Source organism: Roseovarius sp. MMSF_3281 (assembly GCF_030733685.1).
Lineage (GTDB): Bacteria > Pseudomonadota > Alphaproteobacteria > Rhodobacterales > Rhodobacteraceae > Roseovarius.
The window spans coordinates 1-57,671 of the sequence record NZ_JASHIM010000009.1 but is presented as its reverse complement, the minus strand read 5'-3'; the positions used below and the strand labels follow the sequence as shown (position 1 = coordinate 57,671).

At 61.9% G+C, this 57,671-nt stretch carries 49 protein-coding genes; 23 read left to right on the top strand and 26 right to left on the bottom strand.

Annotation, left to right across the window (positions count from 1 at the left end):
- Positions 1-103: 103 nt before the first annotated feature.
- From thpR to RBB32_RS10735, 4 genes are all read right to left on the bottom strand, one after another.
- Positions 104-661 (bottom strand): RNA 2',3'-cyclic phosphodiesterase, encoded by a 558-nt coding sequence (gene thpR, locus RBB32_RS10750; protein WP_306152709.1) that lies wholly within the window; start codon positions 659-661, stop codon positions 104-106.
- A gap of 11 nt (positions 662-672) precedes the next feature.
- The gene (locus tag RBB32_RS10745) at positions 673-1,656 is read right to left on the bottom strand and encodes a transporter substrate-binding domain-containing protein (RefSeq protein WP_306152708.1); all 984 of its coding nucleotides are present in this window, start codon (positions 1,654-1,656) and stop codon (positions 673-675) included.
- A gap of 45 nt (positions 1,657-1,701) precedes the next feature.
- Positions 1,702-2,760, bottom strand: coding sequence for a LysM peptidoglycan-binding domain-containing protein (locus RBB32_RS10740; RefSeq protein WP_306152707.1), 1,059 nt, complete (start codon positions 2,758-2,760; stop codon positions 1,702-1,704).
- Between the two features lie 81 nt (positions 2,761-2,841).
- Positions 2,842-3,480, bottom strand: a complete 639-nt coding sequence (locus RBB32_RS10735) for a hypothetical protein (protein ID WP_306152706.1) — start codon at positions 3,478-3,480, stop codon at positions 2,842-2,844.
- Between the two features lie 82 nt (positions 3,481-3,562).
- Here RBB32_RS10735 and RBB32_RS10730 point away from each other — a divergent pair, with 82 nt between their 5' ends.
- The 5 genes from RBB32_RS10730 (at position 3,563) to RBB32_RS10710 (ending at position 7,182) form a co-directional block, all read left to right on the top strand.
- Positions 3,563-4,501, top strand: a complete 939-nt coding sequence (locus tag RBB32_RS10730) for a bifunctional riboflavin kinase/FAD synthetase (protein WP_306152705.1) — start codon at positions 3,563-3,565, stop codon at positions 4,499-4,501.
- Positions 4,498-4,971, top strand: coding sequence for a YcgN family cysteine cluster protein (locus RBB32_RS10725; protein WP_306152704.1), 474 nt, complete (start codon positions 4,498-4,500; stop codon positions 4,969-4,971). The genes RBB32_RS10730 and RBB32_RS10725 overlap by 4 nt, the downstream gene beginning before the upstream one ends.
- Entirely contained in the window at positions 4,968-6,017 is a 1,050-nt protein-coding gene (locus tag RBB32_RS10720; protein WP_306152703.1) for a low specificity L-threonine aldolase, read from the top strand. The genes RBB32_RS10725 and RBB32_RS10720 overlap by 4 nt, the downstream gene beginning before the upstream one ends.
- A gap of 434 nt (positions 6,018-6,451) precedes the next feature.
- Positions 6,452-6,676, top strand: coding sequence for a helix-turn-helix domain-containing protein (locus RBB32_RS10715; RefSeq protein WP_306152702.1), 225 nt, complete (start codon positions 6,452-6,454; stop codon positions 6,674-6,676).
- Positions 6,677-6,756: 80 nt separating this feature from the next.
- Positions 6,757-7,182 carry a DUF2267 domain-containing protein gene (locus RBB32_RS10710; protein WP_306152701.1) on the top strand — a complete coding sequence of 142 codons (426 nt, stop codon included), beginning with the start codon at positions 6,757-6,759 and terminating at the stop codon, positions 7,180-7,182.
- 47 nt (positions 7,183-7,229) lie between these two features.
- Here the strand turns inward: RBB32_RS10710 and RBB32_RS10705 are convergent, their stop codons facing one another.
- Positions 7,230-7,625, bottom strand: a complete 396-nt coding sequence (locus tag RBB32_RS10705; protein ID WP_306152700.1) for a DUF2267 domain-containing protein — start codon at positions 7,623-7,625, stop codon at positions 7,230-7,232.
- Positions 7,626-7,774: 149 nt separating this feature from the next.
- On the opposite strand from RBB32_RS10705, the gene RBB32_RS10700 reads away from it, so the two are divergent.
- Together RBB32_RS10700 and RBB32_RS10695 are read left to right on the top strand one after the other, a co-directional pair.
- The gene (locus RBB32_RS10700) at positions 7,775-7,942 is read left to right on the top strand and encodes a hypothetical protein (RefSeq protein ID WP_306152699.1); all 168 of its coding nucleotides are present in this window, start codon (positions 7,775-7,777) and stop codon (positions 7,940-7,942) included.
- A 471-nt stretch (positions 7,943-8,413) separates the two neighbouring features.
- A complete protein-coding gene (locus RBB32_RS10695; protein ID WP_306152698.1) occupies positions 8,414-9,121 on the top strand; it encodes a response regulator transcription factor in 708 nt (235 codons plus the stop codon).
- Here RBB32_RS10695 and RBB32_RS10690 read toward each other — a convergent pair.
- Entirely contained in the window at positions 9,093-11,462 is a 2,370-nt protein-coding gene (locus RBB32_RS10690; RefSeq protein WP_306152697.1) for a PAS domain S-box protein, read from the bottom strand. The two genes, RBB32_RS10695 and RBB32_RS10690, sit on opposite strands and share 29 nt — an antisense overlap.
- A gap of 414 nt (positions 11,463-11,876) precedes the next feature.
- Between RBB32_RS10690 and RBB32_RS10685 the strand changes: the two genes are divergently transcribed.
- Positions 11,877-12,524 carry a Crp/Fnr family transcriptional regulator gene (locus tag RBB32_RS10685; RefSeq protein ID WP_306152696.1) on the top strand — a complete coding sequence of 216 codons (648 nt, stop codon included), beginning with the start codon at positions 11,877-11,879 and terminating at the stop codon, positions 12,522-12,524.
- Between the two features lie 46 nt (positions 12,525-12,570).
- On the opposite strand, the gene RBB32_RS10680 is transcribed toward RBB32_RS10685, so the two are convergent.
- Positions 12,571-13,053 carry a protein phosphatase gene (locus RBB32_RS10680; protein ID WP_306152695.1) on the bottom strand — a complete coding sequence of 161 codons (483 nt, stop codon included), beginning with the start codon at positions 13,051-13,053 and terminating at the stop codon, positions 12,571-12,573.
- A 7-nt stretch (positions 13,054-13,060) separates the two neighbouring features.
- Complete coding sequence (locus RBB32_RS10675) at positions 13,061-13,897, bottom strand: neutral zinc metallopeptidase (RefSeq protein WP_306152694.1); 837 nt, start codon at positions 13,895-13,897, stop codon at positions 13,061-13,063.
- Between the two features lie 135 nt (positions 13,898-14,032).
- Between RBB32_RS10675 and RBB32_RS10670 the strand changes: the two genes are divergently transcribed.
- The 3 genes from RBB32_RS10670 to recR all read left to right on the top strand — a co-directional run bounded on the left by RBB32_RS10670 (position 14,033) and on the right by recR (position 16,933).
- The gene (locus RBB32_RS10670) at positions 14,033-15,793 is read left to right on the top strand and encodes a DNA polymerase III subunit gamma/tau (RefSeq protein WP_306152693.1); all 1,761 of its coding nucleotides are present in this window, start codon (positions 14,033-14,035) and stop codon (positions 15,791-15,793) included.
- 99 nt (positions 15,794-15,892) lie between these two features.
- A complete protein-coding gene (locus tag RBB32_RS10665; protein WP_306152692.1) occupies positions 15,893-16,237 on the top strand; it encodes a YbaB/EbfC family nucleoid-associated protein in 345 nt (114 codons plus the stop codon).
- 102 nt (positions 16,238-16,339) lie between these two features.
- Complete coding sequence (gene recR / locus RBB32_RS10660) at positions 16,340-16,933, top strand: recombination mediator RecR (RefSeq protein ID WP_306152691.1); 594 nt, start codon at positions 16,340-16,342, stop codon at positions 16,931-16,933.
- 81 nt (positions 16,934-17,014) lie between these two features.
- On the opposite strand, the gene RBB32_RS10655 is transcribed toward recR, so the two are convergent.
- Positions 17,015-17,761, bottom strand: coding sequence for a DUF1013 domain-containing protein (locus RBB32_RS10655; protein WP_306152690.1), 747 nt, complete (start codon positions 17,759-17,761; stop codon positions 17,015-17,017).
- Positions 17,762-17,892: 131 nt separating this feature from the next.
- Here RBB32_RS10655 and RBB32_RS10650 point away from each other — a divergent pair, with 131 nt between their 5' ends.
- The 4 genes from RBB32_RS10650 to RBB32_RS10635 all read left to right on the top strand — a co-directional run bounded on the left by RBB32_RS10650 (position 17,893) and on the right by RBB32_RS10635 (position 22,222).
- Positions 17,893-18,522: a ribonuclease T2 gene (locus tag RBB32_RS10650; RefSeq protein WP_306152689.1), complete on the top strand. Its 630-nt coding sequence runs from the start codon at positions 17,893-17,895 to the stop codon at positions 18,520-18,522.
- Positions 18,523-19,142: 620 nt separating this feature from the next.
- Positions 19,143-19,913, top strand: coding sequence for a sugar transferase (locus RBB32_RS10645; protein WP_306152688.1), 771 nt, complete (start codon positions 19,143-19,145; stop codon positions 19,911-19,913).
- A gap of 32 nt (positions 19,914-19,945) precedes the next feature.
- Positions 19,946-20,767, top strand: a complete 822-nt coding sequence (locus tag RBB32_RS10640; protein ID WP_306152687.1) for a CpsD/CapB family tyrosine-protein kinase — start codon at positions 19,946-19,948, stop codon at positions 20,765-20,767.
- A gap of 135 nt (positions 20,768-20,902) precedes the next feature.
- Complete coding sequence (locus RBB32_RS10635; protein ID WP_306152686.1) at positions 20,903-22,222, top strand: Wzz/FepE/Etk N-terminal domain-containing protein; 1,320 nt, start codon at positions 20,903-20,905, stop codon at positions 22,220-22,222.
- Between the two features lie 4 nt (positions 22,223-22,226).
- On the opposite strand, the gene RBB32_RS10630 is transcribed toward RBB32_RS10635, so the two are convergent.
- The gene (locus RBB32_RS10630) at positions 22,227-23,585 is read right to left on the bottom strand and encodes an oligosaccharide flippase family protein (protein WP_306152685.1); all 1,359 of its coding nucleotides are present in this window, start codon (positions 23,583-23,585) and stop codon (positions 22,227-22,229) included.
- A 218-nt stretch (positions 23,586-23,803) separates the two neighbouring features.
- Here RBB32_RS10630 and RBB32_RS10625 point away from each other — a divergent pair, with 218 nt between their 5' ends.
- The gene (locus RBB32_RS10625; protein WP_306152782.1) at positions 23,804-25,009 is read left to right on the top strand and encodes a glycosyltransferase family 4 protein; all 1,206 of its coding nucleotides are present in this window, start codon (positions 23,804-23,806) and stop codon (positions 25,007-25,009) included.
- Here the strand turns inward: RBB32_RS10625 and RBB32_RS10620 are convergent.
- The 8 genes from RBB32_RS10620 to RBB32_RS10585 form a co-directional block, all read right to left on the bottom strand.
- Positions 25,006-25,848: a glycosyltransferase family 2 protein gene (locus tag RBB32_RS10620; protein ID WP_306152684.1), complete on the bottom strand. Its 843-nt coding sequence runs from the start codon at positions 25,846-25,848 to the stop codon at positions 25,006-25,008. The genes RBB32_RS10625 and RBB32_RS10620 overlap by 4 nt on opposite strands.
- A complete protein-coding gene (locus RBB32_RS10615) occupies positions 25,841-28,279 on the bottom strand; it encodes a hypothetical protein (protein ID WP_306152683.1) in 2,439 nt (812 codons plus the stop codon). Before RBB32_RS10615 ends, RBB32_RS10620 begins: the two co-directional genes overlap by 8 nt.
- Positions 28,276-29,232, bottom strand: coding sequence for a hypothetical protein (locus tag RBB32_RS10610; RefSeq protein WP_306152682.1), 957 nt, complete (start codon positions 29,230-29,232; stop codon positions 28,276-28,278). Before RBB32_RS10610 ends, RBB32_RS10615 begins: the two co-directional genes overlap by 4 nt.
- A 33-nt stretch (positions 29,233-29,265) precedes the next feature.
- Positions 29,266-29,964, bottom strand: a complete 699-nt coding sequence (locus RBB32_RS10605) for a 4'-phosphopantetheinyl transferase (RefSeq protein ID WP_306152681.1) — start codon at positions 29,962-29,964, stop codon at positions 29,266-29,268.
- A gap of 5 nt (positions 29,965-29,969) precedes the next feature.
- Complete coding sequence (locus tag RBB32_RS10600; RefSeq protein WP_306152680.1) at positions 29,970-34,592, bottom strand: MupA/Atu3671 family FMN-dependent luciferase-like monooxygenase; 4,623 nt, start codon at positions 34,590-34,592, stop codon at positions 29,970-29,972.
- On the bottom strand, positions 34,589-35,602 hold the full coding sequence (locus tag RBB32_RS10595; protein ID WP_306152679.1) for a glycosyltransferase family 2 protein: 1,014 nt from the start codon (positions 35,600-35,602) through the stop codon (positions 34,589-34,591). The genes RBB32_RS10600 and RBB32_RS10595 overlap by 4 nt, the downstream gene beginning before the upstream one ends.
- Before the next feature lie 3 nt (positions 35,603-35,605).
- On the bottom strand, positions 35,606-42,043 hold the full coding sequence (locus tag RBB32_RS10590) for a type I polyketide synthase (RefSeq protein ID WP_306152678.1): 6,438 nt from the start codon (positions 42,041-42,043) through the stop codon (positions 35,606-35,608).
- A gap of 276 nt (positions 42,044-42,319) precedes the next feature.
- Positions 42,320-43,777 (bottom strand): hypothetical protein, encoded by a 1,458-nt coding sequence (locus RBB32_RS10585; RefSeq protein WP_371931046.1) that lies wholly within the window; start codon positions 43,775-43,777, stop codon positions 42,320-42,322.
- A 195-nt stretch (positions 43,778-43,972) separates the two neighbouring features.
- On the opposite strand from RBB32_RS10585, the gene RBB32_RS10580 reads away from it, so the two are divergent.
- Complete coding sequence (locus RBB32_RS10580; RefSeq protein ID WP_371931044.1) at positions 43,973-44,722, top strand: WecB/TagA/CpsF family glycosyltransferase; 750 nt, start codon at positions 43,973-43,975, stop codon at positions 44,720-44,722.
- Here the strand turns inward: RBB32_RS10580 and RBB32_RS10575 are convergent, their stop codons facing one another.
- From RBB32_RS10575 to RBB32_RS10550, 6 genes are read right to left on the bottom strand one after another with little or no spacing between them, the layout of a single operon-like run.
- The gene (locus RBB32_RS10575) at positions 44,723-45,676 is read right to left on the bottom strand and encodes a glycosyltransferase family 2 protein (protein ID WP_306152676.1); all 954 of its coding nucleotides are present in this window, start codon (positions 45,674-45,676) and stop codon (positions 44,723-44,725) included.
- Positions 45,673-46,698: a glycosyltransferase family 2 protein gene (locus RBB32_RS10570; RefSeq protein WP_306152675.1), complete on the bottom strand. Its 1,026-nt coding sequence runs from the start codon at positions 46,696-46,698 to the stop codon at positions 45,673-45,675. The genes RBB32_RS10575 and RBB32_RS10570 overlap by 4 nt, the downstream gene beginning before the upstream one ends.
- Positions 46,695-47,252 carry a hypothetical protein gene (locus RBB32_RS10565; protein ID WP_306152674.1) on the bottom strand — a complete coding sequence of 186 codons (558 nt, stop codon included), beginning with the start codon at positions 47,250-47,252 and terminating at the stop codon, positions 46,695-46,697. The genes RBB32_RS10570 and RBB32_RS10565 overlap by 4 nt, the downstream gene beginning before the upstream one ends.
- Positions 47,249-48,361 carry an exo-alpha-sialidase gene (locus RBB32_RS10560; protein WP_306152673.1) on the bottom strand — a complete coding sequence of 371 codons (1,113 nt, stop codon included), beginning with the start codon at positions 48,359-48,361 and terminating at the stop codon, positions 47,249-47,251. Before RBB32_RS10560 ends, RBB32_RS10565 begins: the two co-directional genes overlap by 4 nt.
- 4 nt (positions 48,362-48,365) lie before the next feature.
- Complete coding sequence (locus RBB32_RS10555) at positions 48,366-49,349, bottom strand: NAD(P)H-quinone oxidoreductase (RefSeq protein ID WP_306152672.1); 984 nt, start codon at positions 49,347-49,349, stop codon at positions 48,366-48,368.
- Between the two features lie 11 nt (positions 49,350-49,360).
- Positions 49,361-50,047 carry a COQ9 family protein gene (locus RBB32_RS10550; RefSeq protein WP_306152671.1) on the bottom strand — a complete coding sequence of 229 codons (687 nt, stop codon included), beginning with the start codon at positions 50,045-50,047 and terminating at the stop codon, positions 49,361-49,363.
- A 113-nt stretch (positions 50,048-50,160) separates the two neighbouring features.
- Between RBB32_RS10550 and rpsU the strand changes: the two genes are divergently transcribed.
- Entirely contained in the window at positions 50,161-50,367 is a 207-nt protein-coding gene (gene rpsU / locus RBB32_RS10545; protein WP_005614280.1) for a 30S ribosomal protein S21, read from the top strand.
- 410 nt (positions 50,368-50,777) lie between these two features.
- Positions 50,778-51,452 (top strand): hypothetical protein, encoded by a 675-nt coding sequence (locus tag RBB32_RS10540; RefSeq protein ID WP_306152670.1) that lies wholly within the window; start codon positions 50,778-50,780, stop codon positions 51,450-51,452.
- Between the two features lie 23 nt (positions 51,453-51,475).
- On the opposite strand, the gene RBB32_RS10535 is transcribed toward RBB32_RS10540, so the two are convergent.
- Complete coding sequence (locus tag RBB32_RS10535) at positions 51,476-52,510, bottom strand: succinylglutamate desuccinylase/aspartoacylase family protein (protein WP_306152669.1); 1,035 nt, start codon at positions 52,508-52,510, stop codon at positions 51,476-51,478.
- Between the two features lie 130 nt (positions 52,511-52,640).
- On the bottom strand, positions 52,641-53,294 hold the full coding sequence (locus RBB32_RS10530) for a peroxiredoxin (protein WP_306152668.1): 654 nt from the start codon (positions 53,292-53,294) through the stop codon (positions 52,641-52,643).
- A gap of 135 nt (positions 53,295-53,429) precedes the next feature.
- Between RBB32_RS10530 and RBB32_RS10525 the strand changes: the two genes are divergently transcribed.
- Genes RBB32_RS10525 through RBB32_RS10510 form a run of 4 tightly spaced genes read left to right on the top strand, consistent with a single transcriptional unit; the run spans position 53,430 to position 57,580 of the window.
- On the top strand, positions 53,430-54,872 hold the full coding sequence (locus RBB32_RS10525) for an aldehyde dehydrogenase family protein (protein ID WP_306152667.1): 1,443 nt from the start codon (positions 53,430-53,432) through the stop codon (positions 54,870-54,872).
- Positions 54,873-54,879: 7 nt separating this feature from the next.
- Positions 54,880-55,647 (top strand): glycosyltransferase family 25 protein, encoded by a 768-nt coding sequence (locus RBB32_RS10520; RefSeq protein ID WP_306152666.1) that lies wholly within the window; start codon positions 54,880-54,882, stop codon positions 55,645-55,647.
- The gene (locus RBB32_RS10515; RefSeq protein ID WP_306152665.1) at positions 55,644-56,492 is read left to right on the top strand and encodes an alpha-1,2-fucosyltransferase; all 849 of its coding nucleotides are present in this window, start codon (positions 55,644-55,646) and stop codon (positions 56,490-56,492) included. The genes RBB32_RS10520 and RBB32_RS10515 overlap by 4 nt, the downstream gene beginning before the upstream one ends.
- Before the next feature lie 41 nt (positions 56,493-56,533).
- Complete coding sequence (locus RBB32_RS10510) at positions 56,534-57,580, top strand: serine/threonine protein kinase (protein WP_306152664.1); 1,047 nt, start codon at positions 56,534-56,536, stop codon at positions 57,578-57,580.
- Positions 57,581-57,671: the final 91 nt, after the last annotated feature.

The following is a 57,671-nucleotide window of genomic DNA, read 5'->3' as shown; positions in this document are numbered from 1 at the left end:
AGATTTAATTGACTGATTTTATTTAATAAAAAATGAAATCCTTACACCCCTACCTGTCTTCGTAATAGACGCGGATGGGAAAACGATGGGTCATGCCGGCACCCTATGTCTGGCCGCCCCGCGCCGCAAGCGGCCCCAGATCATAAAGCGCCAATTCCTCATAGCGCGGCCCCTCCTGCGACAGGATTGAGCGATAAAGCCCGAATTGCGACACCTCCACCGGCTCCAGCCGAAAAGCCCCATGCGCCTCAAGGAACGATCCCAGCCGATCAAGTTCGAACTGCGGCATGCGCCGGGAAAACCGCGACAGCGTCACATGCGGGCGAAACCGCTTGCGCGACAATTCCAGCCCGACACCCCGCGCCGCCGCGTAAACCTTGTCGCGCAGGGCCTTCAGCGCAGGGTCGGGTTCCACCCCGGCAAATACCATACGCGGGTCATCGCCGCCGAAGACATCCACACCGCGCATATCCAAGATCACCGGCGGGGCCTCGACCTCGCACAGCGCGGCACGCACCTCCTCGGCCATGCCCGGCTCAAGATCGCCCAGAAAGGCCAATGTCACATGCAGGTTCTCGGGCGGCACCACCCGCCCGACCGATATATCGCCCTGCAACCGCTCCAGCGCATCGGCCAGATCGTCAGGCAGGGGAAGGGCCACGAATGCCCGCATTACTTCAACTGCCCCCAGAAAACCTCAAGGTGGCGCGCGACGATCTCGTTATACCGGCCACTGTCGCGCAGCGCCGCCAACCCGGCGTTGATCCGGTAAAGATGCGTCGTGCCCCGCCAATGCGTCTTCGAGATGACCACGTGCAGGCTTTCCCGCGATAGCGGCCGGTCCAGCGGCACCACCCGCCCCCGCAATCCCATGGCGACGATTTTCGAGGCCCCAAGAAAGATATTGACCGTCACCGCATCCACCTTGCCGGCCATCAACTGCTCGAAACAGGCCTCGGGGCTGTCGGGCTGTTCAAGGGTGATCTTGCCCTCGGCCAACCATCGCCGGTCGGCGCGATCCAGATCATGGGTAAAATACCCCGCCGGACGGCACAGCCGCTTGCCGATCACATCGGCATCGCTTTCATAGGAAAAATCGCTCCCCTCCCGCTTGAACAGCATGATGGGCAAGTCCATCAGCGGCTCCGAGAAGTGGAAATTCTTGCACCGTTCATTGTCAGGGGTGGCCGCGCAATCGGGCTTTTGCCACGGAAAGCCCATGTCATAGGTCTTCTGATCCAACAGCGGGAACAGGTGCTGTGACCGATCGCCCTCCCAGCCGATGGCGTAAGGCAGCGGCGAGGGGCTCAGTTCCAGCGCGGCGTTAACCAATTCGGTGGCCATCCCCTCACTCGGCCAATTGCGATCGGTAAAGGGCAGGTAATTGCCCCCGGTCAGCAGAGTCATTTCGGCATCGGCCTTGCGCAGGTGGGGGGCGTCCGGCTCGGTCGTGGTGGCGGGGCAAGGGATGTAAACATCCGTCCCCGGCACCGGGTTTTGCCCCTGCAAGACGGCCTGGTTGGCATAGTAAACAAGCGTCCATTGCTGCGAGGTATCATAATGCGTCTCGGCAATGGAAAGCAATGTATCGCCCGGCTGCACCTTGTAGGTCACATCGCAAAGTGCCTGCGCCATCCCCGGAAGCGCACTCAACATTCCCAAAGCGATGACAAGTCGAAGTATGCCTACCCTAAGCATGGCCTAATACTCCTCCCAAACACGGGTCATATGTTCATCCAAGATACCTTGATATGTTCCATCGGTCCTGATCTTCGCCAACCCCGCGTCAAACACATCCAGAACGGATTTTCCTTCCGGGTGCGCCTTGTGCGCGACCATGTGAAGGGTATCCACCGAAATCGGCGCGCCAGGCACAGGGGCAATACGATCTGCGATGCCCAACGTCTTGATCTTGTGATGACCAAGGAATTCGTTAAGGACCACGCCATCCACCTGCCCCCCTGTCAAAAGGTGAAAACACGCCTCGGGCGAGGCCGCGACCTCAAGGGTAATCACCTTGTCGCGCAGCCAGTTCCGCCCATCCTGATCGAAGATATAGGTCGAATACCCCGAAGGGCGGCACAGGGTCTTGCCCTGCATCCCGGTCGTGCTTTCGACATCCAGGGGCCGGCCCTTGTCCGTGAACAAAAGCACAAGAACCTCGAAAAACGGCGACGAGAACACCAGTGTCTCGCACCCATAGCTGCCCGGCTCCACCGCACAATCCGGCCTTGCCCAGGGAAAGCCCATATCCAGCAACGCGTTCGACAACAACGGCTCGTGATGCGCGGCCCTGTCGTTGACCCAATGGATGGCAAAGCCATGCCCGGGGTCGGCGGCCTCCATCGCCGCCTGAACCACCTCGGCCAGCAGGCCACCCCCCGGCAGCGCCGGATCGGTGAAAGGCCAGAAATCCCCGGCGGTCAGGATATCAATCCGCCCGGCACCGCCACGCGCGGCCGCCATCGCCGGGGCAACAGCCATGCCCGCCCCGTCCGGCAGCCCCGCGCGCCCGCCTTTCACGCAGCGCAAGCGCAACCGCATCCCGGCCCGCAGGGTGTCGGGGCTTTCCCCCAACTGTTCAAGATTGTCCCTGTGAATCCGGCTCCATAACGCGGCGTCGCCATATTGCGCCTCGGCAATCTGCGACAGGGTCTCACCCGGCTTGACCGTGTAGCCCCCGCCACAGGCCTCGGCCCGGGCGCGACCAAAGCCGCCCACACAGATCACAACCAGGCAAACAAGAAAAATCGTCCGCATCACACACGCCCCACACCTGCGCGGGAATAAGGCCCATCTTGCGGTTTCGGTCAAGCCATTTGGCAGCTTCGGGGGCCGCCCCTACTGCGGCCGCAACCGCGCCGCCAATCGCAAGGCATGGCTGGGATCCTCCGCCACCACGGGCATCACCGGATCATAGGCCGCCCGGATCACCTCGGCGATATCCGGGCGCAGGATCACGGTATCCTGATCCGGCACACTGGCCAAGGGCGAGCAGTCCTGAAACGCCTTGTCGGACCACAACAAGATCGTCTGCACCATCTGGCTCAACGCCAGTGTCTCGGCGGGCACCTTGCTCAACTCCTTGTCCATCCGCAGGAAAACAAAGGCCGCCTTGATCGCGCCCGCCTCGTCGAACCGGAAAATCCGGTACTGGTTGGCATCCCCCGCAATCAGCTTGTCCACCAAGGGCCCCAGGTCCGGCACCATCCGGTCCAGATCGGGCACCTCGCGCAGTTCCTCCCAATCGCGGAAAAAGAAAAACATCAGGTTCACGCCAAGCTCGGGATCGGTCTCGGCCATCTGGTGGCCGGCCAGAACCGCCATGGCCTCCACCGCGCCCTTGACGACCTCAAGCGTCGCATCATCCACGCCGAAGACAATCGGCGCGATGGGCCGCCCCCAACGGGCAAAAAGATAGCGACCATCGGCGCGGGTAAACAGCGCCTCGACCTGCTCGGGTGTGCTCACGGGTTCCATGCCGCCCCCATAGCAGAGCCTTCACGCCAAATGCCAGACCCTCACGCTTGCACAAGCCCCGCGTTGGAGCTACGCAATCGCCATGCAGATTATCCGCGACTACGCATATGTTGATCAGGCCGACCGCGGCGCAAGCGTCGCCATCGGCAACTTCGACGGGGTCCATATCGGCCACCGGTCCGTCATCGACATCGCCCGCCGCGCGGGCGAGGCCGCGGGCGCCCCCCTCGGCGTGCTCACGTTCGAGCCGCACCCAAGGGAATATTTCGCCCCCGATGCGCCCCCCTTCCGCCTGATGAACCCCGAGGCCCGCGCCCACCGCCTTGAAAAACTCGGCGTCGAGAAACTCTATCAGTTGAACTTCAACGCCAACCTTTCGGCCCTCACGCCCGAAGACTTCGCCGCAAACGTCATCCGCGATGGCCTTGGCCTGGAACACGTCGTCGTCGGCGCCGATTTCTGCTTCGGCAAAGGTCGCGCCGGAACCGCCGCCGACCTGCAACGCTTCGGTGCCGAAATGGGCTTTGGCGTCAGCATCGCCCAGCTTCTGGAAGGTGACAAAGGTCAGGTCTCGTCCACCGCCATTCGCCAGGCCCTCAGCGATGGCCGCCCCCGCGATGCCGCCGCCATGCTGGGCCACTGGCACCGCATCGAAGGCGAGGTCATGGGCGGCGAACAACGCGGTCGCGAACTGGGCTACCCCACCACCAACATGTCCATCGCGGGGTTGCACCCGCCCAAATTCGGCGTCTACGCCGTGTTGGTCGATGTTCTCGACGGCCCCCACAAAGGCAGCTACCACGGTGCCGCCTCCCTCGGGGTCCGCCCCATGTTCAACGGCGAAGTGCCCAATATCGAAACATTCATCTTCGATTTTTCCGGCGATCTTTACGGCACCGAGCTTTCCGTCGCCCTGATCGACTACCTCCGCCCCGAAGAAACCTTCGACAGTCTTGAGGCCTTCATCGCCCAGATGGACGCCGACTGCGCCAAAGCCCGCGACATCCTGAGCGCCCTATGACCGATCCCATCGACCGCTCCGGCCTGCGCCCCCGCTTTTGGGAAACCACGCCCCTGTCGCGCATGACCCGCCACGAATGGGAGGCGCTTTGCGACGGCTGCGGCAAATGCTGCCTGAATAAGCTGGAAGATGAAGACACCTCCGAGGTGGCCCTCACCAACGTCGCCTGCCGCCTTTTCGACGACAGTACCTGCCGCTGCTCGCAATATCCCATCCGCCACCAATTCGTGCCGGAATGTATCACGCTGACCGCCAAGAACCTTGAAAGCCACCTCTACTGGATGCCCGAAACCTGCGCCTACAAGCTGCTGCATAACGGCCAGCCGCTTTACGATTGGCACCCGCTGATTTCCGGCACCCCCGACAGTGTACATGACGCGGGGGTTTCCATGCAGGGCAACACCGTGCCCGAGTTCGAGGTTTCTGATGACGACTGGGAAGACCATATAATCGAGGAACCGGGAACATGAGCTTCAAATCCGACAACTGCGGCCCCGCCCACCCGGCAATCATGCAGGCCCTCAACGACGCCAACCAAGGCTTTGCCCCCTCCTACGGCGCGGATGACCTGACCGCCAAGGTCGAGGCGAAACTCCGCGAGGTCTTCGAGGCGCCCGAGGCCTCCATTCACCTGGTCGCCACCGGCACGGCGGCCAATGCCTTGGCGCTGTCCACCCTCACCCAGCCGTGGCAAACCATCTTCTGCACGCCCTTGGCGCATATCCACACCGATGAATGCCACGCGCCCGAATTCTACACCGGCGGCGCGAAGCTTTCGCTTGTGGGCGATGATGACAAGATGACGCCCGACGCCCTGCAAGCCGCGATCGAGGGCTGGCCCCTGGGCGATGTGCATTGCTCGCAACGCGGCCCCGTGGCCCTCACCCAAGTCACCGAAATGGGTCGGGTCTATTCGCTGGATGAGCTTTCCGCCCTCTCGCAAACCGCCGCCCGCTATGACCTGCCGGTGCATCTTGACGGTGCGCGCTTTGCCAATGCCCTTGCCGCCCTTGGCTGCACCCCTGCCGAAATGACATGGAAGGCCGGGATTGATGCCGTCAGCTTCGGGGGCACCAAGAACGGCTGTCTGGGGGTCGAGGCGGTGATCTTCTTCAACCCGGAAAAAGCATGGGAATTCGAGTTGCGCCGCAAACGCGCCGCGCATCTCTTTTCCAAGCACCGTTTTCTGGCCGCGCAGATGCTGGGCTATCTCACCGATGACCTTTGGCTCACCATGGCGCGCGATGCCAACGCCAAGGCCGCCCGTCTGGCCGACGGCCTGCGCTCCGTGCCCGACTGTCACTTCTTGGCCGAACCGCAGGCCAACATGATCTTCGCCACCCTGCCCCGCGCCACCCATCAACGTCTGATGACCGGCGGCGCGCATTACGGCCTGAACCAAGGCCCGCTTGAGGGCGGCGCAGCGGATGAACCGCTTGCCATGCGGCTGGTTTGTGATTGGTCGATTTCAGACGACGCGATTGACCATTTCGTCGCCCTCGCCATGGGCGATTGACCACCGCCGCCCGCGGCAGGCGCTCGTCTTGGGGCCACACCCCAGGTTTTCGTACAAAACCCGCGTACAAAACGTACAGTTTGTACACGCGCGCCTTGGTAACGAATACCCGGTTTCGCGCATGTCCCCGGCGATGCGCCCGGCGAATCTGACCCTTCATTTCGGCATCGCAGGCCGCTGGGCCGGTCGTCTTTGAGGGCCGTCAATACCGCCGCGCCATCCTTTATATTTCTCTTGTTTTAAAGGGCTTTCGGCACAGATTTGCCCAACCCCGCCCGGTATGGGCGGGGCTTCGCCAAACACAGCACGTTGATCCTTCGCTTTGCCCCGCCGTTGATCGCCATCAATGGCAAGCGCCCAAGCCGGCGCCACAAAGTTGAACCAAGTCAACCCGTTAGGCCCGATTGCAAGGGCCATTCCTTTCGGAGGCAATGATGACAAACCGCTTGCGCGACACGCTGACCACCCCCCTTTCTTCCGTCAAACGCCATGTACGCATTACCGAAAAACTTGGGCCATGCCCGGGCGAAGCCCTGCGTGCCATGGCAGCATACGGCATGAACGACCGCGAGATTGCCCGCTACTACGGTTTGACGCGGTCAACCGTCAAACGCCTGCGCCGGGCCCTTCCCGTACAGGCGAAATGGGCCACCCATTGAGGCCGGGCAAGACCCTATTCAACGGGCATGGCCCCGCCCTGAAACAGCTGCGATGACGCAGCCGGAAAAGCGAGGTTTTCATGAGTTCTCAAGGACTTGAAGTAATCGACCACACCGTTCAACTGACCCATGAGTGGATCAAGGAATTGGCCGCCAAACTGGGGTGGGCGGACCGCAAGCAGGTTCTGATGCTCTTGCGAACCACTCTGGCCGGGGTGCGTGACATGATCAGCCCCGATGAGGCCGCCCAGCTTTCCGCGCAACTTCCGCTCTTGGTGCGCGGGCTGTTTTTCGAAGGCTGGCGCCCCGCCCAGACGCACAAGCGCACCCGTGACGATTTTGTTGCCCGGATCGAGGCCAACTTGGGCCGTGATCAGGAATACCAAGGCCCCGAAGATATTTCTGAGGTATTTCGCCTGCTTAACGCGCGCATTTCCAAAGGTGAGGTTAACGATGTCCGCAATGCCCTGCCCGCCGATATCCGAACCCTCTGGCCCGAGCCATAAAATCGCTGTCACCCCCTACAAGGCAGGCAGGTCGGCACCCTTTCGGCCTACCGCGCGGTTCCCGTACGAGTCGTACGATTGCACCCCGGTTTTCGTACGAAAAGCCGGTCCGGCAATACGGCGGCCAGATCTTCGACCGCCGCGGCGACCTCGGCCACCTGAACAGGGTCGTCCATCCGGTCCAGATGCCCCTGAACAGCCGCGATGAATTTCCGGCGAGTCGGATAGGACAAGACCATGGATTGCGGGCGCCACCCCTCAAAGAGGACCGGCACCCAACCGTCAGGAAGCCGTCGCGCCAATTCGACCACCTCGGCGGCTGTCATCCAATCGCGCAATGCAAGCAGCGCCGCCCTGAGCACCTGCGACCTGCGCGACACTGCGGCGGCACGTGGCAGGCCGGACAGCGGCGCACGATCAAGGTTGGCACAGAGCACTGACATTTTCCTGCATCCTTGTTGAGATCATGAACAACCCTAAGGTTGCAATGCAAGTGGCAACATTGACTACCGTCAATGCCCCGACCCGTCGGCAAAGTAATCTGGCAGTCACCGACCAATGACCCCACGCTCATTACGCGAGGATGACAACGATGAAAGTCCGCAAAGCCATGCACAAGGGCGTGCAATGGGTTCCCCATGACAAGCGGAGCCTGGATATCGGTGCGCCGCCAGCTTGTCTGGACACCAAAACCGCAGGACGCGCCGCATGGCCCGCGCCCGGCACAAAGCCCATGGCCGATCATACTTCGGTGGCTTGATGAATGCCGCCGCCGCCCTGATGCCAGCGGACTGCTGGCCAGCTGTGAAAAGGAAGTTGGGCACAGACCGCGTGTATATTTCTGTGTCCACCCCCGTTCCTGTTGCTTTCTTATCCCCGACTAGAAGCGCAACACCTCGACTGGCCGAAACGTCCGTTTCTACGGGCCGCCCATATTCCTCGTACGCCTTCCGAAACCACGGCGTGCTTCAAGCGGCCCAGGTTTCAACGCGGCGGCAGCATCCCGGCCCGGACAGGACGGTCCTGTCAATACTGTCCGGGCCGGTGCTTTTCGCAGCATCATGTTTGAGCCCCCGACACAGCCAATTGCCCTGAACGGCCTTCTGTCTGTGCAATTTTTTCCAGACGGGACGGAATATGATATAATCAAGATAGTCTATTTTTAAATTTCAAATTGGAAACGCGGGGCATAGTGGATCGTATCGGGAACCATAAAAGAAAAGTTCTGGTCGTGGATGACGAAAGCGACCTGCGCATGACCCTTCGCCTCGGTTTGGAAGCCGAAGGTTACGACGTTATCGAAGCGGCCGATCGTGGCACCGCGATATCCAATGTGAAACGGCATGACGTTGATCTGGTCACCCTTGATCTTGGGTTGGGTCCAGACGAGGGTTTCAGTTTCGCGCGGGAACTGCGTGAAACCCGGAACGTGCCCGTGATCCTTGTCACCGGGCGCGCCGACCCACAGGACCGGGTACGCGGCCTTGAGAACGGCGCGGATGATTACATCACCAAACCGTTTCATTTCCGCGAAATCGTGATGCGGGTCGAACAGGTTTTACGGCGGTATGAGTTGGAAGAAAGCCAAAATTCCGCGCATTTCCCCAAGCAGATCGACTTTGACCATTGCGTGTTTGACACGCGCAAGCGGTTCGTACGCAAGGGCAACGGCGACGTTCTGGACTTGACCGAAACCGAACTGCGCCTGTTGGAAATATTCGTGCGGCACCCCGGACGGGTTTTGAGCCGGGACGACATCTCGTTGAAACTGCGCGGGCAGGAGTGGTCACCGCTGGATCGAACGATTGATGGCCATGTTGCGCGCCTGCGCCGAAAGATCGAGGTGGACACGGACGGCCCGCAGTTGATCAAAAGCGTCCGGGGGGTCGGCTATGTTTTCACCGGTGACGTCAAACCCGTGGCTGTAGACGGCGCTTGAGGGCATCGTTGATTTGCCGGCCGAGGCGGGCAATCGAATAGGGTTTTGCCAAGATGATCACATCGTCAGGGGCCCCTTCCGGACCCGGTTGGTCAATCGCATTGCCCGTTGTCAGAAGCATGCCCACATCGGCGTGTTTTTCGTGCACCCAAGCCGCCAGATCGCGGCCTGACATCTGGCCCGGCATCGCGATGTCACTGAACACCAGATCAATATGGTGACCCTTTTCGAGTTGCTCACAAGCCGCGATGGCATTGGGTGCCTCGCAGACGGCATAGCCCAGAACCTCAAGGCGTTTGCAAACGGCCTCTCGGACCAAATCGTCGTCCTCGACCACCAGGATCACCTCTCCGTCGCCGTAGATGATATCGGATGTCTCCGAGGCGTCGGTTTGGCCACTGTCCGGCCCGTCGATGTCACGCGGCAGGTAAATTGAGACGTTGGTGCCCTGTTGTTCGGCGGTTTCGATTTGCATGAACCCGTTTTCGCGCGCGGCAAAAGCGGCCGCGCTTGTCAGGCCAAGCCCGGTTCCGCGGCCAAAGGACTTGGTGGTAAAAAACGGCTCTTGCGCCTGTTCGGCCACTTCGGGCGGCATGCCGACGCCGGTATCCTGAACGAAGATGCGCACGTAATCGCCGGGAAAGGCATCGTGAAAGCCCTCTGCGGCATCGGCATCGAGCGTCACGTTTTCCGCGCCTATCGTGATTTGCCCGCCATGGGGCATGGCGTCGCGCGCATTGACGACCAAGTTGAGCAGGGCGCTGTCCAATTCGGCCTTGTCGGCGCGGACGGTCCATATCTGCCGGTTATGCAGGATGCTAAGGTCGATCGCATCTGCCGCCGCGCGCGACAGAACCGGCCAGAGTGACGCGAGGTGGCGACCCACCTTTAACCGGCCCGGCTGAACCCGGCGTGTCCGGGCAAGGGACAAAAGCCGAGAATTGAAGGTGGCCCCCATTTCGGAGGCCTCGATCGCGGTATTCAAGAGAGATTGCGTTTCAGGGTCGGCACTCCGCCTTTGGGCAAGTTCGAGATTCGACAAAATGATCGTGAGAAGATTGTTGAAGTCATGGGCGATGCCACTGGACAATCGGCCGATGGCCTCAAGCCGCTTGGAGTTTTCCAGCCGGCGCTGCATTTGCCGGTTCTCGGTGATGTCCAGGATCATGCCCCTGACGCGTGTGGCGTGCCGACTGCAGCCGCTTCTTGAAAAGATGACGCGCCCATGGACTTGCAGCCAGCGGCGCGCACCATTGGGAAGTGTCAGGCCAAGATCCTGCTTGAGGGTGCCGGTCCCCATGGGGTCAAAGGCCGATTGCATTTGGCTGCGTATCTGGAGCACCGCACGTGGCCCGATATGGCGCTCCATCTCGTCGATGGTTTGCGGGCTGGCCTCGGGGGGCAGGCCCAAAAGCCCGAGTGCCTCGGGGGACCAATGCGCGTGACCTGTGGCCAGATCAATATCGAAGGTGCCGAAATGCGCGGCCTCGGCGGCAAGGCGCAAACGCGCTTCGCTTTCGCGCAGGGACTGTTCGGCGCGCTTACGGTCGCTTACATCTTCGGCAAAGAGGATGATGCCCGCGATGTCCCCCCCGACATCACGCCACGGGTGAACCTCCCATCGTAGCCATTGAACCGATCCGCCTGCATCCGGGTGCAGGAACCAATCCTCTCGGCATTTTACGACCTCACCGGCAAGACCGCGTTTGTGGGCCTTGATCCAACTGTCGGGCAAATCGGGAAACATGTCATAATGGCATTGGCCTTCGACCGCCTTGCCGCCCATGTCGAAATCGGACAGCCACCGGCGGCTGCACCGGATGTAGCGCATATCGCGGTCAAACATGGCCATGGCGATTGGCGCTTCTTCGATCAACCGCTCCAACCGATCGCGCAGCCCTTCCAGCTGTGACAGGAACTGCTTTTGTTCGGTAATGTCACTGGCCAGAATCAGGGCATGTGCGGGCTGTCCATCTTCATCGGGCAGGAGCGATACGCATTTGTGCACCCAGATCGCGCTGCCGTCGGCCTTGCGATATCGGTTTTCCAGTTCGAACGAGGAAACCCGGCCTTCGACCAGGGCCTCGAACAGGGCTTGGTTTTCCGGCAGGTCCTCGGGCTCGACCAAATCATGGAATGTCATCGACTGTAGTTGCGACACCGGGTAGCCCAACAACCGGCCAAAGGCCGAATTGCAGATTTGCACCCGCCCTTGCAGGTCGGTCACAACGACCCCCAGGGCCACGTTTTCGAACACACGTTCAAACCAAACCCCGAGAATCGGGCGCTCCGGTTCGCGCGTGTGCGGGGCAACACCTTCCGTAAAGCCTTCGTGGGCCATGGGTTGGCTCCGCAATGGACCAAATATGGCATAATACCACATGCCGAACCACAACGCATTGATAATGCACAATTCTGCACATTTATGATTTTGATCGGGCGACGATTTTCAAGGTTAATGATCAAGCCTTTGGGGGGACATGGCATCACATCCACACGTCATGACCAGGCATTCAGAAAATTTATCCGCGTAACCTGAACTGTGTGAGTACCAACCGAAATTCCCGCGGGGGAATTGCACTTGGTGCCGGGGGTATTTTCGTCCGGCCAGCTCAAAGAGGAATTTGAAATGAATGTCGTCGCAATGCACCGCCCATCACAGTGCCAATGTCAGGAGTGTCCTATTCCGGGCTTTTCCTTTTGTGCCAATGCACCAGCCGAGGACTTTGGGGAATTGTCCCGTCTTGGCCATCATATGAACTTTTCACAGGGTCAGACCGTTTTGATGCAGGGTGACCTGTCCGACAAAATCGGGATTCTTCGTTCGGGGGTGATCAAGACCGTTTTCATGACCGAGGATGGCGATACCCAGGTCCTTGGACTGCTTTTCCCGGGGGATTTCACAGGACGCGCGTTCGAAAGCGAATACCGTTTTTCGTACGAGGCGGCCACGGATGTCGAAATCTGCCTGTTCAACCGAAGGTCCTTCGAGGCTTTCTTGATGGGATCCCCCATGCTGGAACACGGGTATCTCCTTAGCTCCCTGCGGCAGATGGACATGATGCATAGCTGGACTTGTCTGCTGCGGGGGCGCACCGCGCGCGAGCGTGTCGCGGCCTATTTCCTGTTCAGCGCGCTGCACAGCGGCGAATGCGACACCACGATCGACACATGCGGCCCGAACCCCATCGTAGGGCTGCGCCTCAACCGTTGCGATCTATCCAGCCTGCTGGACATGACGCCCGAAACGTTTTGCCGGTGTTTGCACGGTTTGGCCGATAAAGGCGCCGTTCACGTCCGCGCGCCAAACAGGATCGAACTTGTGGATATGGAGCGGCTTCGGCACTTTGCCGGTCCGCCACTGGAGGGACTTGTCGAGGGGCCAAAACTCGTCTTCGGCTGATGCCAATCGCGACGAGGGCCCGACCGCCGTGGCGTTTGCAGACCGCTTATGCCTTGGTGGCCCAATCCAACTGATCTTCGGTTTCGACGGCACAGGGCCGCACCCCGCGCAATCGGGCGAGCGCCGTATCCACGGGTTCGCCCGCTTCGATCATCAGGCGCAGGGCCGCCATGCCAGAACGGCCACAGCCCCCCGCACAATGGATCAACACCCGGCCGCCCCCGTGCAACGCCGCAAGCGCGGCGCGGCTGGCCTCGTGCCAGGCGTCTTCCTGAGTGATCGAGGGCACCCCGTAATCGGTTACCGGAACATGCGCCCACCGGGTGCCCGCATCCTGAAGGTCGGCCCCCAACCCCTGCGCCCCGTGCCGGGCCATTTCCGCCAGACTGGTCATGGTGATCACCAGTGCCGGCTGCCAATCACGCAGGTGCGCCAGATCTTCGGCATAATGCCCGCCGCGGCCCGGCATAGGCGCGATGGCCAAAATCCCGTCACTGACCGGCAAGGCGAATATGACAAACCCCGACATGACGGCCTTACAACCGATTGGCCGCGAATGTATCGCATTGGCGCATTTCGCCGGTTTCATAGCCAATGGCGAACCATCTTGCGCGCTGTTCACTGGTGCCATGGGTGAAGGTATGCGGCTGTGGCACGCGGCCTGCGCGGCGTTGCAAATGGTCATCCCCGATCATCCTGGCCGCTTTCAGGGCCTCTTGCAGGTCGCCGGGTTCAAGGAGGTCACCGACGGCGCGCGCCCAAACGCCCGACAGGCAATCGGCCTGCAATTCAAGGCGCACTGTCAGGGCGTTTGCCTGTGCCTGACCAACGGCTTGGCGGCGTTGATGCACCTGTCCCAGAATGCCCAACTCGTTCTGGACGTGATGCGCCACCTCGTGGGCCACCACATAGGCCGCGGCAAAATCGCCCCCTGCGCCCAACTGGCGCGACAGGGTCGAAAAGAACTCGGTATCCAGATAGGCCTTGCGATCCGCGGGGCAGTAAAACGGCCCCGTGGCCCCGCTTGCCCCTCCGCAAGGGCTTTGTGTCACGCCCGAATAAAGCACCAGAACCGGCGGGCGATACTCTTGCCCCACCTGGGCCGGGAAGACCTGCGCCCAGACGTCCTCTGTCGTGGCCAAGATCCGTGATGTGAACTCTGCCGCGCGCTCTTCCTCGGCGCTCAATTCACGCGGGGCGCTTTGAGTCTGCGGCGCGCGCCCCTGCAACAAGGGCGTCACATCAATCCCGGCGAAATAGCCCACGGCCAAAACAACCAGCAGGCCAACCCCGCCGATCCCGGCCTTGCCGCCACCGCCCATACGCCGGCGATCCTCAATATTCCGACTGCGCCGGAGACCACGTAACCGCATACCTTGCCCTCGAATGACAAACACCCCTGTACAGTCGCGCCAACCGCGATCAAAAGCAAGCCACAGCGCAGAAAGGTGGACGCCCCGCAAAGTCGGGCTTAGGTTCACATGGTATCCCGAATCCAAAGGCCCCGCATGACCGACACCCCGACACCAGCCTATCAGGTCCTTGCCCGGAAATACCGGCCCGAAACCTTTGCCGACCTGGTGGGACAGGACGCCATGGTGCGCACCCTGAAAAACGCCTTCAAGGCGGACAGGATCGCGCAGGCCTTCATCATGACGGGCATTCGCGGCACCGGCAAAACCACGACGGCCCGGATCATCGCCAAGGGGATGAACTGCATCGGCCCGGACGGTCAGGGCGGGCCGACGACCGAACCCTGTGGCCAGTGCGAGCATTGCACCGCCATCATGGAAGGCCGCCACGTGGACGTGATGGAGATGGACGCGGCCTCGCGCACGGGTGTGGGGGATATCCGTGAAATCATTGAATCGGTGCACTATCGCGCGGCCTCGGCCCGCTACAAGATCTACATCATCGACGAGGTGCACATGCTTAGCACCTCGGCCTTCAACGCGCTGCTCAAGACGCTTGAAGAACCGCCCGAACATGTGAAGTTCATCTTCGCCACCACCGAAATTCGCAAGGTGCCGGTCACCGTCCTGTCTCGCTGTCAGCGGTTCGACCTGCGCCGGATCGAACCGGAGGTGATGATCACCCTCTTGAAGAAAATCGCCGACGCGGAAAGCGCCGCGATCAGCGACGATGCCTTGGCCCTCATCACCCGCGCCGCCGAAGGCTCGGCCCGCGATGCCACCTCGCTTCTCGATCAGGCGATCAGCCACGGCGCGGGAGAGACCACCGCCGAGCAGGTGCGCGCCATGCTGGGGTTGGCCGACAGGGGGCGGGTTCTGGACCTGTTCGATCTTATCATGAAAGGCGATGCCGCAGGTGCCTTGACCGAGCTTTCGGGCCAATATGCCGAAGGCGCCGACCCGATGGCGGTGCTGCGTGATCTGGCCGAGGTGACGCATTGGATTTCCGTGGTCAAGATCACGCCCGAAGCCGCCGAAGACCCCACCATCGGCCCTGATGAGCGCGCCCGCAGCCAGGGCATGGCGGATTCCTTGCCGATGCGGGTTTTGACGCGCATGTGGCAGATGCTTCTCAAGGCGCTGGACGAAGTGGCCGATGCGCCGAATGCCATGATGGCGGCCGAAATGGCGATCATTCGCCTCACCCATGTGGCCGACCTGCCCAGCCCCGAAGAACTGGTGCGTAAACTGCGCGATACACCGCCCCCTGCGCCGGGTCCGGGGGGTGGTGGCGCAGCCGCGCCACAAGGCGGCGGGACAACACACGCCCAGGGCACACCCGCGCCAACCCATGCGGGGCCGTCCGGCCCAAGTGCCTCGGGTGCAAGCCCTGCATTGGCCGTGGCAAATGAGGCCGCGCTGGACCATTACCCGACCTTCGAGCATGTGGTTGAACTCATTCGTACGCAGCGCGATGTGAAGCTTCTTGTCGAGGTCGAAACCTGCGTGCAACTGGCCAGTTACCGGCCCGGGCGGATCGAATTCCAACCGACCGAAAACGCACCGCAAGACCTTTCGCAACGCCTTGGGGCGGCCCTGCAACGCTGGACCGGCACCCGGTGGGGCGTCACGCTCGTCAATGAGGGCGGGGCCGAGACGATCGCCGCCAAACGCGACGCGGCGGAAAACGCACTCAAGCAAGAAGCCTCGGATCACCCGATGGTCAGGGCCGTGCTGGCCGCCTTTCCAAAGGCGCGCATCACCGAGATCCGCACCCCCGAGGATCAGCAGGCCGAGGCCGAGGCCGACGCCCTTCCCGAGGTCGAGGACGAATGGGACCCTTTCGAAGAAGATTGATGGCCCTGCCCTTGCCGCCCGCCCCCGGCACTGCAATATGTAAGCTAAACCCACGGCACGCCCCGCGCGCCGCACCCATTCAATAACCGGAGAGATCAGATGTTCAAAGGACTGGGCCAGCTTGGCGATATGGCCGGCATGATGAAAAAAGCGCAGGAAATGCAGACCAAGATGGGCGAGTTGCAGGAAGAGATGCACAACATCATGGTGACAGGCGAATCCGGCGCGGGCCTTGTGAAGGCCACCTGTTCGGCCAAGGGCGAGCTCAAGGGCCTTGATATCGACCCGTCGATCTTCAACTCGGACGACAAGGAAGTCGTCGAAGACCTGATCCTTGCCGCGATCAAGGACGCCCAGCAAAAGGCGAATGAGCGCTCGCAGGAAGAAATGAGCAAGCTTACCGAAGAAATGGGCCTGCCCAAGGACATGAACCTGCCCTTCTGATCTTCTTCTTTTCATAAATATCCCGGGGGAGCGTTGAAAATCCTCGGATTTTCAACGTAGGGGGCTGGCCCCCACCTCCGCGCCTAACCACAGGCACCCTGCATGAATTCCACCCGCGACATCGACGCCCTGATTGACCTGATGGCGAAACTTCCGGGGCTTGGCCCGCGCTCGGCCCGGCGGGCGGTGTTGCACCTGATTGCCAAGCGCGAGTTGCAGCTTCTGCCGCTGGCCGACCTGATGCAAAAGGTGGCCGCCACGGCGCGCGAGTGCCTCAACTGCGGCAATATCTGCACCACCGATGTCTGCGATATCTGCACCTCGGAAAAACGCGCCAACGGGCAGCTTTGCGTGGTCGAGGACGTGGCCGACCTTTGGGCGATGGAACGCGGCCATGCCTTCAAGGGGCGGTATCACGTCTTGGGCGGCACGCTCAGCGCGCTGGATCAGGTGGGCCCCGAACAACTACGCATCCCGCAGCTTGTGAACCGGGTCGAGGCCGAAGGCGTGAGCGAGGTGATATTGGCCCTGAATGCCACGGTGGATGGCCAAACCACGGCGCATTACATCGCCGATCAGATGGAGGGCCGCGTAACGCTGACCTCGCTGGCCCAAGGCGTGCCGATTGGCGGAGAGCTGGATTACCTCGACGATGGCACCATCAGCGCTGCGCTGAACGCCCGCAAACAGATCTAGCCGCCGCTCATCCTGAAAAGACAGAAAAGGCCGACCCGCCTAGGCGGATCGGCCCATTGTTTCCGATATCGAGGCGAAATCTTATTCGTCGTCGTCCTCGTCATCCGGGCTGTCCGGCAGGTTAAAGAAGCTGTCGGCGTCGATCTTTTCGTCTTCTTTTTCGTCCTCGTCATCGCCGCCAAGGCTGAAGGTTTCCAAACCTTCGATGGCGGTGGGAATGCGCGGCTCGGCCTCGGCGCCAAGGCTTTGCTCGGTGCTCAGCAGCTTGCGACGCTCGTCGTCGTCCATCGCCTCGCCTTCCTTGGCTTTCTTGGCAGCGGCTTTTTGCACGGCGGCGTCCAGTTCGGACTGTTTGCACAGGCCAAGGGCCACGGGATCAATCGGTTGCATGCTGGCGATGTTCCAGTGGGTCCGTTCGCGGATCGACTGGATCGTCGGTTTGGTGGTGCCGACCAGCTTGGCAATCTGTGCATCGGCCAGTTCCGGGTGGAACTTGACCAGCCAGAGGATCGAATTCGGGCGATCCTGACGCTTGGACAGCGGCGTGTAGCGCGGGCCACGGCGCTTTTCCTCGCCCGCGGCGGCCGGGTTGAACTTGAGCTTCAGCTTGTGCAGCGGATCGGCCTCGGACTTCTCGATCTCTTCCTGTGTCAGCTGGTTGTTGGCAATCGGGTCAAAGCCTTTGACACCGGCGGCCACGTCACCGTCCGCAATGCCCTGCACCTCCAGCTCATGCAGGCCGCAGAAATCGGCAATCTGCTTGAAGCTGAGCGTCGTGTTGTCCACCAGCCAAACGGCGGTGGCTTTTGCCATAAGCGGTTTTGCCATATCTCGGGCCTCCTTCACGCAAATCTTCCCCGTTGCCTTAATCGGCTGCGTCCGGATCGGGCGCGGGTTTCCGTTGTCGGGGAACTTGGCGGGTATATACTGATCGAAACCGGAAAATGGAAGGCCAAAGAATGCGCACGCTTGTTTTGTTTCTGTGCAGTGCTGTTGCCGCTTTCGCCGAAGGTGAGCGCGCTGGTGATTTCGACTATTACGTGCTGTCGCTGAGTTGGTCACCCACGTGGTGCGCGCTGGAGGGCGATGCGCGCGGCTCACCGCAATGCGATGCGTCAAATGACCATGGTTGGGTTTTGCACGGCTTGTGGCCGCAATATCATCGCGGCTGGCCCTCGCATTGCCAAACGGCAGAGCGCCCGCCCTCGCGGCGAATGACTGCCGGGATGGCCGATATCATGGGCACATCCGGCCTTACATGGTACCAGTGGAAGAAACATGGCAGTTGCACGGGCCTGTCCGCCCCGGCCTATTACGCCCTGTCGCGAGAGGCCTTTGAAAACGTCACCCGCCCCGAGGTTTTCCGCAATCTGCGCGACCCGGTGAAATTACCCGCAGCCGTGGTGGAGCAGGCCTTTTTGAAGGCCAATCCGGGGCTTGAGCCGGATATGGTGACCATCACCTGCCGCGAGGGACGGATCCAAGAGGCGCGTCTGTGCCTGTCCAAGACGCTGACACCGGTGCCATGCGGGCGCGACACGGTCCACGACTGTCGGATGAAAGACGCCTTGTTTGCGCCGATACGCTAGAGCGTATCCAGTTTACGTTGAACCAAAGTGCATCACCAATGTCCCGAGAAGGCCGTAGGCCTGACAGGGTATTGGAGATGCAACAATAACTGGAAACGCTTAACCCGCGGTTGTTTGACCCAAGCGATCGCATTCGCCTGCTGCGAATCTCTTCCGAGTCAGCGCCCGAAATTCCACTTTAGGGTGCAGAAAATTACCGTCACTCACGCGGCAGTAATGTGGCAGCTTTTGCATATTGTATGACGCTGCCGTGGCACATTATGTGCAAATTGTGACGCAAGTTTCCCCTTACGCAACAATGACAAGAAAGTTAATTGACTGTGCCGGCAAACGGCAGTCACTGTGGCCTGAATCGCATGCGCGGAAACAATGTGTTTCCGCAAAAGTGGGCCAAAATAGGGCAAAAAATTGTTAAAGTCTTTCAAGAACTTGCCGAAAATCGGGCAGGTATCGGGATGAAGGGCTTTTTGGGGTCATTGCGATGAGTCGCTGCAATCTGCCCCCGAAGGGAACGAGAAAAGCGGTCGCTGCCATACCGTTTCGTTCCGTGAAGGGGACCCGACAACCGTCAATGCCGGGGTGCGGCAAAGTGTGTAACCAGTGTTGCCGGGGGGGCAACCATGAAAGACAGTATTTTTATCAAGGGCTCATTCGATGACGCCCACCATTTCGAGACGATTGGTGCCGCGCCGGACGGGACGCCATTGCGCGTCCACAGGCACAATGTACCGGTTGATCGGTATGAGGCTTCTGCTTCGGTCGGCACATCGCGGATCGCGCATCGCCTGTACCGGGACCATGGAAAGCGGTTTTTGGACGTTGCCTTTGTTCTGGCAACACTGCCGATTACCCTGCCGATCACGCTGATCTGTGCCTTTGCCCTTTGGATCGAAGGCGGGCAACCCTTTTACCGTCAAGACCGTCTTGGCGCGCGGGGCAAGACGTTCAGCATTCTGAAGTTGCGCACCATGAGCCGTAATGCCGAGCAGGACCTCAAAGACCTTCTGGCCAAGGACGACACCCTGCGCAGGGAATGGGAAACCACCCAGAAACTGAAAAACGATCCGCGTATCACCCGCGTGGGCGCCTTTCTTCGCAGCACCTCACTTGATGAGTTGCCGCAGTTCTTAAACGTGATGAAAGGTGACATGAGCGTGGTCGGCCCGCGACCGATGATGCCGAATCAACTGTCGCTTTATCCGAACCCGGCCGCGTATTTCGCGTTGCGCCCGGGGGTCACGGGCGCATGGCAGATTTCCGACCGGAACGAAAACAGCTTTGCTTTTCGCGCAACCGTGGACGCGCGGTATGATGCTGCCCTGTCATTCTTCGGAGACCTGAAAATCATCGCAAAGACAGTTGGCGTTGTTCTACGCCGGACCGGCTATTGACCAAGAAAACGAAACATCCAGGATCCTCTGCCATGAACATGAGCTACCCTCCGGCAACAAGCCAGAAGCATGAGCTTGTCCCTGCGCCCACTGGTGCCACGGCAAGTCGCGATGCCGGTGGCGAATTGCTGTTCGGCAACGGGCGCGTCACGGCGCGCACCGATGCTTGGGGGGCCCTGCGCCTGATCCTTCCGGATGTGCGCCAGCACCTGCTGTCCGGCGCCCCATTGGTTGATTACAATCGTGAGCATCCGGCCTCAAAGGCCTTTGACCTGCTTCGCACGCGGCTTATGCAAACCCTGCGCCAGCAGGGGTGGAGCCGGGTTGCTGTCGTCGCCCCCACCTCGGGCAGTGGCGCCACATTCACGGCGGTCAACCTTGCGCAAAGCCTTGCGCGCGTTCCCGGATCACGTTCGGTCCTTGTGGATCTGGACCAGCGGGCGCCGGGTGTGGCCAAGGCCCTTGGCCTGCGTGATACATGGAAAATCAGCGATTTCCTGTGCGGGCGTATCGGCATGGAGCAGCATATGTTCCGGGCCTCCGACAGCCTTGCCCTGGCCCTGAACACCGAGGCCAACCCCGACGCCTCGGAGCAATTGCATGACCAGGTCAGCGCGGCCGTTTTGGAAGATATGGAAGAAGCGCTTTTGCCGGATGTTGTTTTGTATGACCTGCCTGCGATGCTGGAATACGATGACGCGGCCGCGTTCCTGCCCAATGTCGACGGCGTTCTATTGGTTGCCGATGCCACCCGAACCACGCGCCGCCACATCGAGAAATGCGAAAGCATAATCGAAGGTCAATCCAATTTTCTTGGCGTTATCCTGAATCGTGGACGCGCCGCCGCGGATTGATTTTTTTCCTGCCCTGACTACAAATTAACCAAGCACACGCCATAGTTTTGCCGGTTTGTCATGGTTTACACGCCCGTAAACCACCCATCCGCCGGGCGCCGTGTTGTGTCAACGGCCTAGAAGGCAGGTGAACAGTTGGAGCAGTTGATTTCCATCGACGAATTCATTGATCTGATACGGCGGCGTATCAAGATCATTTTGCTTGTCACGCTTCTGGGTGCCTTGGCCGCTGTTTATGTCGCGATGCAGCAGACCCATCTTTACCGCTCGTCCGAGGTTATTCAGGTCAAGCGGCCCACTGTCGATGATGAATTGGCCCCATCTACCGTGGATCGCGCTTCGGCCCGGCGTCTGCAGTTGATCCAGCAACAGCTCATGACTCGTGGCAACCTGATGGATGTGGCCGAGAAGTATAATCTTTTCAGCGGCATGGAGGGTCTGCCGCAAACCGAAAAGGTGGCCATTATTCGAGAGGCCGTTGAAATCAATGGTGTTGCCGCCGCCCGAGAAGGCTTTGCCGACGATGGCACGGTTTCGGTCATCACCATCACCGCCACCTTCGACACCCCCCAGAAGGCCCAGCAAGTGGCGCATGAATTCGCCAGCCGGACCATCGAAATCAGCGCCAATCAGCGGCTTGAACAAGCGCGCGAAACCCTCAGTTTCTTTAGTTCGGAAGAAGACAAGCTTTTGTCGGAATTGGAGACACTGGAAGACGACCTTACGGCATATCGCCGTGACAACAATCTTGCCATTTCCGGCAGCCTGGAATTCCGCCAGACGCAGATCGCCAGCGTCAGCAGTGAGATTCTTGAAATAGAACGCGAGATCATCACGCTGCGCCAAGAGCTTTCACAACTTGACCAAAACCAGAGGGCCACGACCCTTGCGCGCCAAACCCGCGAGATCGAGGCACAGATTCAGGCCTTCGAGAATCAGAAGGTCCTGCTTGAAGCAAGGGCCGAGGAACTCAGCCGCACGATCGAACGCTCTCCGCGTGTTGAGCGGGAACTGGGCGTCTTCGAGCGGCGCCGCCAGAACCTTCGAGATCAGCTTGCCGTGGTCAGTGCCCGTCGCGCCGAAGCCGAAGTCGGTTTCAAACTGGAACAACAGCGCCAGTCCGAACGCCTGACCGTGATCGAACCGGCGGCCTTGCCGGAATACCCGGTGACATCCAGCCGCAAGAAACTGGTTATCATGGGGACGTTTGGAAGTGCTTTGCTTGGTTTGGCCTTGGCGTTTGTCATGGATTTGCGCCACCCGGTGATCCGGTCCAGCCAGCAGATGAAGCGACGCGTGGGGTTAACGCCCGTGGTCACCATCCCGGTGATGGACATCAAACCCATCAAGGAGCCGAAAGACAATTGGCGCAAAAGGATCAAACGCGGATTTGCCCAATACCGACAGCGCGCCCGCAAGCGCCCGAAAGATCAGGATCGGCAAGGCAAGGCGTGAACGGCTAAAGCGCGGCCAATTGCAAAATCGGATCAAGGTGCAGCCCAATCGCCCCGGCGACGATCACCGCCGCAGCAAGCGCCGCCATCGCGTCATGGGCCGCATCCCATACGCCGTGTACCCGCGCCAGCCAGACCAGAACCGGATAGACAAGGATCGCGGAGAGGCCCAAAGCCACCAAGGCCCCCAGCAACCCGAACTGCGTGATCCCGATCAAAAGCGCGGCCACCTGAATAACGGCCCGGGTTCCCGAGAAGACGAAAAACCGCTTCGAATCCCCCGCGGCAAGCGCTGCGTGGTCATAGGTTGCGCCGATGACCTGCGGAACAAGCGCACAGGCGATCAGCACCACCATGCCCCCTGCCTGCACATAGCGATCATCGTAAAGCACATCCACCAACCACGGCCCGACCAAGGCCATGACGGCCATTAGCCCCATGATCCCCACCGTCATCGCCACCCGCATCTTGCGCAACTTTTCCTGGTTTTCCGAGCCCTCAGCCGGCAGCATTTCCCGGTAGATCGGGATCAAGACCTTCTGTGTCACCGCATGCCCCAGAAGCAGCGGGAAAGAGGCCAGGAAATAGCCGATATTATAAATCCCCAAGGTTTCAAGGCTCAGGAACTTGCCCAGGATCGCCTTGTCGCCCTGGCTGGTCACGAACCAGAAGGCGGTGCTTAGGAAAATCCACTTGCCAAAGCGGATCAACTCCTTGGCTGCCGCGCGCTCCCATTGAAAGCGGTTGGCCTCGCCGGGCAGGAATAAATGCGTCAGCAGTAATTTCGCCGCCGCCCCGATCACCCCGCCGATCACCAAGGCGATAACAGATTGGGTGATCCATGCCAGAACGATCATGCTCAGTATACCGATGAACTGGCCGGTCAGGCCCAAAACCGTCACGCGACCAACCAGCAAATGCCGATGCGCGGTTTCAATCCGCGTCGGGTTGAACCCCGCAAGGATCAAGGACACCGCCGCGATCGGCAAATAGGTAGCCAGTTCCGGCGCATCGTAAAGCTGCGACATGGGCCAAGCCAAGAGGCAAGCGCCCGCCCAAAGGCAAAAGCCCCGGATCACCTGTATCGTCCATGCGGTATTCAAGAACGCCGGATCATCGCCCCGCTTGTTTTGCGAAATCGCCGGGCCGATGCCCACGTCCGAGAACATCATCAGGCCCATGGTCACCACATTGACCAAGGCCATCAGGCCAAAAGCCTCGGGGAACAAAAGCCGCGCCAGGATCAGGTTCGAGGCCAGCCTGAGCGCCTGACTGCCGCCATAGCCCAGCACCAGCCATGATGAACTGCGCAGCACGCGGGCCACCAACCGGTTGCCCCGGAATGCCGATGTCAGGCTGGTCATCTATGCGCGCTCCGAGCGTGGTGTTGAATGCGCGCAGGCTACGCGCGCCCCGCAGGGTGGTCAATAAAACCAATATTTTTCAGGGTGTTTTGCCCACCACAGGCGACAATTGCGCCACCTTCACAACACTGTCGCGCCGCGCGATCCGCCGCCGCTTTCCCGACAGGCTCAAAGCGGGTAGGAAAAGGAAAGACCCCATGCCAAAGGCGGATGCCCTCGTGACCGTTGCCTATGTTCTCAATACCTATCCGCAGCCCTCGCACAGCTTTATCCGCCGCGAGGTGCGCGCGCTTGAGGCCTCGGGCACGCCAGTCCTGCGGCTGGCCATGCGGCGGCCTACAATGCCGCTGGTCGACCCACAAGACCACGAGGAAGAGGCGAAAACCCACTACGTTCTGGAGCATGGCGCGCTGGCCCTTGGCGGCGCGATGCTGTCGCGCTTGGTGAAAGCGCCCGGGGCGTGGCGGCGCGGGTTTTGCCAAGCCCTGCGCGCGGGCGCGCGCCATCCCCTGGGCCGCTTGCGCCACCTGATCTATTTCGCCGAAGGCTGCTATATCGCCAACCGCTGTGGCAAGGCGCGTGTGACGCATATCCATTCCCATTTCGGCACCAATTCGGCGACCGTTGCCATGCTGGCCCATACCGTCGGCGGACCAGGCTATAGCTTCACGGTTCATGGCCCCGAGGAATTCGACGCGCCCCACGCCCTGTCCTTGGGTGACAAGATGGCCAATGCCGCCTTCACCGTCGCCATCAGCAGCTTTGGCCGAAGCCAGTTGTGCCGCTGGGTCGATCAGGCCCATTGGCCGCGCCTCAAGGTGGTGCATTGCGGGATTGACCCGGGAAAGTTCCCCGCGCCCGTACCCGTCACCCCCGGTGCCCCGCGCCTTGTCTCTATCGGGCGGTTTTCCGAACAAAAGGGGCAACTGGTGCTGGTCGAGGCCATGGCCCAGATCGTGGCACAACACCCCGATGCGCATTTGGTGCTGGTGGGTGACGGCGAAATGCGCCCCGAACTCGAAGCGGCGATCAAATCGCACGGGTTAGAGGGCAACATCACCCTGACCGGCTGGCTTTCCGAGGACGCGGTGCGCGCCGAACTTGCCCGCGCGCAGGCGCTTGTAATGCCCAGTTTCGCCGAAGGCCTGCCCATGGTCATCATGGAAGCCATGGCCGCAGGCCGCCCCGTGATCGCCACCTATATCGCGGGCATTCCCGAATTGGTGCAACCGGGCAGAACCGGCTGGCTTGTGCCTGCGGGGGACGCCGGGGCCTTGGCGCAAGCCGTGGATGAGCTGGCCCAATGCGATGCCGCAACACTAACGCAGATGGGCAAGGCGGGCCGCGCCCGCGCGTTGGAACGGCACGATGTCGGCAAAGAAGCGGCCAAACTGGCCGATCATTTCAAGCAGGCAGAGGCCTAGCGTCCCCGCGCCCAAGCCTGCTTGTTATCGGCAAAGCCTGTCTTTACGGCCAGTTTCACCGCCAGATAAGCCGCAAGCCCCACGGGGTCGGACAGCCCAAGCCGCAACACGTCCCCCTTGCTGGGCGGTGTCACATCGTCGTTCTGCAAAAGCTGCGGGTAACGGGCGGCGATCTGTTCCACCCCGTCGTCCTGCCGCCTGCGCACTTTTACAAGGTTGCGGAAGCCTTCGATCATCGGCCAGCTGTAGCGCGCCGAAACCCGCTCGCGCTCCTCGGGGGCAAAGTTCAGCCGCGCAAAGGTGTCATCGGAAATGATCTCGGGCCACGCGCCCCAACGCGCCCGCCCCGCCATGTTCATCGCGAAAACGCCAAACCCGGGCACGCCTGTCGTGACGAACGGCAAGCGCTGCCAGATCCGCGCATAGGCCCGGGTAAAGCCGCTTTGTGCCGGGGCCACCTCGGGGCTGCCCGAGGCATAGAGTGGTGCAGGGCCCTTCAAGGCCTCGGCCAGTTGCCCCAACAAGGGCCGGCTGACGATCACATCGGCATCCAGGTAGACAAGGATATCGCCCTTGGCCCTGGCCTCGCCAAGGTTCAGGGCATTTAGCTTGCCCGGTGTCTCGGTGTCGATCACCGCAAAGCCCCACCCCCTGGCACGGGCCGACTCGGCAAAGCCTTGTGCAACCAAGACGGTGCTATCGGTACAGGCATTGGCCACCACCACAACCTCGGCCCGGTAAGTCCCGGGGGTCGAGGCCAGAAGCGCCCGCAGGCAGGTTCCGATATAGCCAGCCTCGTCATGGGCCGGGATGATGACAGAGGCCAAGGGTTTACTCACACCCAACCTCACACAGCAGCGCCGCGCGCAGGGCCGACCAGCGCGGGTTTTCATCGTCCAGATGGCGCAAATGCCCCCAGCTTCCCCATTTGGTGGGCGCATAGACATCCGCATAGGCGGTAAAAACCCCGTCGGTCAGGTCACGCCACCCCGCGAAAAGCTGTTCATAAAGCGCGGCCATCTGCGGCGAATAGTTGAAGGCATGGAAAAACGCGGTCAGTTCCGCGTTATCCACCGCCGGGCCAATGCCCACCACATGGCTACCGCCCTCGTACATCACCAGTTGCAGGCCATGCGCCTGCGCGACCTCGGCATGATATGGCAGCACCCGGCCCATCAGGTCCGCCACCGTATCGGCGGCATCCCCACTCAGGGCACCGGCCTGCAATTCCTTGCCAGCCTTTTGCAGGGCCAGATCGAACCGGTGCGCATCCACATGCGCGGCAAGCGCGTCACCGGACAGCCCCTTGTCGCGCCCCTCGGCCTCGGCCGCCGCGCGGCTTTCCTCAAGCCATCCTGCCACCAACCCGGCCCGCGCCTCGGTGCCCAAGATACCGCCGAAATAGCCCGTGACCGCATAAGCATCGAAGGCGATCCAAGGCGGCACACCGTCACTATCGGGTTCGGCCATCCATAGCGGGGCCTCGAACACCAATTCCTCCAGACCAAGCCAGCCTGTCTGGCTGGAAATCACATTGATAAGCGTAGGCCCGCCTTCGCCCCAGACTTCGGACCAGATACGTGCCACCTGCGCCGCGCGCATGCCGTAGAACTGCACGCCCGCGTCTTCGACATCCCAACGCCCCTGCGCCTGCTCAGCGGCCCAGCGCGCCTGCTCAAACGAGAAATTCCAAACCTCGTTGGAATACTCGGCGTAAACCGTCCGCTCTTCGGGCAGACCCTCGCGCACCGTCGCCGCAAAAGCGCGCACGTATTCATCATCCGCCCGGTGCGGGATATTCAACCATGCATCGGCCCCAACCTCGCGCACCAGTTCCAGCATAACCTCCAAGGGCGCGCCCTTCAGGGCATAGGTGTAATCCCCGGGCTTGGGCCGCTCGGACCACTGGGATATCTCCGAGTTATTGGTCTCCATCCAGTCCATGAAGCGCAGCAGTTTGAACCCCTCCAAGCGCTCCAACCATAGCGGGTTGAACACCTCGCCCGCCTCGAAGCGCGCAAGGTGCTCTTCCTTGACGACGCTGATATTTCGCACAGGGTCTTCGGGGTTACTGCGTTGAATGCGAATATCCACCAACCCCTCGCCGGGGGTGAAATCGAACCGCACTTCGCCATCGCCATAACGGATGTTGCGGGCACGGCCCCCGACCTCAACAATCCCCTTGCCCTCGAAAGCCAGCTGATAACGCCCGGCGGTATACCCCGCCTCCTCGGGCAAATCAGTCAGGATCAGGGTGCCCAGCGTCCCCAACTCGCGCGGCAAGCGCTTGGGCCAGCCATCGCCATCCAGATACCCACCTGCGATCAGTTCATCATGCCCTGCACCGCCCCATTGGCCCGGCTTATGCACGATCCAAGGGCGCGCGGTTTTCATCACGTCCAAGAATGGCTGCTGCACGGACCAATCATTGATCGCCGCAAGGCCGGTTCCGACATTGCCCTTGGCCTGCGGCGCGGGGACTTTCTTCGCCTTCGGGCTTGGCTTGGTTGTTTCGCCACCGCCAACCACGCGCGCCGCAACCGCCTGCAACTGCGCCGCCAAATCCTCGGGCGGGGCATCATAGGCCTTGCCCCAAGGATTGGTCAGGCGATGTGGCAGACCCTCGGGGCTTTGCCCGGTGACAAACCCGTATTGCACCAGCGCCACGTAGTAGTGCCCCAGATCGCTGAGATGAATATCATCATCGAAAAGCGGGGCGAGGCCTTCAAGGCCCGTAACCTCCCCGGCCTCGATCGCCGCGTGCAGGGCCAGCATGGCCTGCCCTGCCGGTAAAAGGCGCATTTCCGGGCTGCCGTCGACCCGCGCGGCGTTCACCGCGTCAACGATGCCCTGCCAATCAGCGGCCTGCGCGGTAATCGCCGCGCGCCACTCTGGCCCCGGTGCGCCACGCGGCCATGTCTCTTGCAGGAATACCTGCGCTTGGGGATTGCCCTCTACCGCCAAGGCATGGAACTTGCCCGCAAACCCCGCGCTGTCGTTCCACTTGACCTGATCGGCAAGCGGGATCGCCTCGGTCAGGATCACGGCATTCACACCGCCCTGCGCCAAAACTTCTCGGGCATTGTCGCCCTTGGCCTCCGCGCCGTTGTCCCAGTTGTACCGCAAGGGCGCGCCATTGATGACCTGTGCGGTGACCTCGGGCGTATGCCCCCCGGCCTGCAACAACTGTTCCAGCATGCGCGGGCCGGTTTGCCCGAACAGGCTATGGCCGACCAAAAGCACCGATAGAAGGATCGCGCCAAGGTTCATTGCGCCACTCCGGTCTTGGGATAGCCTGTGACAACCTCCCAAACGATCCGCTGCATCAGGGCCGCGGCCTCTGGACCCGGGGACATGGCCGCGCCGCCATCGGCGCGGCGCAGCTCATGCGGCAATCCTACAGGCGAGCGGTGATAGAGCACCGCGTAATGGGTCAGCGCCACCAGATAGGCCCCCAGATCGTTGATGTGGATCGGATCAAGGCTGCCGTCCTCACCCCGCGCGAACAGGTCTTCGCGGGTGCGGATATTGCCGATTCCGCCCTGTGCCTCGACCTCGCGCACGAAGCGCGCCATGACCTGCCCCGCCGGGATCACCCGCACCGGGCTGTCCGGTGTATTCACCGCCAGATCGGGCAGCAGAACGCCATCCTCCCAATAGCGCGCCAAATCCGCATCCAAACGCGCAAGCCATCTATCGGGGTCATCCAGCGGATGCCATGTTTCGTACAGATACACCCGCGCATCCGGGTTTCCCTCACGCGCCAAAGCGGCCCATTTCGGCAAATACACACCGCTGTCATGATACTTGATCGCATCGCGGATCTCGACCATCTCGGTCAGAACCACCGCGTCATACTCCCCCGACTGCAACGCCTCTTTCGCATCGCGATAGCGGGGGTGATTATTCTCGCGCTCGAACCCGTTGATCGGCAGGTCATCTTCCCAATGATGCTTGAGCGACGTGCCCCACCCAAGCTGTAGCTCGTATCCATGCCCCTCACCGGCCAGTTGCGCCAGCATCGCGGGCATGTCCCGCCCAACCAAGGAATGCCCAAGGTGATAGGTACGCAAAGGCCCATCCGGCGGAGCCAAGGGCGCGGCATAGGCGGCCTTCACTGCCTCAGGGTCAGGTTTCGACGGCCCGAACCAATCGCGCAGGAACGGCACCGCGGCCAAAACCGCGATGGGTATCAATAAAAGCCTGCGCCGCCATCCAGCCATGCCACGAATCCCCGCTCACCCTGTTGGTAACACCTATCGCGCCGCATCCTTACCCGGCAATGCCATGCCAGTCAGGATAATACCACCGCCAAAGGCAAACTGCCCATGCAGGCAGGCCCCGCGCGTGAACGGCAAGACATCCTGCGTGAAGGTCGCCTCGAACTGTCCGGTCTCAAGGTCAGGGGTAATCTCAAAAGCCTCGAACCCGATCAATTGCCGCGTCAGGCCGAATTGTGCCTTGTAGGCGCATTCCTTGGCCGAAAAGATCAACCGCGCCAGCCGACCACGAACCTCATGAGGCTGCACCGAAAGCCACCCGCGCTCTGCCGGGGTACAGACCACCTCGATCAGGTCGCGCGGCAAATCCTCGTCGGCTTCCAGATCAAGACCAAGCGCCGCGTAATCCGTATCCTGCGCCACCACGGCCAGACAATGCGTATCGGTATGCGAGATGCCGCCGACCAAACCGCGTGGCCAAACGGGCGCACGATCCAGCCCATGGGCCACCGCCCGCACCGGAACGCCCAAACGTTCCATCGCTTGATGCGCGGCGCGGCGGCCTGCGGCAAACTCGGCCAAACGCTTTTGGGTCGGGCGCACAAGGCCCGAGGGCTCACCGGGCAACATCCCTTCGGGCGCCCCCCAAGGAAAGGCAAACCCCACGGCCACATCCTCGGGAAACAAATCCCGCGCAATGGCCTCTATGGTGTCTTCGGCGAATATGTCGGCCAAGTCGTTCATCCCGCGCGCCGCCCTCGGTTGGCCCGCATCGCGCGGCGGCGTGACATGGTCTCGCTGACATCCGGCGCATCTTCGGCCGCAGGCTCGGGCGTCGGGTCAGGCGTATGGCCCAAAAGCCCGTCCACATGCGCGGCCAGCGCATTCAAAACCGGGAAGCGGAAGATATCGGTGATCGCCAGCTTGGGCGCCTCCAACTCGTTGCGGATTTCCCGGTGCGCCTGCACCGCCAAAAGCGAATGACCGCCCAGTTCAAAGAAGCTGTCGCTGCCCTGAACGCTTTGCAGGCCCAGAACCCTTGCCCAGATGCGCGCGATGGTTTCGGCGCTGCCGCCTTTGGCCGGGGCTTCAACCACCGCTTCGGCGGCGGCCTTCACATCCGGCGCAGGCAGGGCCTTGCGGTCGATCTTCTTGTTCGGCGTCAGCGGGAAACGCTCCAGCGTCACCACGTGGCGCGGCACCATCACCTCGGGCAGGGCCTCGGCCAGATGCGCGCGCAGCACCTCTTCGCTGACAGGGGTCGTGGCGGTGACATACCCCACCAGTTCCGGCGCCTCGCCAGCGCCCTCGCGGGCAATCACCACCGCCTCGCGCACAGCGCTATGGCTGGCAAGCCGCGCTTCGATCTCGCCAAGTTCGATCCGCTGCCCGCGGATCTTCACCTGGTGGTCACTGCGTCCAAGGAAGACCAAGCGCCCCTCCGCGCTCCAGGCCACCAGGTCGCCGGTGCGATACATCCGGCCATGACCGGCGATATGATCGGGCACGAAACGCTCTGCGGTCAGGTCTTCGCGCTGCCAATAGCCCCGCGCAACCCCCTTGCCACCGATCAGCAATTCACCGGGCACACCCACCGGGCAGACCTGCCCCGCCTCGTCCAGAACATAGACATTGGTATTGGCAATGGGCTTGCCGATTGCCACGGCCCCCGCACCACTGACCGAACCATCCACGTTCTGCACCGCCGACCAGATCGTGGTTTCCGTCGGCCCGTACATATTGGTGATCTGCGCCCGCGTGCAGCACCGCAAATCATCCACCAAGCTTCCCGGCAGGGCCTCACCGCCAAGGTACAGATGCTTCACCCGGCCCAGCGCCAGACGCGCCTCGTCATTCATGGTCAGCATGCGCGCCATGCTGGGCGTACACTGCATATGGGTCACGTCATGGCGCATGATCTGCGCCGCGATCGAAAAGTCATCGGCAGAAAGTTCCGCCGCCTCGTTCGACCGCTCGCGCACCTTCGCCAGGTGGGTCAACCCTTCCAGAACATGCGCATTGTCGATGCCATAGTCGATCAGGCAGGCAATCTCGCCCACCCCGATCTGTTTGAGTTGCTCAGCCCGTGCAATCCCGTCTTCAACCGTGCCAAACAGGCCGGAATCGTTGAAATACCGGTCAAAGGCGAACTCAAGGATCGCCTCCATCGCGTCCTCGTCCAGCGCCGACAGGTCAAGCTGGAAAGGATTGTCGACACCTTTCGGTTTCTTGAACGCCGGAAAGGCCCAGGCATATTGCTTGATCAACCCCGCCGCGCTGCGCAGGTAGTCCTGCAACGGCCCCTTGGCGATCTCGCGCACGGCCTCGCGGTCGTCGCCGATCAGGGTGTGCAGCATCACCGTCACGGTGAAATCATCGGGGTCAAACCCGTTTTCGCGCAGGGCATTGTGGTAAAGCGTGATCTTCTCGCCCACCTCGTCGATGCTTTGGCCCAGAAGGTGGGTCAGGACATTCGCGCCGATGCGCCCCGCCTCGCGCCATGTTTCGGGGTTGCCCGCCGTGGTTATCCAGATGGGAAGTTCCTTGCTTACCGGGCGCGGCTGCGTCAGCACCGGCAGCATCTCGCCCTTGTCATTGGGGAAATCCACCGCCTCGCCACGCCACAACCGGCGCACTTGGTCGATGGTTTCGAACATGCCGTCCTTGTTGTTGGGCGGCGTGTTTTCCGGGCGCAAAACAAAATCATTCGGATGCCAGCCCGACGCCATGGCAAGCCCCGCGCCGCCATTGGTCAGGTTGTCGATCACCGACCATTCCTCGGCAATCCGTGCCGGATGGTGCAGGGGTGCGACACAGCTACCGGCGCGCACCTGGATGTTCTGGGTGATCGCCGCCACCGCCGCGCCGGTCACCGCCGGGTTGGGGTATGGCCCGCCAAAGGCGTGGAAGTGCCGCTCGGGCGTCCAAAGCGCGTCAAAGCCATTGGCATCGGCAAACTTCGCGCCTTCCAACAGCAATTCGTATTTACCGCGCCCAGCCTCGCAATCATTGCTCCAGTAATACAGGCTGAAATCCGCCCTTCGGCCCGATCCGCTGATCGCCCCGTTCGAGATCGCCGCACGGCCCTCCTCACTGACCAGAACCAGTTTGAAACCACGCGCCAGCGTATAGAACAGCTCCAACACCGAAATATCGAAGGCAAGGCTTGTCACCGCCATCCAGACGCCGCCCTGTTCGTGGTCGACCGCCGCGTCCATGCCGGCAAAGAAATTGGCGACATTGCCGTGTTCCACCATCACGCCCTTGGGCGTGCCGGTAGAGCCCGAGGTATAGATGACATAGGCCAGATCATCGGCACCCGCGCCGCCGTCCACGTTCTCGGCCACGCCTTGGGCCACCTCCGGGTGCGCCTCGAATGTCACGACCTTGGCCCCTGTATCGGGCAGCGTCCCGCGCAACCCCTCCTGCGTCAGCACCACACTGGCCTGACTGTCGGTCACGTAATGCGCCAGACGATCCGCCGGGTACGCCGGGTCAAGCGGCACATAGGCCCCGCCCGCCTTCAGGATGGCCAGTGCACCGATCAACAACTCCGGCCCACGATGCACGCAAAGGCCCACGTGGCTACCGGGGGCCACGCCCTGATCGCGCAACACCTGCGCCATGGCATTGGCCTGCCCGTTCAATTCGGCAAAGCTTAACTCTCGATCCTCAAAGGCAAGCGCGACGGCATCGGGCGTTTTTTCGACCTGCGCCTCGAAACCGGCGTGAATGGTCAAAGGTCCATCCAGATCGACAGCCATGTCGTTCCAGCCTTCGGTCACCTGCCGCGCTTCGCCCTCGGGCAAGGGGACCAGATCGGCAAAATCCGCCGCATCATCCGCCCCGGCGCAGGCCTCAAGCGCCAGTTTCAGCCGCTCGGCCAAAAGGTCCACCGCCTCGGGCGAAAGGCGCGCGGCATCGTAATGCAAGCGCATCTTCCCACCGGCAACGGCCAGCGTGACCACAGTGTCCTCAACCGGCGCATCCTGCCCCATGTGCAGGGCCATCTGCGGTACGCGCAGCCCATCCAACTCGGGCAGGCGCAGGGCCAGGTCGGCGGCAAAGCCGCCTTTCTCTGCGGCACGGGCAAGCTGTTTTTCCAAGACCTCGCGCGTGGCGCCAAGGCTTCCCGCCCCGGCCTCGTCCGTGCCCAAGGGCACCCAATGCGCCAAGACCCCCGGCGCGGCCTGCGCTGCCTCGTCCAAACCGGAATCGGTATAGGCCAGCATTGCCGCCCGGTCGCCGCAACTCATCCGGCACCACGTCAAGGCCGCCGCCGCGATCCCGGCCTCATCCAGCCCCGATACGCCGGGCATGTCCACGCTTTGCCACTTCGGCCCATCTTCGGAGGGCTGCACCAAGGGCAATTCCGCTGGCAGCATCGAAGACAGCGCATTGATCCACGCTGCCTCGGCCTTGGCCGCGCGCTTGGCCGCCGCGTCAAAGGCCCCCGCGTCGGGCATTCCCAGAACATCCCCCGCGTTCACCAAGCGCGCCGGATCAACCGGTTGTCCCTTGGTGCTGCGCAAGGCCGACAGCGTGATAGCTCCGCCGCCCGTCGCCACGCGCAACCGGTCCGACATGACCTCCAACACCGTGCCCGGTTCTGTTGTCGTGACGCTGCTTTCGGCCTCGGCATGCCCCACGCTCACCAGTTGCGCGGCCAGCGTCACCTTGGCCGTGCCCACCGGGTTGCGATAGCCGCCGAAATCCAAGGCCCGCACCATGCGCGCAACCTCGGCCGCCGGTTTGCTGAAATCCAGATGCGCCCCCGCCGGTGCGCGATGATCCAGCCCGAAATAACTGCGCTGCGACAGGTCTTGCGCCTGCCGCTGCAAATTCCCGCTTTCCAACTGCGCCACCAGCGCCGGGAAACTGTCCATCGCCGCCGCGTAACACTTGGAGTTCAGGCTAAAGGCCGTGTCATCCTCGGCAATCGGCACCATGCGCTGCTCAAGGATATCGCCCTCGTCGATGCCGCCTTCGATCATGTGCCAGGTGATGCCATGCTCGGGTTCACCGTTCAGGATCGCCCAGACCGGGGTATTCAACCCAGCATAGCGCGGCAAAGGCCCGTCGTGAAAGTTGACAGCGCCCTTGGCGGGCAGATCCAGAACCGCCTGCGGAATGACCCTCAGGTTGGCAATGCTCAACAGCCAATCCACCGATCCCGGGGCAACCGTGCCAGCCACATCGTCCATGGACTCGATAACGGCAATGCCCTTACCCTCGGCCCAGTCCCGAACGCCAGCATCGCGCGTCACAACCGCCGCAATGCCATGGCCCTTTTCAAGAAGATGCTCACCACAGCCCACCAAAAGGGATTCATCGCCGATCAAAAGCGTGGAAATTGAGGTCATTTGCTGTCCTCCGTCATGGGCCGGGCCAAGGAAACATCGCGCCGGGATGGGCCGCGCGAAACCATGGCGGCCAGGAAATGGGAAAGAAGATCACGGGCAAAACCGGGCGGATCGCGCTGTGGCTTGCCACTCAGCACCCGGCGCAAACCATAGATGCCACAGCCCGCCAAGCGCGCCAGCGTGGCCCAGATCGCATAGGCGCGCCCATGAACCTTGGTGAAATAGTAAAACCGCGATTCGAACCAATAGCGCGGCGTGCGCGCCCATTCCTTCATCGCGGTCGAGGCCGAGCCGACATGCGCCACCTCGCTGGCAGGCACGTAAAAGGTCTGCCAACCCGCACGCGCCGCGCGGCGGCACAGCTCGGTTTCCTCGTAATAAAGGAAAAAGGTTTCATCAAAGAGGCCAATCTCGTCCAGCATCTCGCGCCGCATCAGAACCGAGGCTCCGGCGACCCAATCCACTTGGCTTGTCTGCGTGGGTATTTCCATGGGCACGACCGAGGATTTAAAGAGCTTGGTAATAAACCCGGTGCGCGCCGCGCCCTCGAACTCCCCACTGGCCGATGGGAATCGGAACACCGTGCAATGCGGCGCGTCATCGGTACCCTTGATATAGCTGCCGGCAAGCCCCGCGCGCGGCTCGTCTTGCATTACATCCAGCAGTTTCTTAACCGCGCCCGGATCGGGCCACGCGTCGGAATTCAGGATATAGAAGAAATCCGGCACCTCGCCCGAGGACATCCCCAACCGCATGCCGAAATTATTGCCCGCGCCGAAACCGTCATTTTCCGGGCTTTGCACCACGCGCGCAAACCCGTCCTGTGTCCAGCCTTCCGCCTCCGCCTTGGCGCGGATGGTATCAAACGATCCATCCCCCGAGGCATTATCGACGATCACCACCTCACCCCCCAAGCCGCGCATTTCGCGCACGGCCGCCTGCGCCGCCTGTATGGTTAACTCAGGCGTGCGATAATTCAGGATCACCGTCAGGATTTTTGCTTGGGTCACTCTCTACTCCGCTGCGGTCACACTTTCCCACTCCGAGGCGGTCACGCCCGTCTCGGTCACTCGGGCAATTTCGGCGGACAAGTAGCGGGCCAATGCGGCGACATTAGGGTCAAGCACCATGCTATCATGATCGCCGGGCACTTCGATGACCTTCACCTTGGGCGCCCAGCGCGTCCATTGATTGTCGTCAAAGACATATTCGCGCGCCGCGCTCACCCAATTGCCGTTTGAAACCTTCCAATGCTTGTCCAACGGCGGGCGGAACAACAAAAGCGGCCCATCCCACGGTTTCAGATTGTATTGCGCCACTGCGTGACGGAAGGCCGCCTCGATCTTGTGGTTGTTAAAGCCCTGCGCGTCATCGCCTTTGGGCTGACGCTTGCGCAGCTCCCATTCAAGGCGGTTCATGGCCCATTCCTTGAAATACGCCGGCCCCTTGCGCTTGATCTCGGCCAGCTTGATCAGCGCCTTGTCGCGGCGCGACAGGCTTGGCCGCACGGGCAAGGGTGTGTCCAGCATAGCCAAAAGCGCAACCTCACCGCCTTCGGCCTTGACCTGTTGGGCCATTTCATAGGCAGTGACCCCACCGCCCGAGAAGCCCCCGAACAGATACGGGCCTTCGGGCTGCACCTGACGGATTTCCGCCAGATAATCGGCGGCAGCCTCTTCCACGCAGGTATGCGGCGCATCATCACCGATCAAGCCCTTCGCCTGCACGCCGTAAACCGGCTGATCCTCGCCCAACTGCTGCGCCAGATGGCGCAGGTTCAACACATTGCCGAACATGCCCGCCACGATAAACAAGGGCGGTTTGCGCGTGGCATCGCCTTTGTTCAGCGCCACGAGATGGGTAAAGCTTTGCACCTGTGCGGGCGCGGCCATGGCCCCGCCCTCGTCCGCATCTGCCACCGGCCCCGTCTGCGCCTCGATCCGCGCGGCAATCGTCGCAATCGTCGGCGCCTCGAACAGAACCGAGATCGGGAACTCCACCCCGAACTCCTTCTTGATCGACGCGAAAAGCCGCACCGCGATAAGGGAATGACCGCCCAGATCAAAGAAACTGTCCTCGATGCCCACCGGGCTGACGCCCAGCAATTTCTCCCACTGCTTGGCCAAAGCCTCTTCAATGGCATTGCGCGGGGCAAGGAAATCACCGTCCAGATCGGGCCGCTCGAAACTCTGGCTTTCGCCGCTTTCTGCAACCTCGCTCACCTCGGCTTGCGCGATCATCGCCTCAAGGTCCAGTGAACTGACCACGACCTGCGACAGCCCCGAGGCCATCGCCCGGCGCAGGGCCCCGGCCCCCTCGTCGGGGCGAATACCTTGGGCAATGTTGTCAAGCAACCGCTCTTCATCCGCCGACAGCGGCACCGCCGTACCACCGCCCGCAAATTCCACCTCCGAGGGCGCAATCGGCGCGGGTTTGCCGAACCCTTCGGCGCTGGCCAGACGCGTGATGCGGAAATTCTCGATCTCGACACAGACCTTGCCGCGCGCATCGCAAAGCGAAATGTCAAAGCTGGCGCTATCCTCTTGGGCCTCACCCATTCGCACCCAGCTAACAACCTCACCGGGCAGCGGGCGCAACACCCTCACCGTGCCATAAGACAAAGGCACCCAAAGGTGATTGCCCTGATATCCGGGGATCAATTCCATCGCCCAGCCGGTGGCGGGGTCCATCAAGCCGGGGTGCAGGATATAGCCTGCCTCAAGATCGCTCTTGCAAGCGTCGGGCAGGCTCAGCCGCGCCAAACCTTCACCATTGCCAAGCGCCATCTCGCGCAGCACATGCCAACGCGCGCCAAACTCCAAATGCACCTCTTGCGGGGCCTGCAAACGCCCACCGGCCTCGGCAACCAGTGGCACGGCACAGCGGCTTTCGACCGCCGCAATATCAATCCATTTCGACACGGCACCCGACAAGGGCCGCAGATTGGCCTGCGCATTCAAAACCGTGCCCTCGCGGCCCTCAACCGTGCAGGCCCCGCGCAACTCCACTTCCGGGCCATCCATGCGCAACTCAAGCGCGCGGGCCTGCCCCTCGGCCACGTCAAAGGCCCGCAGGAAATGCAGATCACTGATCTCGAAAGGCGCACTCTGGCCGCGTGCCGCCATCGCCTCGGCCACCAGTTCGATAAACCCGGTGCCGGGCAACAGGGCATCGCCCGCCTTGGTCCGGTGCCCGTCGATAACCCAATGGCGTTCGGCGCTGAAGGTGGTGCGGAACCGCGCGCCGCCCTCGGCCTCGTCCAACAAGGGCTGATCCACAGCGCGCCACACTTCCTTGGTTTCGCCCGTGCGCGTCGCCATGGCATCGGCGGCCATGCCCACCTCGGCCCAGACGCCCCAGTTGACGGCGATCACCTTGGTCGCATCGCCCTTGCGCGCCTTGGCATAGGCGTTAAGGAACTCGTTGGCGGCGGCGTAATCCACCTGCCCCGCCGGGCGCGTCACCGTACTGGACGACGCAAACAGCACCAGAACCTCAAGGCTGCCATCGGGGAACAGCCCCTCCAGCACCCGCGTGCCGGTGATCTTGGGCGCGAACACCGCGTCCATCTCGGCCTCACGCTTGGCCAGAAGCGGGCCATCGCTGATGGCACCGGCGGCATGAACGACACCTGTCACCGGCCCAAAACGTCCCTCAACCTCGGTTTTTACCTGCGCCATGTCCTGCGCATTGGCGATATCGCCTGACACGGCAATTACCTTGCCGCCCAAACCTTCCAGCTCTTGCAGCGCGCGAATACGCTTGGCCGTGGCATCATGGCTGGCATGCGCCATGAGGTAAGCCTCCCATTCCTCGCGCGCGGGCACCCCGCCTCGCGACAGAAGCGCCACATTGGCATGGTGGTTTTGCAGCAAGTCACGCGCCACGGTCTGCCCGATCCCGCCGAACCCGCCGGTGATCAGGTATGTCCCGCACTCGCGCCAAACCGGCGCTTCGCCCTCATCGGCCAGCGCAACCGGCGCATAACTCTTTTCAAACCGCTTCGCGCCCCGCAGCACCGCCTGCCAGTTGCCCGGCGTCGCAGTGATCTCTTCCAAGACCTGCCCCACCAGATCGTCGGGCAGATCAAAAGCCCGCTCAGGCGTGCGGAAAAACCCGCCCTTCACCTCACGCGGCGCAGGTAAGGCAATGTCCATGACCCCGATACTCAACCCCGGCACCTCGCGCGGGATCACCCCCGCCGAGGCCGCAACAATAGATTTCTCAGGATACGGCAATGCCTCATCGGTCAGTTGCTCGGCCCCATTGGTCACAACGCTGATATGCACCGGGGTTTCCAAGTCCCGCTCACCCAGCACCTGCGCCAGATGCGTCAGGCTAAAGACCCCATGTTCCATATTGCGATCAAAGAAACTGCTTCCGGGGCGGAATGTCTCCTCCCGCGTCACCAGCCAGAAATGTCCGATGCGCTCGGGCATTTCCCCGGCCTCGTCCAGCATGGCAAACAGGCTGTCATAGCTCGCGCGCCCCATTTCCGGCGCAAGGCTATAGCGCCCCGGCCCAAGTGCCTGCGTGGTATCGCCCGACACCACGCGCACCACCTTGTGGCCTGCAGCCTCCAAGCGCGCGGCGGCAGCCTCGGCCACCCCGGCGTCATCCATGAACATCAGCCAGCTTTGCACCGGCAAAGCCGCCAAATCCGCATTGGCCACCAATTCCGATGGGGCAAAGCGCGGCAACCACTTGGCCCGCCAGCCCCAGTCGGCCATATCCTCCTGCCGCATCAAGGCGCGGGGCGCTGTCTCAGCCACAGCCGCCGTGCCCGGTTCAATGAAATACCGCTTGCGCTGGAAGGCATAGCCCGGCAGCGGCAGGCGTTGCCGCTTGGCCTCGCCCCAAATCTGGCCCCAATCGGCCTCAACCCCACAGGCCCAAAGCCGCCCTATCACCCCCAGGAAATAGGCATCGTCGGCCATATCCTGATCCGGGTGCCGCAGGCTGCTCAGCACCTGACCGGGGGCCACATCCGGGCACATCTGGGCAAGCGAACTCAGCGCCTTGCCCGGCCCAACCTCAAGATAGACGCGCCCCGGCACTTGCGCCAGTTCACTCACACAGGCGGCAAATTCCACCCGGTTGCGCAACTGCGCGGTCCAATACTCCGGGCTGGTGGCCTCATCCACCGTCAAAACCGCGCCAGTGCGGTTCGACATCACCGGGATTTTCGGCGCGCTCAGGTTCAAACCGGCAAGGAAGCTGCGGAACTCCTCCAGGATCGGGTCCAGCATCCGCGAATGCGCGGCAATATCAATCGCCACGCGGCTGTATTCGGCCCCCATCGCCTCAAGCTTTTCGGCCAAGGCATCCAGCGCCGCATCCGGCCCGGACACCGCACTCAATTCCGGTGCATTCACACTGGCAATATCCAGATCATCGCCGACCAGCGCCTCGATCTCGGCCACCGGCAAGGAAATCGACAGCATCCCACCCTTGGGCACCGTATCAAACAGCCGCCCGCGCAGCAGGACCAGATCAATACAATCCTCGAAACCCATCACGCCTGCCAGACAGGCCGCCGTGTTTTCCCCCATGGAATGGCCAACCAATGCCGCGGGTTTCACGCCCCATGACATCCACAATTGCGCCAGCGCATAGTCCACGATCATGATCAGCGGAAGCTGCACAGAAGGCTGCTTCAAACGCTCTCGCGCCGCCTCTACCTCGCCCTCTTCGGGCATCCAGAGCGCGCGAATGTCATAGTCCAACTGCGCCTGAAGATGGTCCAATCCCCGGTCCATCCATTCGGCGAAAACCGGCTCGGTCTCATAAAGATCCCGCGCCATATCCACGTATTGCGCGCCGCCGCCGGGGAACATGAAGACCACCTCGGGCGACGTGCCCAAAGCCTCGTGGTTAAACACCCGCCGGGTATCCCCGGCCTCCAACAACTCCGCCGCCTCGATCGCGGTTTCGGCCACCAGAACCCGCCGCTTGTCAAACGCGCGCCGCCCCTCTTTCAGGGTCCATGCCACATCGGCCAAATCCACATTCGGATTGGCCCGTAAATGCGCGGCCAAAGCTTTGGAGTTGCCCTCAAGCGCCGCCTTGCTCCGCCCCGATAGGCACAGCACATGGAAGGGCCAGTCGGACTCCTCCGAGGCCCCACGCTCGGGCGCTTCTTCCAGAATGGCATGCGCGTTGGTGCCCCCAACGCCCAGAGAATTCACCCCGGCCCGGCGCGGGCTACCGCGCCCATCCCAATCGCGCAAGGAATCGTTCACCTTGAACGGGCTGGTCTCGAAATCAATCGCCGGGTTCGGCGCTTCATAGCCAAGGCTCGGCGGCATCTGTTTGTGATGCAAGGCAAGGCTGGCTTTGGTCAGGCTCGCCACCCCCGCCGCCGTGTCCAGATGGCCGATGTTCGTCTTGACCGATCCGATCCGGCAATAGCCCGTCGCATCCGTGCCACGCCCAAAGGCCTCACTCAACGCCGACACCTCGATCGGATCGCCCAGATAGGTGCCCGTGCCGTGGCATTCCACGTAATCCACGGTCTCGGGCGACACGCCCGCGTTGTCCAAAGCTTTCGACACCGCCGCCGCCTGCCCATCCACCGAAGGGGCCAGATAGCTGGCCTTGTCCGCCCCGTCGTTATTGACAGCAGACCCCCGGATCACCGCCCAGATGTGATCGCCATCCGCCACGGCATCGCTCAACCGGCGCAGGGCGACACAGCCCGCGCCGCTGCCAAAGACCGTGCCCTTGGCGCGATGGTCAAAGGCATGACAATGCCCATCGGGCGACAGTATCTCGTTTTCCTTGAAAACATAGCCCCGGCCATGCGGCAACTCGATGGTCACACCACCGGCCAGCGCCATATCGCAATCGCCCTGCCGCAGCGCGTTACAGGCATAATGCACCGCCACCAACGAGGTCGAACAGGCCGTCTGGATGTTGATGCTCGGCCCCTTGAGGTCGAGGATATGACTGATCCGCGTGGCCAGAAAATCCTTGTCGTTGCCCGTGTGGCGCAACAGGAACATGCCCACATCGTCCATCAGGCCCGGATTGGAACAGATGTTGAAATAGAAATAGCTGCCCATGCCACAGCCGGCATAGACGCCGATATCGCCCTTGAACCGCTCCGGCATATGGCCGGCGTTCTCCAACGCGCCCCAGCTGACTTCCATGAACTTGCGGTGCTGCGGGTCAAGGATTGCCGCCTCCTTGGCGGAAAAGCCAAAGAAATCGGCGTCGAACTCGTCAAACGCCGCCATGCGCGCCGCCGAGGCCACGTAATCCTTGTGGTGCATCCGCTCGGGCGACTCACCCGCGGCAAGCAAAGCCTCTTCGTCCAGGGCCTCGATCGATTCGACCCCGTCACGAAGGTTTTCCCAAAATGTGTTGGCCGTAGGTGCCCCGGGCAAATCAACCGCCATCCCGACGATCGCAATCGGCTCGTCAGCACCCGATTGCTTTTGCTCGGACATTACCCACTCATTACTCGCATTCAACATGTCTTCAGACCTGCAAATGCCCCCGCATCATCATATACGACTTTACCAAAAAACACCAAAGCCGCGAGGCAGAACACAAAACAAGCCTTCCCCTTAATTGATTGTTTTTACAGTGTTTTTATTTTTCCATCACAGGTTGCAGCAGGTGCACCCAGCAACGATTATCATACATTATACAGAATTGTTCCTTGATAGGGAACAATCCGCCACATTTGAGATACCCGGCAACCACAAGCAGCAGAATCGCCTCTAGAGAACTGTACGCCGCCCGGGTTTACGCGGGCCACGCCCGATTACCGGGCCATCCGCGAACAATGGCCGCGGGGCTTCTTCGGGGCCCAGGCGCAACCGCTCAGCATAGCCCAGAACCGCCCCCGCCAATAGCCACATGATCGGCACCAGCGTATCGTTCAACAACATATCCACCATGGTCACCCCCAGAATCAGGGCCAAGGGCGCGGCAAAGGGCGACAGGCTCCGCCCGGCTTTGTGCATCCGGGTGAAAAGGAACAGCATCGGCAGTGCCAAAAGCCCCATTTCACACAGGTATCCGACCCAACCGAAAGTCCCGAAAGTCAAAATCCACCGGCCATCCGGGATCGACAGGATTTCACCGGTTTCGCTATGCCGGACAAGGTTCCGGCCCCAACCGCCCCAGCCGAACAAGTCTTTCTCATGCGCCCGCTGCAACAACGCATTTTCATTGTCGAACCGATAGCCCAATGAATGCGCCCGGTCCGGGCTGATCGCCTCGGCCTGCGCAAGGATCGCGTCCAGCGGAATAACCCCAAAGTTTCGCAACATCGGCCATGAAATCGCGATCATGGCCAGGACCACAGCCAGCAAGGCTTGCCATCTTTGCGGGGCAAGGAAGACAACAGGCACAAGACCCAGCGCATAAAGCTGCGAGGCAAGGCTTTTACACAGGTAAAGCACCACCAAAAGGTAGACCACGGCCACCATCCATCGCCGCTGCTCCTGCCCTTGGGTATTTCGCGCCAAGGCCACCGCCGCCACCAGCGCCGTGACCATGAACAACGCCAGCCACAGGGCATGGGGCAGGAAAACGATGGGCCGGAACCCCCCGTCGCGCATCATCTGCGCGAAACTGTGCTGGAAAAATCCGTAAATCCACGTGTTCAACTGCGGGCTAAAGCGGATCTCGAGAAGCGCGGGGAGGGAATAGGTCAACCCGCCAATCGCAAAGGCCAGGGCCAGTTCCCGCAACCCCTTGTCGCTGCCCAGATAAAACCGCCCCAGCAGAAAAGGCAGCAATACGATCACCTGATTGGACAGGACCGAAGCCATGTCGATCAACCGCAAGCCCGGCAGGCTCCCGGTTTCAAACCGAATCGGGGCGGCCTGCGCCATAATTTCGAACACGATCGGCTCGCGGTTCGTCAAAACCGTCGGAATCGCCACCAGGATATAGCCAAGCACCAAAACGGCCGCCAAGAAAGACCGCGGCCAGATGCGCACATTGTCCTTCAGGATGAACACGGCACAGGCAAAGGCGCAAATGCTGGAGATCGAGAACTTGTCCATGTCCGGCACCAGGGGCAGGTCAAACTCCGCAATCGGCGGCAGCACCAGATAAGCACCAAGAATGGTCCAGATCACCGCACGCTCGGGGGGCAACCGCTTGAACAGCAGCACGCTGACCAGCGGCCAAAGCATCAAGGCGAGATAGGCAATCGGGTTGGGCATATCGGTGTTATAGCGTCCTGCGCGGGCCTCTTGAGGCGGCACGATACCACCCCGCCGCGCCCGCGTCGCCCCTCATGTTGCGGGATAAACCGTTTCGCATTCGGCAATGGCCCGCCTGCAACGCCGCTCTGGCCATACCCCGCATTTGCCCCTAGAAGATGGCCCCGGGGGCCACGTGGTATCGGAGTATTTTCAGTGCAATTCGCCTTCCGCGATCAGGTCATCACCGTCAACCGCCCCACCCGTGCGGGCCTCATGGCCGATATCCGCCAAAAGCTTGAGGCGCGCGAAGGTTTCGCGCTGGCCACCATCAACCTTGACCACATCGTCAAGATGAACGCCTCCCCCGCCTTCACTCAGGCCTACGCGGCCCAAGATCTGGTTGTGGCCGATGGCTGGCCCATCGTGACGCTCTCGCGCATTGCCCGCAGGCCGGTTGAGTTGATGCCCGGCTCCGAACTCATCGTGCCGCTTTGCGAATTGGCCGCCGAAACCGGCCGCCCCGTGGGTTTCGTCGGCAGCACCGAAGACACGCTGACCAAGGCCGCGCAAACCCTCATGGATCAAATCCCCGGCCTCACGGTGGCCTATACCCAGGCCCCCGCCATGGGCTTTGACCCAGAAGGCGAATCCGCCGCGCAAATCTGCGCCGATCTGCAGGCAAAAGGCATCGCGCTTTGTTTCCTCGCCCTTGGTGCGCCGAAGCAGGAAACCCTTGCCGCCCGTGGGCGCGGCCTTGCCCCGAACACCGGCTTTGCCTCCATCGGCGCGGGCCTCGATTTCATCGCAGGCCACCAACGCCGCGCGCCGCTTTCGGTCCGCAAATTGAAAATGGAATGGCTCTGGCGCGCGCTTTCCAGCCCTCTGCGCCTTGGCCCCCGCTACCTCAAATGCCTTGCCGTCCTGCCGGGGCGTATGCTTGAGGCACGGCGCAACCGCGCCTGACTACTTGTATTCCACAAGCCCCTGTTTGCGCCCCCGCAAACGCGACAGGTAATAGCCCAGCGCGCCCTGCGCCTCGGCAAACTTGCCCAGCACATTGAAAAAGGCCCGGGCCCAATCCCTGTCACGCAGGGCCAGCCGCACCACCTGCGCCGGATAGGCCAGCGCCAAGACCAATGCCAACCAAGGCGATACCAGCAACGCCCCCAGAATCACCAAGGGCAGCACCGCGCCCCACAAAAGCGCCCGCCGGGTCTCGCGCAGCCAATGCCGCTCGGGCGGCGCACCATGCAGGGCCGCGCCTTCGGCAAAGGCATGGCCCGCCCGCTTGCTCCGCTTCCACCACTGGCCAAAGCGCGTCATCGCGGCGTCATGCCATGTCATTTCCGCATCCAGCCGTTCAATCCGCCACCCCGCCGCGCGCAACCTGACACAAAGCTCGGGCTCCTCCCCGGCGATCAGATCACCGTTGTAGCCATCCACGGCGCGCAGGGCCTCGACCCGCATCATGGCATCCCCGCCACAGGCCAAGGCCGGGCCAACCGGCGTATCCCATTCCGCATCGCACAGCCGGTTGAAGACACTCGCCCCCGGAAAGCGTTCCCGCCGCCGCCCACAGACCACGGCAAGCCCCTCATCGTCTTGCAACCGCGCCAGGCCCGTGTCGATCCACCCCGCGCGCAACGTGCAATCCCCATCCAGAAACTGCACCAGTTCCGCGCCCTCGATCCGGGCCACACCCGCATTGCGCGCCCGCGCCGCCGTAAAGGGCTGGTCCCTGTCCAGATCGACCACCTCGGCGCCATAATCCCGTGCCGCCTCGATGCTCCCGTCGGTGGAGCCTGAATCGACGTAAATCACTTGCCCCACGCCCTTGGGCAAGGCGTCCAAACAGGCCAGGAACCGCGCGCCCTCGTTACGGCCAATGATGACAATCGCCAAGCGTCCAAGGCTCATGTCTCACCCTCCAGATACCGCGAATACCCCTCGGATCGCACCATGAACCCTTCGGCCTCCAGCGCCGCAAATCCCTGATCCTCACGCGCCGCGTCCGACCACAGGCTCAGCCCCGCATCATCCAAAGCCGCCAACCGCTTGGCGTCCTCGCCATGCACACTCACCCCGCGCGCCAGCTTATCGGCATCCCGCGCGGCCGCATCGCCCGCGAACTTGTAGTGCCGGATGAGGCCCGTGAATTCCGCACAACTCACCCCGGCACTGGCGTGCGGATGCACCCCCGGTTGAACCCCTTCCCCCACGAAGACAAGCGGATGCTTGGTCAGGCAACAGGCCTCGCCAAAGACACGGCCCCGCAGCCCGCCAAACATCACCTTGATACGGTCATCGGTCACCCGGTTTTGTCCCAAGGCAAAACGAAACGACACCTCCGGCGAATGGTAGTCATACCGATCCATGCCCCGCAGATCGTGAAACCGAAACCGCTCCACACACTCGGAAAAGCTCCACCCGGCCGCCGCCCGCAAGGGGCCTTCGGGGAACATCTCCAACATCTGCGCCACCAGCGCCGTTTGCCCCAGCCGCTCCATGTAACGCACCAGTCCGGGTAAGCCGATCCGCTCGGCCCCTTCAAAGGTAAACTGCTCATCCATATCGGCATAAAGGCACCAACGCCCCGCGCAATGCACCTTGGCGGCATGGTTGCGAAACCGGTTTTCCACCTCGCGCCATGGCAGGGTCGATTGCAACACCACGCAATCGGCCTCCCCCGCCAAGCGCTCCAAGGTGCCATCGCTTGACCCATTGTCGCAAAAAACAAAGCCCGCGGCCCCCAAGGCCCGGTAATAGCGCAGGAACTCGTCAAGGTAATACGCCCCGTCCCGCACCAGCGCGACAACCACCACGTCACCGGGTTCACCCAAAGGCCCCGTCGTGCCTTGCACATGCCGCAAGGACCACGCAAACCGCCGCCCCTCACGCCAGCGCCGAATCCGGCGCGATAGTTTCTCCAAAAGGCTCATCCGCCCAAGGCCCGTTGGACCAGGACGATAACCGCCACCGGCACCATCATCACATGCAGCACGTAATCAAACCAATTGCTGCTGCCCCATCCCATGACCCAGGCCACCTGCCCCAAGACCGCCACCAGCGGAAGAAACGGGTTGCCCGTCAAAGCGCCGTAAAGGCAGATCGCCAAAACCATCACGCCCACAGGCACCGGCGCATAGCCCAACCTGTAAGGGTCCACCGGGAAAACCCCCATCGAAGCGGCCAGGAATGCCACGTAAAGCCCAAGAAAAACGACGATCTCAAACGTCCCGAACGGCACCACCGGCAAGCCCAAACCGCCGCCCATATGCCGCAAGGCTAGGGCCGGCAGCATCGCCCCGAAAGGTGCCAGCACGGCCACCAATCCACCGGGCATCAAGGTGTCACGCGCGACAGCCACCACCGCCAATGCCACCACAGCGCCCAAACCCACGGCCACCCAAGGGGCCACAACCCATCCGGCCAGCGCAAATACCACCCAAGCCAGCACGATGCCCAAAGCGATATTCGCCAGAATCCCGCTCATTGCGCCGCCACCCATGCCGCGTTGAACACGACCGCCCGAATGCCGCGCTTGGTGTCATGGGAATAGGTCAGCAAGAACTGCTCCCCGACCCGCCGCAACATTGGATAGCGCGCCCCGGCCGTGTCCGGCTCCAAGACTGTGACAACCTTCCATGTCGCGCCTTCATCCTCCGATGTCAAAAGCCGCAAATCGCCCGCGCCCTCAACATCATTGGCCGCCATCAGGATACGCCCATCGCCCAAACCCACCGCCGCCACCGGCGCGCTTGGGTTCGCCATCCCGGTCTTTTCCGCCACGCTCCAGCTTTGCCCGCCATCTTGCGTCCGCGATATCCACAGCCGGTCCGAGCGGTCGAAATCCCGCAAGAAGGCCACCGCCCGCGCCTCGTCCAGCGGCACGATCATCGGCTGGATCATCTTGCCCGGTCCGGTGATCCGCCGGGTATCGCGCACCCGGCCCTCCGCGCCAAAGCGCACCAATGTCCCATGCGTGCCGCCCATCTCGAAATACGCGGGCAAGGCATGGCTTCCATCCGCGTAGACCACCATCGGCGACTTCACCAAATGCGACCGGTTAAGGAAGGGCGACAGGTTCAGCTTCCGCGCCGAAACCGGGCCACCTTCCCCCATCTGCACATCCGCGACCGAGGCCATGGCCCAACCGCCAACCGAAACCACCGTGGCAAAAACCGACGCCTGCCGCGCCTCGTTCTCCACCACATTGCCCAGTGTGACCACCAACTGCCGCGGCTCCATCGCCGCGCCCAATTCATCCCGCGTAAAATAGGCCGCAGACTCGCCCGCCTGCCAGCCCTCCGGCCCAAGGGTCAAAGCCACACTGTGAATATCCACATCCGGCTGCGCCTCGGCGGAACCTTCAAACCAAACAATCCGCGCGCCGCCCTCTTCAACCACGATAGCAGGCGCATGGGCCACGCCCTCGGACGCCTTGTAATCGAACACCCGCTCAAGAACCGGGGCGCCGACAGGGGCCACCGCCGCAGGCAGGGCAAAACGCCACTCCAAGGGCCGGTCACGCCACACCGCGTAACCGCTCAACAGGACACTGACCAAACCCAGCGCCAGAAGCCCAAGATGCAGCGCGCCCAAGGCCTCAGCCCACCTTCATCACGATCTTACCGATATGCGCGCCGCCCTCCATATGGGCATGCGCCGCCGCCGCCTCGGACAGCGGGAATTCCGAATCCATCACCGGCGCCACACGCCCGGCCTCCAACAGCGGCCAGACATGGGCGCGCAAACCCTCGGCAATCTCGGCCTTGGCTTGGTCACTCTGCGGGCGCAACGTACTGCCGGTGATCGTCTGCCGCTTCATCATCAAGGGCGCGAAATTCACCTCCACCTTGGGGCCTTGCAAGAAAGCGATCTGCACCAACCGCCCTTCCATGGCCAAGGCCTTGAGGTTGCGGGGCAAATACGACCCGCCCACCATATCCAGGATCAGGTCGGCCCCACCTTCGCCTTTCAGAACCTCGACGAAATCCTCATCGCGGTAGTTAATCGCGCGCTCCGCACCCAATTCAACACATTTGGCGCATTTCTCGTCCGAGCCGGCGGTGGCAAACACCCGCGCCCCCATCACTTGGGCCAGCTGAATGGCCGTCGTGCCAATCCCGCTCGACCCACCATGCACCAAGAACCGCTCACCCGCTTTCAACCCGCCACGCTGAAAGACATTCGACCAGACGGTGAAAAAGGTCTCGGGCAGGCAGGCCGCCTCGCGCATCCCCATGCCCTCCGGCACCGGCAAACAATGCGCCGCAGGGGTGGCCACGTATTCGGCATATCCCCCACCGGGCAGAAGCGCGCAAACCTTGTCGCCCACGGCCCAACCGCTCACGCCTTCCCCAAGCGCGACGATCTCGCCCGAGGCTTCAAGCCCCGGCAAATCGCTGGCCGTGGGGGGCGGGGCGTACATCCCGGCCCGCTGCAAGGCGTCGGGGCGGTTCACACCGGCCCATTCCACCTTGATCACAACCTCGCCCACACGCGCCTCGGGCACCGGGCGCTCGCACATCTGCAACACCTCTGGCCCGCCGGGCTTGGTGATCTCCACGGCGTTCATCGTCTGGCTCATTCCGCTCTCCCTCACTCGCCGCGCCACTGGCCCGGCATATCGTGCCGCGCATTTGCCTGCGGCGCGCGCACCTTGTCCAATATCTTCAACGGCCCGGCAAACACTTGGCTCAACAGCTTGTTGTCGCGCACCTGTGCCTTTACCTTCTCAAACTGCATCACGTCGTCAATCCGCCGGTCCAGAAACTCCCACGTCGCCTGATGCCCCGGGCTGTCATCCCCCAACCAATAAAGCACGGTCGAGGAATAGACCCCCGACAACGTCGCGCGCTTGGTGTACCAGTTCACATCCTCCGAGGTATCGCCAAGTGCGGTCCAAATCTTGTCGCAGGTGCCCCAGATCGCCTTGGCCCCGTCACCCGCGTATTGCGGCAAGGCAAACAGCGTCACACCACGCTGCACCAACTCGCGGTCCTCGACCGCCTCCAGACGTGCCTGCACGGCAAATGCCACCCGGTCGCGAAACCGCATCTCGCTCAGGTCCGTGGCCGTCAACCGCTCCAGCATCAAGGCATCGCCTTCCGCATGATAAGCCAAGGCAAGGTCAACCGCCCCACGCGGGCAGACCGCCTCGGCCACACCGGGGGCAACACCGGCATCGGTCACCGCCGCCTGAAATGTCGCCGCACTCCATCCATCGAATGGCACATGCAGTTTCGCCGCCTCCAGCAGCGCGTTTATCGTCTCGCGGTCGGACATCTCGGTACCTCCACAGGCTTTGCGCATCACCCTAGACAAAAGAATGACGCTTTGCTATACGGCCACTTCCTGCAATTCCATGCAACATCAACTTAGAAAGGTGGTGACACCACATGCAGGTTAGTGTTCGCGACAACAATGTCGATCAGGCGCTCCGCGCCCTGAAGAAAAAGCTGCAGCGCGAAGGCGTGTTTCGTGAAATGAAGCTCAAGCAACATTTCGAGAAACCCTCCGAGAAAAAAGCGCGCGAGAAAGCTGAAGCGATCCGCCGTGCCCGTAAACTGGCACGCAAGAAAGCCCAGCGCGAAGGTCTGCTCTAAGACCTCTCTCACAGCGAGGACACGAGAAATCAGACGACCCCCGGGCAGCCGCTTCGGGGGTTTGTCATTTCCCGGCCCCAGGGTGCGCAATCACCGCGCATTATCCCGCCGGGGCGCCCATCACTTCGGTCCCCGCGAAGAAGGCCGTCAGGGCTGATAAGCGGCGCGCGCGAAAACGTACGAAACCCCCGTACGTTTCGTACGACTCGTACGGTGCGCTTTCGCAACCCACCTGACCCAAGAACACCTGGGTCGACTTGCGGCAATCAAACGGCGGGGCGTCCCGCTGATATCTCAGGTTCGCAGGTTCAGGACATGCGCGGTGTCCTGCCCCCCTTGCCACCGCCCCCTTGCCGGATACGCCGCCGTGCGGTAACGCAACGCCACTCCCAATCGCGACAGGATCCGCCATGCAACGCCTCAACACCGCCGATCAGCTTCTTTTCGGTCTGGCCTATGCCAGCCTGCTTTTCACGCTGCTTTATTATGTCACCGGCTTCGTGCAGCAATTCCATGACGGTTTCGCCCAAGAGGACGGCCCCATCGAATGGTCCACCGCGATTTTCCTGTTTATTTCCAGTCTGGTACTGGCGCGGCGCAGCCTCGAACAGGCCCGCAACGGCGCATGGGTCGCCACCCTTCTGGTCGCTCTCTACGCGCTTTTGTTCTTCTTCGCCTCGGGCGAGGAAATCTCATGGGGTCAGCGCGTCTTTGGCTGGGAAACGACCGAGTTTTTCGCCGAGAACAACTACCAGAACGAAACCAACCTGCATAACCTCGTGATCGGCGAACAACAGCTTGCCAAGACCCTCTTCGGGAGCGTCCTGACAACCGTGTTGCTGCTCTATCTCGTGGCACTGCCGCTGATGTACACCCGCTTCAACTGGGTCAAAACTTTCGCCGATGCCCTCGCCATTCCCGTTCCCGGCCTGCGTCATGCGGCCCTTGCCTTCGGGGCCAGCCTGTTCATCGCTGTCGTTGACCTGCCCCGCAAATGGGAAGTGTACGAGTTCATCTTCAGCGTGGTCGCACTATCTATTTTCATCGCGCCCACCAATTCAGATCGCTTTGATCCAATGGCCTAACGGGTCTCAAGGCGCTGAACTTGCTATATTATTTCATCTTCGTCGAATAGTGGGGCGGCCTCCATGTGGCCGTTGATCCCCTCCAGGGCCTGCTCGGCACGCGGGGTCGATGCCACGTGAAACAGGGCATCCCCCTCGTAAACCGTGGGCATATTGGTGCGACCGATGACAATCCCCTCGTGGTCGCACGTCACCTCGCTCTCCACTTCCCCGAAAGGGTCCGAAATAGCCCCCAGAACGGTGCCGGGCGACACCCTGTCGCCAATCCCGTGGTAACCACGGAACAGCCCCCCCGCCGGGGCGCGATACCACGTGGAATCACTGCATAAAACAGGCGCGCCGCGCGTCTTTGGAACGCCTTTCTTCGCGATCATTCCAAGATGGTTCATGACCCGCAGGATGCCCGTAGCACCGGCACGCGCGGCCAGTTCGTCAAACCGCTGCCCTTCGCCGCCTTCGTAAAGCAGAACATCAACGCCCGCCTCCTCGGCCGCCATCCGAAGCGAACCTTCCCGCAGGTTCGATTGCATCATCACCGGCGCCCCGAAGACCCGGCCCAATTCCATCAACCGATCATTGCCCGCCGTCAGCCGGATTTGCGGCAGGTTGGTTCGCTGCACCGCCGCCGAATGCAGATCAATCCCCACATCCGCCCGGCTGACCACCTCGCGCATGAAAATATGCGCCAGACGCGAGGCCATCGAGCCTTCGCTAAGCCCCGGAAAGCATCGGTTCAGGTCGCGCCGATCCGGTAAGTATCTGGAATGGTTATGAAACCCGAAGGTATTGACGATCGGTACAGCCAGCAGCGTGCCCGCCATGTTTTTCAGTGACCCGGCTTTCAAAAGCCGCCGGACAATCTCGACCCCGATCACCTCATCGCCGTGAATCGCGGCCGAGACAAACAGAACCGGCCCCGGTTTCTTGCCGTGCACCACATGCACCGAAAGGTGCACCGGCGTATGGTCCGACAGGGTGCTGACAGGGATATCCACCGTCTGCCGGGTGCCCGGCGCAATGGTTGACCCGTTTATCTTGAAGGATTCACGCTTTGCCATCTGCTTAACCTCTTACAACCTGGCCAAAGCCCTTAGGCAAGTTTTGCGGCCCTGTCCATCATGAGGCCCTGACAGGCAACAAGAAACCCCGCCACAACGGGCGGGGTTTCGCATGAAAAAGCTTTGAAAATCAGGCCTTGAGCTTGGCCTTGCGCAGATAGGGCAGCACGGTTTCAAAGCTGCCATATTTCGCCGTGGCGTCCTCGTCGCTGACCGCCGTGGGGATGATCACATCCTGCCCAACGGTCCAGTTTGCGGGCGTCGCCACGTTCTCTTTCGCGCTGGTCTGCAGGGCATCCAAGGCCCGCAGAACCTCGGCAAAGTTGCGGCCCACGGTCATCGGATAGGTCATCGACAGCTTCAGTTTCCTGTCAGGCCCGATGATGAAAACACTGCGCACCGTGGCACTATCGGCGGGCGTCCGCCCGTCGGGCAAATAGGCCTCGGCAGGCAGCATATCAAAGGCTTTCGACAGCTCCAGCCCCTCGTCGGCCACAATCGGAAAGCCCGCTTCGGCCCCGCCAACCTTCTCGATATCGCCTTTCCATTTCTTGTGATCATCAACACCATCCACGGAAACGCCCATCACCTTGCAACCGCGTTTTTCCCACTCATCGGCCAGTTGCGCCACCGCGCCGAATTCAGTGGTACACACGGGTGTGAAATCCTTGGGATGCGAAAACAGGATGGCCCAGCTATCGCCGACCCAGTCATGCAAGCTCAGTGTGCCCTGATCGGTTTCGACGGTCAGATTGGGAATTTCATCGTTGATACGCAGTGCCATAGCGACATGTCCTTTTCTGCTTGCAGTTCGCCCCGGTTCGGAATTTGATCAAATCCAAGGGCGAGTGTCCTTTTTCCAACCTTGCAGGTCGGCATTTTCCCTGACAAAGTGCCGCCGAATTCACGGAGGTCCACCATGATCGAGAAACGCGACTTCTACATAAACGGTGCTTGGGTAAAACCAAGTGCGCCAAATGATCACAACGTGATCGACCCCTCCAACGAGGAGGCCTGCGCGGTCATCTCCTTGGGGTCTCTGGCCGATACCGATGATGCCGTTGCCGCAGCCAAGGCCGCCTTCCCCGCTTGGGCCGCCACCTCGAAAGAGGATCGCATCGCGGCCTTGCAACGCATCTATGACGCCTACAAGGAACGGGCCGAAGATATGGCCCAGGCGATCAGCCTTGAAATGGGTGCCCCTATCGACATGGCGCGCCAACAGCAGGCCGGTGCCGGTCTGGGCCACATGAAGGCCTTCCTGACCGTCGCCAAGGATTTCGAGTTCATCGAACCCTTGGGTGACCACGCCCCCAACGACCGTATCATTCACGACCCGATCGGCGTGGTCGGTATGATCACACCTTGGAACTGGCCGATGAACCAAGTCACCCTCAAGGTTGCCGCCGCGCTTGTGGCGGGCTGCACCATGGTTCTCAAGCCCTCCGAAGAATCGCCCCTGTCGGCGGTGATCTTCGCGGAAATCGTTGACGCCGCCGGGCTGCCCGAAGGTGTGTTCAACATGGTCAACGGCGATGGCGCGGGCGTTGGCAGCCAACTGACCGCCCACCCCGACGTCGATATGATCTCTTTCACCGGGTCGTCCCGCGCGGGCAAGATCATTACCAAGACCGCCGCCGACACCCTCAAACGCGTCAGCCTTGAACTGGGCGGCAAAGGGGCCAACCTGATCTTCGCCGATGCCGATGAAAAGGCCGTCAAACGCGGGGTGCTGCACTGCATGAACAACTCGGGCCAATCCTGCAACGCCCCCACCCGGATGCTGGTGCAGCAAGAGGTTTACGACCAAGCCGTTGAAACCGCGGCTGAAATCGCCAACAATCTTGAGGTCGGCTCCTCCCACGAGGAAGGCCGCCACATCGGCCCGGTGGTGAACGAGGTGCAGTTCAACAAGATCCAGGACCTGATCCAAAAAGGCATAGACGAAGGCGCGCGCCTAGTGGCGGGCGGCACGGGCCGCCCCGATGGCCTCAACCGGGGTTTTTACGTCAAACCGACGGTCTTTGCCGATGTGAACAACGACATGACCATCGCGCGCGAGGAAATCTTTGGCCCGGTCCTGTCGATCATCCCGTTTGAAAGCGAGGAAGAGGGCCTGAAAATTGCCAATGATACGCCCTATGGCCTGACCAACTATGTCCAGACCCAAGACCCCGCCCGCGCCAATCGCGCGGCCCGCGCCCTGCGCTCGGGCATGGTGGAAATGAATGGTCAATCGCGCGGCATGGGCGCGCCCTTCGGCGGGATGAAGCAATCTGGCAACGGGCGCGAAGGCGGCAAATGGGGCATCGAGGACTTCCTCGAAGTCAAGGCCGTCTCCGGCTGGACCGAAGGCGCCTGACCTGTCGATGAAGACGCGCGCCTACGTGTTGCACCTCGAACGGGCCACGGCCCGCCGTGCCAATGCACAGGCGCTACTGGACACCTGCGGGCTGGAGGGAGAAATCTGGCCCGCGGTGGACGGGGCGCAATGCCCCGCCGACGAGATCGAAAATGCGGTGGGCACGGGCCTTTTTGACCCGCCCTACCCCTTCCCCCTCAAAACCGGCGAAGTGGGATGTTTCCTGTCGCACCGGGCGATCTGGGCCGATATGCAACAGCGTCAGGCCGACGCGGCCCTGATCATCGAGGATGACGCTGGCCTTGACCCCAAGAGCTTTGCAAAGGCCTTTGACCTTGCTCAGCGCCACATCGGCAGTCTGGGCTATATCCAGTTTCAGACACGTCCGCAAAAGGGCCCGGTCACGGCAATCGACCACGCTGGCGACATGGCCCTGATCGTGCCGCAACTGGGCGGGCTGCGCACAACCGCGCAACTGGTCAGCCGTGAAACCGCCGCGCATCTTCTGGCCCGGTCATCGCCCTTTGATCGCCCCGTGGATACCTTCGTGCAAAGCCATTGGCACACCGGGTTGCGCCCGGCGATGATCTTCCCCTCGGGCATCGCGGAAATCGCCGGTCAACTGGATGGATCGACAATTCAATCCAGCCAGAAATCCTTGCGCGAACGGCTGTCGCGCGAATGGCACCGGGGCCGGTTTCGCCGGAGGGTCGCGCATTCGTCCGAACGCAGCCGCGCACCGGCCACCGGCGGCATAGCAGGAGGTCCCGCATGATCATTTCCCGCCTCTTCGGCGGTGCCGGAAACCAGCTTTTCCAATATGCCGCCGCCCGCGCCTTGGCCGATCACCTCGGAACCGATCTGGCATTGGATTCGCGTTACATTGCAGGCTCGGCAGATCGTGGCGATTGCTTCGGCCATTTCCGGAACGCCCGCTTCACCCGCACCGACAACTTGCCCCCCGCGAAATCCGACGGGGCACTACGCTACACGCTTTGGCGCTACCTCGGGCGCAACCCGCGTTTTCACAGGGAAAAATCGCTTGGCTTCGAGCCGGCCTTTTTCGACCTGCCCGATCAGACCTACCTGCACGGCTACTGGCAGTCCGAGAAATACTTTCAATCCATCGCCGCTCAGCTGCGCAAGGATTTACAGTTCACCACCGAGCTTGACGCCCCGAACAAGGATATGGCCGTGCAGATTGCGCAGGCCCCCTGCCCCCTAGCCCTGCATGTCCGGCGCGGTGATTACGTGGCCTCGGGGGCCTATGCCGCCTGCACACCCGACTACTATCGCGCCGCAGCGCGCCACGTGGCCAAGCAAACCGGCGACACACCAACCTGCTTTGTCTTCTCCAACGATCCCGCCTGGGCACGCGACAACCTTGCGCTTGGCTTTGACACAGTCGTGGTCGACCACAACGACGAAACCACCGGCCATTTCGACCTTTATCTGCAGACCCTCTGCGCCCACAACGTGATTGCCAACTCCACCTTCTCGTGGTGGGCCGCATGGCTGAACGACAGCCCCGGCAAATGCGTTGTCGCCCCGAAGGATTGGTTCGCCCCCGGCCACGCACAGAACCCCGATATTTACCCGGCATCTTGGCACAGGCTTTAACACCGCTTCCCCAGCGGCCCGAAAGCCACTAAGAGGGCGCCATGCAAGTCACCCCCGATATCGCCAAGGCCCGTTTCCTGCCGCAAACCGTGCACAAGCGCGATATCTTTTCCGAAACCATTTCCGGCACGCTTGAAGGCTACCCCGATTTCCCGGTGGTCCTGCGCAAACTCGACACCGTGCCGGTCTACGCCAAACCCATCGCTTGGGCCTTGGCCCGCAAGGAAATCAAGGGCCTGCGCGCCGTCCAAGGCATCGAAGGTTGCCCCATCTTGGTGCGCGTCGATAAAACCGGCCTGCTGCGCAGTTGGACGAAGGGCACGCCGCTGCAACTGGCCAAGCCCACCGATCCCGCGTGGTACCGCGACGCCAAGCGCCTCCTGCGCGAGATGCGCCGCGCGGGCGTCACGCACAACGACATCGCCAAACCCCAGAACTGGCTGATGACACCCGACGGCCGCGCCGCCGTGATCGACTTTCAACTCGCCTCCAGACATCGCCGCCGGGGTAAGCTCTTCCGCGTCATGGCCCGCGAAGACCTGCGCCATTTGCTGAAACAGAAACGCGCCTACGCGCCGCAGCTCCTGACGCCATCGGAAACCCGGATGCTGACGCAAAAGGCCCTGCCCTCGCGCATCTGGATGGCCACCGGCAAGCGGTTTTACAATTTCATCACCCGCCGCCTGATGAACTGGTCCGACGGCGAAGGCACCGAAGACCGGATCGAACGCGACGGTCCTGCTTTGCGCAGCGCACTCATGGCGCATCCGCAGGTGACCGAGGTTGCCCTCTGCACCTATGCCCTGCCTGCCAAGGGCGTGGGGCTCTATGCCTTCGTCGAAACATCCCTACCGCTGGCGGAACTGGAAACCCTCTGCCCCACCCCAAGGCCCGAACTCATCCAACCGGTCGAAACCCTGCCCCGCGATAGTAACGGCAGCCTGCGGATGGAGGCGCTGACCCTCATCGCCACAAACCGCCTCGACGAACTCGAAGAATTGCAGAAACAAGACCCCGAACTGAGAGCCCCCTTCAAACCCATCATCGCCGAGCGTCTCAATCTCACCGACCGGGTCTTGCGCAGCTGAACCGCTTCATCTTTCCCAAAATACTCTCGCCGAAGGCCCCCGCCTGCCACGGGCACGCGGCCAATCACCCTGTCCAAGGCCCCTTTGCCCC

Bases quoted from the DNA above. Each gene is read 5' to 3' on its own strand.
- RBB32_RS10540 (WP_306152670.1), top strand. From the start codon at position 50,778: ATGCAACGCCTCAACACCGCCGATCAGCTTCTTTTCGGTCTGGCCTAT.
- RBB32_RS10615 (WP_306152683.1), bottom strand. From the start codon at position 28,279: ATGAACCTTGGCGCGATCCTTCTATCGGTGCTTTTGGTCGGCCATAGC.
- RBB32_RS10565 (WP_306152674.1), bottom strand. From the start codon at position 47,252: ATGAGCGGGATTCTGGCGAATATCGCTTTGGGCATCGTGCTGGCTTGG.
- RBB32_RS10535 (WP_306152669.1), bottom strand. From the start codon at position 52,510: ATGGCAAAGCGTGAATCCTTCAAGATAAACGGGTCAACCATTGCGCCG.
- RBB32_RS10570 (WP_306152675.1), bottom strand. From the start codon at position 46,698: ATGAGCCTTTTGGAGAAACTATCGCGCCGGATTCGGCGCTGGCGTGAG.
- RBB32_RS10710 (WP_306152701.1), top strand. From the start codon at position 6,757: ATGAGTTCTCAAGGACTTGAAGTAATCGACCACACCGTTCAACTGACC.
- RBB32_RS10610 (WP_306152682.1), bottom strand. From the start codon at position 29,232: ATGGCTGGATGGCGGCGCAGGCTTTTATTGATACCCATCGCGGTTTTG.
- RBB32_RS10675 (WP_306152694.1), bottom strand. From the start codon at position 13,897: ATGCGGTTACGTGGTCTCCGGCGCAGTCGGAATATTGAGGATCGCCGG.
- RBB32_RS10645 (WP_306152688.1), top strand. From the start codon at position 19,143: ATGAAAGACAGTATTTTTATCAAGGGCTCATTCGATGACGCCCACCAT.
- RBB32_RS10725 (WP_306152704.1), top strand. From the start codon at position 4,498: ATGACCGATCCCATCGACCGCTCCGGCCTGCGCCCCCGCTTTTGGGAA.
- RBB32_RS10740 (WP_306152707.1), bottom strand. From the start codon at position 2,760: ATGCGGACGATTTTTCTTGTTTGCCTGGTTGTGATCTGTGTGGGCGGC.
- RBB32_RS10670 (WP_306152693.1), top strand. From the start codon at position 14,033: ATGACCGACACCCCGACACCAGCCTATCAGGTCCTTGCCCGGAAATAC.
- RBB32_RS10690 (WP_306152697.1), bottom strand. From the start codon at position 11,462: ATGGCCCACGAAGGCTTTACGGAAGGTGTTGCCCCGCACACGCGCGAA.
- RBB32_RS10705 (WP_306152700.1), bottom strand. From the start codon at position 7,625: ATGTCAGTGCTCTGTGCCAACCTTGATCGTGCGCCGCTGTCCGGCCTG.
- RBB32_RS10630 (WP_306152685.1), bottom strand. From the start codon at position 23,585: ATGACCAGCCTGACATCGGCATTCCGGGGCAACCGGTTGGTGGCCCGC.
- RBB32_RS10665 (WP_306152692.1), top strand. From the start codon at position 15,893: ATGTTCAAAGGACTGGGCCAGCTTGGCGATATGGCCGGCATGATGAAA.
- rpsU (WP_005614280.1), top strand. From the start codon at position 50,161: ATGCAGGTTAGTGTTCGCGACAACAATGTCGATCAGGCGCTCCGCGCC.
- RBB32_RS10685 (WP_306152696.1), top strand. From the start codon at position 11,877: ATGAACTTTTCACAGGGTCAGACCGTTTTGATGCAGGGTGACCTGTCC.
- RBB32_RS10735 (WP_306152706.1), bottom strand. From the start codon at position 3,480: ATGGAACCCGTGAGCACACCCGAGCAGGTCGAGGCGCTGTTTACCCGC.
- RBB32_RS10590 (WP_306152678.1), bottom strand. From the start codon at position 42,043: ATGTCCGAGCAAAAGCAATCGGGTGCTGACGAGCCGATTGCGATCGTC.
- RBB32_RS10655 (WP_306152690.1), bottom strand. From the start codon at position 17,761: ATGGCAAAACCGCTTATGGCAAAAGCCACCGCCGTTTGGCTGGTGGAC.
- RBB32_RS10510 (WP_306152664.1), top strand. From the start codon at position 56,534: ATGCAAGTCACCCCCGATATCGCCAAGGCCCGTTTCCTGCCGCAAACC.
- RBB32_RS10715 (WP_306152702.1), top strand. From the start codon at position 6,452: ATGACAAACCGCTTGCGCGACACGCTGACCACCCCCCTTTCTTCCGTC.
- RBB32_RS10745 (WP_306152708.1), bottom strand. From the start codon at position 1,656: ATGTTGAGTGCGCTTCCGGGGATGGCGCAGGCACTTTGCGATGTGACC.
- RBB32_RS10555 (WP_306152672.1), bottom strand. From the start codon at position 49,349: ATGAGCCAGACGATGAACGCCGTGGAGATCACCAAGCCCGGCGGGCCA.
- RBB32_RS10525 (WP_306152667.1), top strand. From the start codon at position 53,430: ATGATCGAGAAACGCGACTTCTACATAAACGGTGCTTGGGTAAAACCA.
- RBB32_RS10515 (WP_306152665.1), top strand. From the start codon at position 55,644: ATGATCATTTCCCGCCTCTTCGGCGGTGCCGGAAACCAGCTTTTCCAA.
- RBB32_RS10720 (WP_306152703.1), top strand. From the start codon at position 4,968: ATGAGCTTCAAATCCGACAACTGCGGCCCCGCCCACCCGGCAATCATG.
- RBB32_RS10600 (WP_306152680.1), bottom strand. From the start codon at position 34,592: ATGACCTCAATTTCCACGCTTTTGATCGGCGATGAATCCCTTTTGGTG.
- RBB32_RS10575 (WP_306152676.1), bottom strand. From the start codon at position 45,676: ATGAGCCTTGGACGCTTGGCGATTGTCATCATTGGCCGTAACGAGGGC.
- RBB32_RS10520 (WP_306152666.1), top strand. From the start codon at position 54,880: ATGAAGACGCGCGCCTACGTGTTGCACCTCGAACGGGCCACGGCCCGC.
- RBB32_RS10730 (WP_306152705.1), top strand. From the start codon at position 3,563: ATGCAGATTATCCGCGACTACGCATATGTTGATCAGGCCGACCGCGGC.
- RBB32_RS10700 (WP_306152699.1), top strand. From the start codon at position 7,775: ATGAAAGTCCGCAAAGCCATGCACAAGGGCGTGCAATGGGTTCCCCAT.
- RBB32_RS10585 (WP_371931046.1), bottom strand. From the start codon at position 43,777: ATGCCCAACCCGATTGCCTATCTCGCCTTGATGCTTTGGCCGCTGGTC.
- RBB32_RS10530 (WP_306152668.1), bottom strand. From the start codon at position 53,294: ATGGCACTGCGTATCAACGATGAAATTCCCAATCTGACCGTCGAAACC.
- RBB32_RS10680 (WP_306152695.1), bottom strand. From the start codon at position 13,053: ATGTCGGGGTTTGTCATATTCGCCTTGCCGGTCAGTGACGGGATTTTG.
- RBB32_RS10640 (WP_306152687.1), top strand. From the start codon at position 19,946: ATGAACATGAGCTACCCTCCGGCAACAAGCCAGAAGCATGAGCTTGTC.
- RBB32_RS10550 (WP_306152671.1), bottom strand. From the start codon at position 50,047: ATGTCCGACCGCGAGACGATAAACGCGCTGCTGGAGGCGGCGAAACTG.
- RBB32_RS10650 (WP_306152689.1), top strand. From the start codon at position 17,893: ATGCGCACGCTTGTTTTGTTTCTGTGCAGTGCTGTTGCCGCTTTCGCC.
- recR (WP_306152691.1), top strand. From the start codon at position 16,340: ATGAATTCCACCCGCGACATCGACGCCCTGATTGACCTGATGGCGAAA.